Raw genomic sequence first — 56,525 nt, 5'->3', positions numbered from 1 at the left:
CGCCGTGGACGACGACGTGCCTCATGTGCTGGCCGGTGCGCGGTACGCGGTGGCCGGCGGGACGGTGGAACGCGTATGAGCACCGAGGAACCCGCCCCGAAGAAGGACGAGCCGTCCGGTGTCGACCTCGCGCGCGTGGCGTTGCGTGCGGCTAAGGAACAGGCACGCGCGCGCGGGGACGCGGCCCGGCAGAAGAAGCAGGCGCGGCGCGGCGGCGGACTGCGCTCGGGCGCGCGCGCGGACGGCCGTGACCCGATGGCGCTCGGGGCGGCGATCAACCGGCTGCTCACCGAGCGGGGCTGGGAGACGCCGGCCGCGGTGGGCGGGGTCATGGGCCGCTGGCCGCAGATCGTCGGCGAGGACCTGGCGAAGCACTGTGTGCCGCAGCGGTACGACGAGGACGAGCGGGTGCTGTCGGTGAGCTGCGACTCGACGGCCTGGGCGACCCAGTTGCGGCTGCTCGCGCCGACGCTGGTGGCCCGGCTCAACGAGGACCTCGGGCACGGCACGGTCCGGCTGATCAAGGTGAACGGCCCGGGCGGTCCGGCCCGCCGTTACGGGCCGCTGCGGGCCCCGGGGAGCACCGGTCCCGGCGACACCTACGGGTGACGTAACTCACGTCAAGGGGTTCTGCGCGGTGCCGTCGTGGGCCGTGCCGCGGCGCCGTGCACAGGTGTGGATCGCCTGCTGACCCGCCAGTAGCCAAGGGTTGTAGGCCCAAAGCGCTGAGTGCCGCTGTGAGCCGCTTTGAGACCCCTTCCGTATATCGGGACCCGGCCGAGACCGGTTCAGGGCGGCACATGGGGACTCAGGTACCGGCAAACCCCCATCACTGTCGGCGCTACCGGTAGACTGGGAGACAATCCCGCCCCAGTCGTGGGGACGTCCGGGAAACGCTGAGCAACGCTGATCAAGGCTTACCGACGCAACATGCCGCAGCCGCTCCGGTGCCCCTCCTCGGAGGGGCATTCCCAGGAGCCTGGCTCGTGCTGTGCCAGAAAGGGCGCTTCGTGGCCGATTCCGGCAACCCCAACGAGAACATCCCGTCCACCGACGCCGGCGTGACCGGCGGGGCCCCAGCATCCGGCACGGTCTCCGCCTCCTACGACGCCAGCGCCATCACCGTGCTCGAAGGGCTGGACGCGGTCCGCAAGCGACCCGGTATGTACATCGGCTCCACCGGTGAGCGCGGTCTGCACCACCTGGTGTACGAGGTCGTCGACAACTCGGTCGACGAGGCGCTCGCCGGCTACGCGGACACCATCGACGTGACGATCCTCGCCGACGGCGGCGTGCGCGTCGTCGACAACGGGCGTGGCATCCCGGTGGGCATCGTGCCCTCCGAGGGCAAGCCGGCCCTCGAGGTCGTGCTGACCGTGCTGCACGCGGGCGGCAAGTTCGGCGGCGGCGGTTACGCGGTCTCCGGCGGTCTGCACGGTGTCGGCGTCTCCGTCGTGAACGCCCTGTCGTCCAAGGTGGCGGTCGAGGTCAGGACCGACGGCCACCGCTGGACGCAGGACTACAAGATGGGCGTTCCGACCGCCCCGCTGGTCAAGCACGAGGCCATCGAGCAGACCGGCACGGCGGTCACGTTCTGGGCCGACCCGGAGATCTTCGAGACCACCGAGTACTCCTTCGAGACGCTGTCGCGGCGCTTCCAGGAGATGGCGTTCCTCAACAAGGGTTTGACGATCAAACTCACCGACGAGCGCGAGTCGGCGAAGGCCACCAGCGGCGCGGACGAGGCGGGCGCGGACGAGAAGGCCGAGGTCAAGTCGGTCACGTACCACTACGAGGGCGGCATCGTCGACTTCGTGAAGTACCTCAACTCCCGCAAGGGCGACGTGGTGCACCCCACCGTCATCGACCTGGAGGCGGAGGACAAGGACAAGAGCCTGTCCCTCGAGGTCGCGATGCAGTGGAACAGCGGCTACAGCGAGGGCGTGTACTCCTTCGCGAACATCATCCACACGCATGAGGGCGGTACGCACGAGGAGGGCTTCCGCGCGGCCCTCACGAGCCTGATCAACAAGTACGCGCGTGACAAGAAGCTGCTGCGCGAGAAGGACGACAACCTCACCGGCGACGACATCCGCGAGGGCCTGACCGCGATCATCTCGGTCAAGCTGAGCGAGCCGCAGTTCGAGGGCCAGACGAAGACCAAGCTGGGCAACACCGAGGCCAAGACCTTCGTGCAGCGGGCGGTCTACGAGCACCTCAACGACTGGCTGGACCGCAACCCGGTCGAGGCCGCGGACATCATCCGCAAGGGCATCCAGGCGGCCACCGCGCGCGTGGCGGCCCGCAAGGCCCGTGACCTGACCCGGCGCAAGGGCCTGCTGGAGTCGGCGTCGCTGCCGGGCAAGCTGTCCGACTGTCAGTCGAACGACCCCACCAAGTGCGAGATCTTCATCGTCGAGGGTGACTCCGCCGGCGGCTCGGCCAAGTCCGGCCGGAACCCGCAGTACCAGGCGATCCTCCCGATCCGCGGCAAGATCCTCAACGTGGAGAAGGCCAGGATCGACAAGATCCTGCAGAACCAGGAGATCCAGGCGCTGATCTCCGCCTTCGGCACGGGCGTGCACGAGGACTTCGACATCGAGAAGCTCCGCTATCACAAGATCATCCTGATGGCGGACGCCGACGTCGACGGCCAGCACATCAACACCCTGCTGCTGACCTTCCTGTTCCGCTTCATGCGGGACCTGGTCGAGCGCGGGCACGTGTACCTCTCCCGTCCTCCGCTGTACAAGATCAAGTGGGGCCGGGACGACACCGAGTACGCGTACTCGGACCGTGAGCGCGACGCGCTGCTGGAGCTGGGCCGTCAGCGCGGCAAGCGCATCCGTGAGGACTCCATCCAGCGCTTCAAGGGTCTCGGCGAGATGAACGCCGAGGAGCTGCGTGTGACCACGATGGACCAGGAGCACCGGGTCCTCGGCCAGGTCACCCTCGACGACGCCGCCCAGGCCGACGACCTGTTCTCGGTCCTGATGGGCGAGGACGTCGAAGCCCGCCGCGCGTTCATCCAGCGCAACGCCAAGGACGTCCGCTTCCTCGACATCTGAGTCGGTCTCAGCTGACCGCACCAGGAAGGATCTTCACCAGCAATGGCCGACGAGAACACCCCCGAGACGCCCGAGACCGAGGGCGGCGAGATCACCTTGCGCGTCGAGCCCGTCGGGCTCGAGACGGAGATGCAGCGTTCGTACCTCGACTACGCGATGTCCGTCATCGTGTCGCGTGCGCTGCCCGACGTACGCGACGGTCTCAAGCCGGTCCACCGTCGTGTGCTGTACGCGATGTACGACGGCGGATACCGCCCCGAACGCGGCTTCTACAAGTGCGCCCGTGTCGTCGGCGACGTCATGGGCAACTACCACCCGCACGGCGACTCCTCGATCTACGACGCCCTGGTACGCCTGGCCCAGCCGTGGTCGATGCGGATGCCGCTGGTGGACTCCAACGGCAACTTCGGTTCGCCGGGCAACGACCCGGCGGCGGCCATGCGCTACACCGAGTGCAAGATGGCGCCGCTGTCGATGGAGATGGTCCGGGACATCGACGAGGAGACCGTCGACTTCACGGACAACTACGACGGCCGTTCCCAGGAGCCGACCGTCCTGCCGGCCCGCTTCCCGAACCTGCTGATCAACGGCTCGGCCGGTATCGCGGTCGGCATGGCGACCAACATCCCGCCGCACAACCTGCGCGAGGTCGCGGCCGGCGCCCAGTGGTACCTGGAGAACCCGGAGGCCTCCCACGAGGAGCTGCTGGACGCGCTCGTCGAGCGGATCAAGGGCCCGGACTTCCCGACCGGCGCCCTGGTGGTGGGCCGCAAGGGCATCGAGGAGGCGTACCGCACGGGCCGCGGCTCCATCACGATGCGCGCGGTGGTCGAGGTCGAGGAGATCCAGAACCGCCAGTGCCTGGTGGTCACCGAGCTGCCCTACCAGGTCAACCCGGACAACCTGGCGCAGAAGATCGCCGACCTGGTGAAGGACGGGAAGATCGGCGGCATCGCCGACGTCCGCGACGAGACGTCCTCGCGCACGGGCCAGCGCCTGGTCATCGTGCTGAAGCGGGACGCGGTCGCCAAGGTCGTCCTGAACAACCTGTACAAGCACACCGACCTGCAGACCAACTTCGGCGCCAACATGCTGGCGCTGGTGGACGGCGTGCCGCGCACCCTGTCCCTGGACGCGTTCATCCGTCACTGGGTGACGCACCAGATCGAGGTCATCGTCCGCCGCACCCGTTTCCGGCTGCGCAAGGCCGAGGAGCGGGCGCACATCCTGCGCGGCCTGCTCAAGGCGCTGGACGCCATCGACGAGGTCATCGCGCTGATCCGGCGCAGTGAGACCGTCGAGGTCGCGCGCGGCGGCCTGATGGGGCTGCTGGAGATCGACGAGATCCAGGCCAACGCGATCCTCGAGATGCAGCTCCGGCGGCTGGCCGCCCTGGAGCGGCAGAAGATCGTCCAGGAGCACGACGAGCTCCAGGCGAAGATCAGCGAGTACAACGAGATCCTCGCCTCGCCGGTCCGCCAGCGCGGGATCGTCAGCGAGGAGCTGACCGCGATCGTCGAGAAGTACGGCGACGACCGGAAGACCAAGCTGATCCCGTACGAGGGCGACATGTCCATCGAGGACCTGATCGCCGAGGAGGACATCGTCGTCACCGTCACGCGCGGCGGCTACGTCAAGCGGACGAAGACGGACGACTACCGGGCGCAGAAGCGCGGCGGCAAGGGCGTGCGCGGCACGAAGCTGAAGGAAGACGACATCGTCGACCACTTCTTCGTCTCCACCACGCACCACTGGCTGCTGTTCTTCACGAACAAGGGCCGGGTGTACCGGGCGAAGGCGTACGAGCTGCCGGAGGCCGGCCGGGACGCGCGCGGGCAGCACGTGGCGAACCTGCTCGCCTTCCAGCCGGACGAGGCGATCGCCGAGATCCTCGCGATCCGCGACTACGAGGCGGCGCCCTACCTGGTGCTGGCCACGAAGTCCGGCTTGGTCAAGAAAACGCCTCTGAAGGATTACGATTCGCCCCGCGCCGGCGGCGTGATCGCGATCAATCTGCGCGAGCGGGAGGACGGAACCGACGACGAACTGATCGGTGCCGAACTCGTCTCGGCCGACGACGATCTCCTTCTGGTCAGCAAGAAGGCGCAGTCGATCAGGTTCACCGCCTCGGACGACACCTTGCGACCGATGGGCCGTGCCACCTCGGGTGTCAAGGGCATGAGTTTCCGTGAGGCGGACGAGCTCCTCTCGATGAATGTCGTTCGACCCGGTACGTTCGTGTTCACCGCTACGGACGGCGGGTACGCGAAGCGCACCGCCGTCGACGAGTACCGCGTCCAGGGCCGCGGTGGCCTCGGCATCAAGGCCGCCAAGATCGTGGAGGACCGCGGCTCGCTCGTCGGTGCGCTGATTGTCGAGGAGAGCGACGAGATCCTCGCCATCACCCTGTCCGGCGGTGTGATTCGTACGCGAGTCAGCGAGGTCAGGGAGACGGGCCGTGACACCATGGGCGTCCAACTGATCAACCTGGGCAAGCGCGATGCCGTGGTCGGCATCGCACGTAACGCCGAGGCGGGGCGCGAGGCGGAGGAGGTCGGCGGCGAGGACGCCGTCGACGAGGCCGCCGAGGCTGCCGCGGCCACCGGCACGGACGAGGGTGAGGCGCCCTCGGCCGAGTAGCACGAGGAGTGAGTCAAGGTGAGCGGAGCCACGGGCGCCGGATCGGCCGGTACCCCCACGGGTACGGAGACGGGCGGCGGTCGTGGCTCCGCCGCGCACGGGCCGGGTGCGGCCGACCCGCACACGACCCAGCTGAGGGCGGTCAAGCCCTCGGCCAAGGACTCGTCCTCCACCGACACGCCGGCATCCCAGGGGGGAACCGTGACGGACACCCGAGGCCCGCAGATCCAGCCCGGCGCGGGCCCGGCCGAGGGGCAGGCGGCCTCCCCGCTCCCCGGTGAGCGGCACTCCGAGCAGCAGTCCGGGCCCTACCACCCGCCGCAGGCCTACCCGGCGGCGCAGGCGCCCACCGGTGCCGTACGCCGGCCGCGCACCGGCGCGCGGACCGCGCCGCGCACCCGCAAGGCCCGGCTGCGCGTGGCCAAGGCCGACCCGTGGTCGGTGATGAAGGTCAGCTTCCTGCTCTCCATCGCGCTCGGCATCTGCACGGTCGTCGCCTCGGCGGTGCTGTGGATGGTCATGGACGCGATGGGCGTGTTCTCGACGGTCGGCGGCACGATCTCGGAGGCGACCGGCTCCAACGAGGCCAACGGTTTCGACCTGCAGGCCTTCCTGTCCCTGCCGCACGTCCTGACCTTCGCGGCGGTCATCGCGGTCATCGACGTCATCCTCGCCACCGCCCTCGCCACGCTGGGCGCGTTCATCTACAACCTGTCCGCCGGCTTCGTGGGCGGCGTCGAACTGACGCTGGCCGAGGACGAGTGACCCCACCTGCGGCGCTCGCCGGGCAGCCTGCGACAACCGATTTTGGGACTGCCGCCCTCGTGCGCTAATCTTCAGGAGTCAGCGCGCGGGACACACACCGCAGAGCGCGGCGGGGCTATAGCTCAGTTGGTTAGAGCGCATCCCTGATAAGGATGAGGCCACAGGTTCAAATCCTGTTAGCCCCACATGTGAGAAGACCCCCAGTCGGTACCGGCTGGGGGTCTTTGACGTTCATGGTCGCTCCAGCTCCTGGAGCTCCCGGCGCCGCCGTCCCGACCACCTTCGAGCCCGGCAAGAGCACGGCGTCATCCGCGAGCGCCCGGCCCGTGCCGCGCGCTCGCCGCCTGGGCTGTGAAAATCACTGTCCGATTGTCGGGACACGGTGATAGAGAGTCCGTGTGACAACGACACTCGCGTTCCCCGTCCTGTTGCGACTGATCGAAGAACGGTCGAGCGTCTTCCGCGCCGCGGTCGCCTCCGCGCCCGGCCTCGACGTGCAGGTGCCGACCTGCCCGGAGTGGACGCTGTTCGATCTGGCGGAGCACATCGGCGACGGGCGCCGCGCCTGGGCCGCCACCGTCGCCGCGGGGCCCGCTCCGGCCAAGTCCGCAGCGGGGGGCGCCCCGGCCGCGCCTCGGGAGCGCGAGGCCCTGCAGGCCTGGTTGGCGGAGTCCACGGAGCAACTGCTGGACGCACTGCGGGAGGCCGGCCCGGACCGCGGTTGCTGGACGTGGTGGGGTGCGTCCCAGTCGCCGCAGACCTGTGGCGCCGTCGCCCGGCACCAGCTCCAGCAGATCGCGGTGCACACCTACGACGCCCAGATCACCGTGGGCGCCCCGGAGCCGCTGCCGGTCGACGTGGCACTCGACGGTGTCGAGGAGTTCCTGTACACCTGCGTCGCGACGCCGAGTGCCTGGCCGCACAAGCCCGCCGCCTTCGACTTCCACGCCACCGAGGGCCACTCCTGGCGCCTCACGGTCGACGGCGACGGTGCGCGCTCCACTCGTATCCCCACGCCCGGCACGACGTCCGCCGCCGCTGCCGACGAGGGCCTGGACGCGGCTGGCGTCTCCGTTCGCGGCACGGCCGGTGAGCTGGTCCTCTTCGTGTACGACCGGATCCCGGCGGACTCCCTGCGGATCGAGGGAGACGCGGGTTTGTTCGACCTGCTCCGCGCGTGGGAGCCGGAGGAGTAGGACGGGTGCCGCAGAGCGGCGAAGCAGCCTTCGTCCGCGGCCGCGGATCTCGCGTTCATGTCGCTCTGGGGCGCGCGCCTACGAGAAGACCCGACCGCTGGCGACGGGGGATGCACCAGCGATCGGGCTATGGCCAAGGGTAACAAGGTTGGGGTGGTTGTGGGAGGCAACCGGCTTGTTGGGAAAGGGAGTTGGCCGATCTTGATCGGTCAACGGCAGGGTGGGTCGTAGGACAGCCGGGGCAGGTACTCGTGCCATCTCTGCGGGGTCAGCACCCCCCGGGTGACCGCGCAGATGTGGCGGATCGCCGCGTCGGCGTCCAGGCGCCACAGGCGGACCGTGTCCGCGCCGCTGGACACGCCGAGCAGTCGGCTGTTGGGGCTGAACGCCAGGAAGTTGCCGGTCTTGGCGTAGGGGCTCATCGACTGGCCGATGGGAGTGGCCGACGACGGCTCCGTGACGTCCCAGAGCCGTACGGTGTTGTCGTTGCCGCCGCTCGCCAGGATGTGACCGGACCCGCCGAACGTCAGCGACGTGACCGCCTCGGTGTGCCCGGTGAGCGGCCTGCCCGGCTCGGTCGCCGCGCGGGGGTCGGTGACGTCCCACAGCCGCACGGTGTCGTCGTCGCCGCCGCTGGCCAGGGTGTGCCCGTCGGGGCTGAAGGCGAGCGTGTTGACAGGACCCGAGTGCCTGGTGAGGGGCTTGCCGAGCGGCACGGTACGGGCGGGGTCGGTGACGTCCCACAGCCGGACGGTGCTGTCCGCGCTGCCGCTCGCGAGGGTGCGTCCGTCGGGGCTGAAGGCAAGGGTGTTGACGAAGCCCCGGTGACCGGTGAGCGGCATGCCGAGCGGGGCGGTGTGGGCGGGGTCGGCGACGTTCCACAGCCGGATGGTGCGGTCGTCGTAGGCGGTGGCCAGGGTGCGCCCGTCGGGGCTGTACGCCAGCGCGTCCGGGCCCATGAACCGGGTCCGCAGGACCAGCGGCGGTCCCGTCCGGGCCGGGCGGGCCGGGTCGGTGACGTTCCACAGGAGCACCGTCCGGTTCCCGGTCAGCACCGCGAGGGTGCGGCCGTCGGGCGAGAACACCAGGGCGCGCTGCCCGCCGTTCGTGCGCATGAAGGGCTTGCCCAGGGCCACGGGCCGGCCGGGAGCCGTCACGTCCCACATGCGGATCCCGCCGTCGCGCGCGGCCGTCGCGAGCACCTTGCCGTCCGGGCGGAACGCCCCGCCGCGCCCGGTCATGTCCGACGTCGGCAGCGACCACAGGCGCACCTTGCCGTCACCGTTGCCGGTGGCGAGGGTGCGGCCGTCCGGGCTGAAGCCGAGGGCGTACATCTCCCCGCTGCCGCCCGCCAGCGGCTCGCCGACCTGGGACGGTGAGACCGGGTCGCCGACGTTCCACAGGCTCGCGGTGCTGTCCGCGCTGGCAGCGGCGAGCCGGTTGCCGTCGGGACTGAAGGCCACGGACCAGATGGGGCCCGTGTGACCGGTGAGCGGAGAGCCGACCGGGGCCGGCCGCGCCGGGGCGGCGACGTTCCACAGCCGGATGGTGTCGTCCGCGCTGCCGCTGGCCAGGGTGCGTCCGTCCGGGCTGAACGCCACCGAGTGCACCAGGTCCGTGTGGCCGGTGAGCACCTTCGGCAGCGGTTCCGGGCGGCGCGGGTCGGCCGTGTTCCACAGCCTGACGGTGTCGTCGTCACCCCCGGCCGCGAGGGTGCGCCCGTCGGGGCTGAACGCCACGCAGCGCACCGCGGCCGTGTGGCCGCCCAGCGCGCCGAGCGGTTCGGGCCGGTCCGGCTCGGAGACGTTCCACAGGCGTACGGTGCGGTCCTCGCCCGCGGAGGCCAGGGTGCGCCCGTCGGGGCTGAAGGCGACCAGGTAGATGGTGCCCCTGTGGCCGGTGAGGGGCTTGCCGAGCGGCACCGGGCGGGCGGGGTCGGTGACGTCCCACAGCCGGATCGTGCCGTCGTCCCCGGCGCTGGCGAGGGTGCGGCCGTCGGGGCTGAAGACCGCGCTGCTCACCCAGCTGGTGTGGCCGGTGAGGGGCTTGCCCAGCGGTTCCGGTCGGCCGCGGTCGGCCACGTTCCACAGGCGTACCGTCCGGTCGTAGCCCGCCGTGGCGAGGAGCTTGCCGTCGGGGCTGAACGAGGTGAGGTACACGGCGCCGTGGTGGCCGAGCATCGGGGTGGCCAGCGGCGCGTTGACGATCGAGATCAGCCTGCTGTACGTCCCCTCGTCGTCCGGTCGCAGGTCGTGGGCGACCAGGGCGAGCTGGGCGGCCAGGGACGGATCGGTGTGCTGGACCCGGTCCGCCTCCGCGATCACCTGCTCGAACACGGCGTCGTCCCGCTGCTGCCAGGCCACCACCGCCGAGCCGGCCGCCAGCACGGCGAGCACGACCAGCGCCGCCACGGCGGCGCGGCTGATCAGGACGGTACGCCTGCGCAGCCGGACCGAAGCGGCCAGGAACTGCACCGCGCCGCGGGTCAGATAGGTGTCCCCGGCCGACCTGGCCCACTCCCGGGCCTGTTCCAGCCGGGACCCCCGGTAGAGCAGCGCGCTGTCCCGGTCCGAGGCCTCCCAGGCGCGGCCGTCCTCCTCCAGCCGCTGGCGCAGCAGGTGGTCGCCCCGGTCCTCGTCGATCCAGTGGCGCAGCCGCGGCCAGGCGTGCAGCAGCGCCTCGTGGGTGATCTCCACGGTCTCAGCGTCCAGCGTCACCAGCCGGGCGCGGACCAGCGCCTCGAGCGACTCCTCCGTCTTGCCGGGGTCCACCGACTCCTGCGCGAGCTGGCGCCGGGTGCCGCGCCTGCGGGTGGCCTGGGTGTCCTCGCCCAGCCGGACCAGGCGCAGCAGGAGCAGCCTGGCCGCGGTACGGGCGGCCGGGTCGAGGCCGCTCCAGGCGCGTTCGGCGGTCGCCGCCACCGCGCCCTGGATGCCGCCCGCCGCGCGGAACCCGGCCAGCGTCAGCCGGCCCGCCTTGCGGCGCTGCCAGGTGGCGAGCAGGGCGTGCGAGAGGAGCGGGAGCACTCCGGCGTCGTGCGCCCCGCGCGGGCCGTCCGCGCTCACCTCCCGCACGATCAGCTCCGCCAGGCCGGGCTCCAGTTCCAGGCCCACGGCCTTGGCGGGGCCGGTCACCGCCTCGCGCAGTTCCGCCGTGGTGAGCGGTCCGAGCACCATGTGCCGGTGCTGCAGCGCGTCGGCCAGCTCCGGGTGGGCGAGGCACTGCTCGTAGAAGTCGGCGCGGACGCCGAGGACCACCAGGACGGGGGCGGGGCCGGGCGCGTCGACGGGCGGGGCGCAGGCTGCGTGCAGCAGCTGGACGAAGGCGCGGCGGGCGGCCTCGTCGGGGCAGAGGGTGAAGGTCTCCTCGAACTGGTCGACGATGATCACCGCACGCGGCTGCGCGGCCGGTGCGGAGGATCCGGCCGGCGCGTCCTGTGCCTGTGTGGCCGGCCGGGTGTCGGGGGCGGGCGGCCGCGGGGACGGCAGCGGGGCGGTGGCGTCGTCCGGTGGCAGGAGCGGGGCGCCCGGCTGGTGCGGGATCGGGAGCGTGACCGAGGCGCGGGAGTCGGCCGGGCGTACGCCGGTCTCGTCCGGGAGCGCGACGCGCGACCCGGCGCCGCCCGCCCGCCCGTCCGCCGGGCCGGTCCCCGGGACGCTCGGGTCCGGCGAGTGGGTCCCGGAGGGCCGCGCTTCCTCCGGACCGGTCTCGTTCGCCCCGGTGTCGACTGGGCCGCTCTCGTTCGCCCGGGTGTCGGCTGGGCCGCTCTCGTTCGCCCGACTGTCGGCTGGACCGGTTTCGTTCGCCCGGGCGTCCGCCGGACCGGTTTCGTTCGCGCGAGTGACTGCCGGGCCCGCCTCGGCCGTCTGCGTGTCCGGGGAGCGGGTTCCGGAGGTCCGTGTGTCCGCCGCCCCGGATCGGGAGGCCCGGGGGTCGGCCTGCGCCCGGCCGTCCTCGGGCGTCCTCGTGTCCGCCGCGTCAGGGCCGGCGCCGTCTTCCCGCGAGCCCGGCGGTTCGGACGCGGAGGTGCCCTCGTCCGCAGGCCCGGGCCGGGCCGTACGAGTGTCCGGGGAGCCGGTCCCGGCCGGGCGTGGGACCGCGGGCGCGTCGCCGGATGGCTCCTCGTCCGGGGCGGACGTCTCCCGCAGCGCCCATGCCATGACCGCCTCGCGCACGGCGCGGGCGAAGCGCGGCGTGTCGGGGCCGGGAACGGCCGTCCGGCGGTCCGCCTCCGCCTCGGCCACGCGCGCGTCGGCGGCGAGTGCGGTGAGCTCCGGTACCAGGCGGGTCAGCTCGCCCAGCGGGTCGGTGCCCGGCACCAGCTGGAGCACGGCGGCCGGCCGGCCGGCGCCGTCGTCGAGCACGCCGTCCCGCACCGCGGGCACCAGACCGGCGTTCAGCAGGGAGGACTTCCCGGCGCCCGAGGCGCCGACCACCATGATCAGCCCGCCGGTCCGCTCGGCTGCGCGCAACTGGGCCACGAGGGATGCGGTGCTCCGCTCCCGCCCGAAGAACCAGCGGGCGTCCTCCTGGCGGTAGGAGGCCAGCCCGCGGTACGGGCACACACCGCCGGCGACCGGCGGCGCCTCGGCGGGCGGCCGCCGGTTCTCCTGCCTGGGCACCGCCGGGCGGTCCCCGGCCGGGTCGGCCAGGGCGCGCTCCCACAGGCGCTGCCACTGCGTCAGGTCGTACAGGCCGCTGGACACCGGGACCGGACGCGCGCGGCGCGCCTCGGGGATCAGGATCTGCAGGACGGCCGCGAGGGCGGCGAACTGGGCCGGTACGTTCCTGGCCCGTCGCCAGTCGCTGATCCGCTGGGCGGACACCCGCACCGGCCGCCCGCGCTCGTCCACCCGCTGCAGGCGTACGACCGCCTCGGACACGCTCTTCAAGGGTGGATTGCCCGCCTCCTTGTACAGCAGCGCGAGCCGCTCGGCGAAGGCCGTGCGTGTCCCCGAGTCGGAACTCAAGGTCCTCCCCCTTACTCCCCCCGCTTCAGGACGTCCGGACCGGAAAACTCACCCTATACGGCTGACCTGCGGCTAAGCCCTGGATCGGAGACCGGTGCCTCCTCGGACGGGGCCGGAAATGGCAGGATCACGACGCGGTAGCGGAATCGTCACACTCGGTCCGGACAGGCCACCGGCCCAGTACCCCGGCGGACGGCCCGAGGAGCCGAACGATCTCGGCCAAAGTGCCCGCTGGGCGCGGCAGGACCCGACGGCACGTCGGATCCGCCGGACCCCGACACTTCGTCCCGCGCCGATACGCCGACACGGTGCGGGCGACGCCGCCCGATCCGTTCGGTACCGGTCCCCACGAGGGGAGGGACCGGTGCCGGACGGGCCGGGTACGGGGCGGCGGTTCACCGGGCGGCCGGAGCGGGCAGTCACGTCCTGGCAGATCGGTCACCGACCGCCGGCCGGCCCGGGAGGGCGCCGGGGTCCCGTACGGCTGGAGGACGCATGAAGGTCTCCGTGGACCGCGCCGTGTGCTACGGCTCCGCAGAGTGCGCGCACCGCGCCCCGTCCGTGTTCGCGTTCGAGGACGGGTACGGCGTGGTCCGGCCCGGCCAGGAGGACGCCGGGGACGACCCGCGGGTGCGCGAAGCGGCCGAGAGGTGCCCGTCCCAGGCCGTCGTGCTCACGTGAACGGCACGGCCGGCCGGGGATCACCGGCCGGCCGGGAAGGCCCAGCCGAGGTCCGCCAGCGCCCGCGCCCGGGCCTCCGCCACCGCCACCGCCATGCGGGCGTTCCGCTCGGGCGGGTCGGTGTGCGCGGCCTGACCGGTCACCTGCCCCTCCCGCTTCCGGTACAGCAGCCCGGCCTCACCGGTGAACCAGCCGCGGCTGACCGCGTTCAGCGCCAGCAGCAGGCCGGTGTCCTCGGAAGCGGGCAGGGCCATCCGGCCGCCGAGGGCCGTCAGCAGGTCGCGGCGGACGCAGAGCGAGGCCGGATGGACCTGGGCCCGGAACCCGTGCTCCTTCCAGTGGCGCAGCACGGCGCCGCGCTCGACGGGGAACTCGTCCGGATCGCCGGGGAAGCCGGCCGTGGAGCCGTCGGGGAGCAGGTCGAGCGTCCGTGAGGTGGTCCAGCCGATCGTGCGGTCGGCCTCCAGGACGGCCGGGTCACGGGCGAGCGCGCCGGGCGTGAGCCGGTCGTCGGCGTCCAGGACCTTCACGTACGCGCCGTCCGCGCGCGCCAGCGCGATCGTGCGGGCCACACCCGGGCCGCCCGGCCGCCCCTGACGGAAGCTGACCCGCGCGTCGTCCGGCAGGTACGGGCGCACCCCGTCGCTCCGGCCGTCCTCCTGGACCAGCCACTGCCACTCCCAGCCGTCCGGCAGCCGCTGCTCGCGCAGGGAATCGTAGGCGTCCGGCAGGAAGCGGGCGGACGGGGCGTGGACAGCGGTGACGACGGTGACGCGCCGGGGCACGGCGGCATCCACCACCTTTCCGGGCGCGTGGGGCGTGTGGTGGGACGCGGTCTTCGAACCGTCGCCGGGCGGCGGGAGGCCCGCGACCCCGTGGATCGGCCCAGGCTACGGCGGGGAGTCGGCGGTGACGAGCCGGTCGCGGCGCGGTGCGGGCCTTTCCGGACAGCGCGAGACCCCCGGCCGAGCCCGGCCGGGGGTCTGTCCGTGTCGACTGATGCGTACGCAAGTCGCCCTGGTGTCGAAACGTCTGCGTTCTGCGTACTACGGAGGATTCAGCAGTTCAGTGGGACCGTGGACTGCAGTGCCGGGTCAGTCTCCGCTTCGGTCTCGGTGAGGGGGCTGTGCCGGCAGCTCGGGGACTTTCCGTGGGCCTCGGCCCTGATGCGCTGCTTCATCGTGGGGGGCAGGGCCCTGGCATGGGCCCGGAGCCAGTGGTGGTTCGCCGTTGGGCTCGTCGGGACGGTCCGTTCCGCGGTGCGGTCCTGCGGCGTCTCGGTCCGGGGTGCGGCCGCCGCGGGGGCGGTGGTCGCGGTGACGAGTCCGAGCGCCGTGCACAGCGCGAGGAAGGCGGTGACGATGGCGGTCCACAGCTGCACGACCTTGTTGTTCTTGGTCATGGCCCCTCACTTTCGGGTTGGGCGATTTGCGTACTTTCCTCATGATGTGTATCGGCGTCGCGAAGTGGTGGACCCACGGCCGTGGCGCGGCGATGTTCTGATCAACACCACTCGGATGGACGTAAGAGAGCCTGAAATCTCCCGAAACCGGGCGGGGTAGAGCGAAACGCGAGAAAAGTGACCGTCCGTGCGGGCGTGATCACCCTCCGGCGACGACGTCGCCGACCTGCCCTATCGCGTGGTCGGGGACGGGAGTTGGGGCCCGGCGCAGGTCACCGATCGATATCGGCCGGTGTGTATAGTCGGGCGCCAGAGGTCCCCTACCGTCAAGGAAAGACGAGGTCGCGCGGTGAAGAAGCTGCTCCTGGTCGCACTGGCCGCCATCGGCGGGCTCCTCGTGTACCGCCAGATCCAGGCGGATCGCGCCGAGCAGGACCTGTGGACGGAGGCGACTGACTCCGTGCCCACGGGTTCGTGAGTGCCGATTCAGAATCTGATCAGACCCCGGCCGCCCTCGCGGTCGGGGTTTTGTGTTGTCCGGGCGGGCACGGGCCGCCGCGGCCCAGGGATTCCCTCCTCCCTTCGGCCCGCCGTCCGCCGTTCCGGTCCTCCCGCTCCGGTTGCCGGTCCATGAGCGGTGGTGTAAGCGTTCCCGGGCGGGCCCTTGACCCCGGGTCCGGCGGTGAGGGCGTTTCGGACGGACGCCCCGATTCCCCGGATGGCGCAGGGGTGCTCGGGGCAGGATGAGCCCCGGCGGGTGCGCGGGTGCGGACGTGAGGGAGCGGCACGTGCGGGGGCGAGGGCGTACGACGTGGTGGCGGGTCGGTGACCGGCCGCCGGGTGCCGCGGCCAGGGCGGGCGTCGTGACGGCCGTGCTGTGCGCCGTGGCCGCGCTGCCGGGCGGGCCCGCGACGGCGGCCGGCGCCCGGGACTCCTACGCCTTCGACCCGGCCGGCCGGGCCGTGACGGGCGCGACGGGCACCGCGGGTGCACCACGGCTGGAGCCGGGCCGGGTCTACCGCGACTCCCTGCCGGGCAGCGGCACGCTCACCTACCGCCTCGACCTCACCGTCGCCGATTCGGCCTACGCCCCGGTCACCGCCGTACCCCCCGCCGGCACCACCGGCAACGCCACCGACGGCATCCGGGTGTCCCTGGAGGACGCGCGCGGCACCCGCTGCTCCACCGCGTCCGCGCTCTTCGGCGCGGGCCTCAGCGCCCGCCCGCTGACGGCCCTGGGACAACGGCAGACCGGACGCTCGCTGTGCCAGGGCGCCGGCGCCTACTACCTGCTCGTCGAGCGCCTCGGCGCCGGCGACTCGGCGAACGGCACGGCGCCCCCGGCCCCGGCCTGGGACCTGGAGATCGCGCCCGTCACCGAACCCGGCCTGGCCGCGGCCGGGCCCACCACCGCGCCGCCGAACCGGGACTCCGCCTCCCCCGAGCCGCTCACCGGCGACCCCCGGGACCGCACCGGGGGGGCCGGGTTCACCTCCGCCCGACCGCTGGGCCAAGGGGTCTGGCGGACCGGCATCGCACCAGGCGGGACCCTCTTCTACAAGGTCCCGGTCGACTGGGGCCGCCGGCTGCACGCCGTCGCCGAACTGGACGCCGCCGCGAACGGCCACGGCTATGTCGGCGGCGCCCTGAACCTGTCCCTCTACAGCCCCGTGCGCGGTTACGTCGACGGCGCCTCCCTCGGATACACCGGCAACCGCAGGTCAGCGGCGCTCGATCCGCTCCCGCCCGTGGAGTACGCCAACCGGTACGCCGTCCTCACCGGGGAGAGCGCGGTGCGCTTCGCCGGCGACTACTACCTCGTGCTGCACCTCAGCCAGAAGATGGCGGGCACCTTCGGAGCGGGCCCGTTCCACGTGACGCTGCGGGTACGGGTCGACGGCCCGGCGCACGACGGGCCCCGGTACGCCGGCCGGCCGGAGCCGCGGGACGTCTTCACCGTCACGGAACGGGACCGGGAGGCCGCGGTGACCGGGGACGCGGGTGGCGGCGGCGTCGGCATGAAGGTTCTCGCGGGCGGCGGCATCGGCGCCGGGACCGTGCTGCTGCTGGTGCTGGGCGGGTGGACGGTGGCGGCCCGGCGGGCTCAGACGCGGGCCAGCGCCCAGAAACCCACCGCGTAGCAGGCCAGCGCCAGCAGCAGGATCGGGATCGCCGCCTTCGCCGGGGGGCCGGGGCGCCGCACCGCACGCCGCGCCCGGCGCCCGCGCCCGGCCGTGCGCCCCGCCGTGGGCCCGTCGGCGTGTCCGGAGGCGTGTCCGGCTGGGGGGCCGGCGGCCGGTGCGGAGGCGGGTACGGCCCCGGGCATGCCCCCGGAGACCGCTGCGGGTCCAGGCGGCCGGTCGGGCTGCGGAACGCGCGGGTCCTGGGCGGTGTACGAGGCGGTGGAGGCGTCCGTGCGCGGCTGCGCCCACGGGACCGGCGGCGCGAAGACCCCCGGGGCCGCCTGGGGCGTCGGAGCCTGCTGAGCCGCCGGGGCCGCCGGGCCCTGCGGTGCGGGACGCCAGGTGGCGTGGGCGTGGGCGTGGGCGTCGGGGGAGTGCCGCGGCTGGGACGCTGGGGTGCGCGGGGCGCGGGCGGCGGGCTCGGTGACGGGAGTCGGGGTGTGCCCGGCCGGGTGGCCGCCCTCACGCTCACGCGGCGCCGGGGGAGCCGGCTGCCCCGCGAGCCCGGCGTACGGCTGTGGGCTGGGCGTCGGCTGCGGGGGCGGGAGGTGGAAGCTGCCGGTGTCCGACATCGAGCCGGTGACGGAGCGCTCCGCACCGGTGCTCCCCGTGCCGCCGGTACCTGCGCCCGTCCCGGTACCGGCACGGCTGTCCGTGGCCGCCGAAGCCCGGCGTACCCGTATCCCGGAGGCGGGTTCCAGCGGCCCGTCGGGTCCGAACCCGGGCGGCAGCGGGCCGAGTTGGTCGAAGATCTCGATCAGCTCGTCGTCCGGGCCGGGGTCGGGCAGCAGCTCGACGGCGGATGCGAGCGCCTTGCGCGCCCCCGTGGCGGTGCGGAAACGGGCCGCCGGATCGGGCTGGAGCAAAGTGGCGACGACCTGCCAGAGCGGCTCCGGAACTCCCCTGGGCGGGCCGGGCGTTCCGTGCTCCGCGAAGTACTGCACCAGCGCCTTGGCGTCCGGCTTGGCGCCCTCGAGCAGATACAGGGCGACCAGGCCCGCGGCGAACAGATCGGCGGGGAAGTCCGGTTCGGAACCGAGGAGTTGCTCGGGCGCCAGATATCCGGGCGTGCCCACCACGAGGTTGGTCTCCGTCAGGCGCGGCTCGCCGAACCGCATCGCGATGCCGAAGTCGGACAGCCTCAGCCGGGGCCGCCCCGTCCCGGTGGCCTCCAGCAGGACGTTCGCGGGCTTGATGTCACGGTGCACGACGCCTTCCGCGTGCACCGCGGCGAGGCCCGACAGGAGCTGGTCCAGCAGCGTGCACACGAAGCCCGGCGGCAGCGGACCGTAGTCACCGACGAGGTGGACCAGTGAGCCGCCCCCGACCAGGTCCATGGTGAACAGGACCTTGTCGTCGTCGGCGGCCCAGCTCGCCGGGGCGAGGACATGCGGATGATCGATACGGAGAGCCTGCTCGCGGACGAAGCGCAGCAGGGAATGGGCGTCACGCTGCTGGAGCACCTTGGCGGCCACATAACGCCGGCGCCGGTGGTCCCAGGCGCGCCAGACGGCGCCCACACCGCCACGCCCGATCGGGTCGGCCAGCTCGTACCGGCCGGCGAAGACCTCGCCCATGACAGTCCGCCGCTCCTCCCCCCAGTCCCCTGGATGAGTGATACGACCCCGGTCCCGCCGGGAAACGGTCGTCCCCCTGGACCACCCCGAGAGCCGTCCCGGCCCGGTCCCGGACCCCCTCCGGAGACCGGGCCGTGGGATCAGTTCTGGTGGGACTGGTAGTGCGCGACCGCGTCGGAGGTACGGCCGGCCCCGTAGACCCGGAGGAACTCTGCCAGCTCGGGGTGGGTCCGGGCGAGGCTGTCGGCGGCCTCGATTATGTCGCCGGCGGCGGCCACCGAACGCAGCAGCGACTGGATCTCGCGCACCACGCGCTTCACCGCCGGCGCACCCGAACTGTTCGTCGTCTGCGTGGTGTTGCTCAGCACCGAGCCCCCCTGGGACCTCTTGATCTCGTCCATCCGCTCGGTCGCCTCGGCCGCGCTGACGCTGCCGTCCGCGACCAGGGCCGCCAGCTCCTGCAGCAGCTGCACCCGCTGGACCACGGCGGGATTGCCGATCTTCGCGCGCTGGCCGCTCATCAGCTGCGACAGCATCGGCGCCGACAGGCCCAGCACCGCCGCGAGCCGGGCCTGGTTGAGCCCGAGATCGTCGATGAGCTTACGGAAGAGCGCCCCCAGCGGCTCCCCGTACCAGTTCCGCTGCAGCTCCCGCGCTCTCGCGGTGGCTTCCTGCTGTGCGGCGTCCATTGCGTCTCCCCATCGCTTCCCCTGAAACCGCGGTTCGCTGTAGCGAACCACGTCGAGCATCCTACGGAGAGTGGTCAGGCGCCGGGACCCCCAATCTTTTTGCGGGATACGGGGGGTGACCCGGTAGTCTGGTCCCCGACGCCCGCCCGGGACGAGTTCCTCCGGCCGGACGCTTCCTTTCGGGGCCTTAGCTCAGTTGGTAGAGCGCCGTCTTTGCATGGCGGATGTCAGGGGTTCGACTCCCCTAGGCTCCACCCCGACAAAGCCCCCCGAGCTGCGGAAACGCAGATCGGGGGGCTTTTCGTGCGCGGGGGGCGGCGCGCTCGGGCGCTCGGTTCCACGTGAAACACCAGTGTGGGGCGGGCGGCCTCAGGGCAGCCCGCCCCACACTGGTGTTTCCGGAAGGGTGAGGAAGCGCCGCCTCACTCCTTGTCGTCGGCGTCGGTGGCCTCGTCCTCCGCCTGCTTGGCCTGCACCTCGGGGTCCAGGACCGAGGAGCCGCTGCCGTCCACCGAGCTCAGGCCCGATTCCGGCACCTCGGTCGCGGCGGGCGGCTCCACCAGCCAGTCGGGGTTGGCCTGCTTGTCCCACCACTTCCAGGCCGCGAACGCACCCCCGGCCACGAGACCGAGCACCGCCAGCACCTTCGTGGCCCGGCCGGTCCGGCGGCGCCGCTCGTTCCTGCGCGCCAGCTTCCGGATCTCCTCGGCCGTGACCTGGCCGCGCAGCGCGGCCAGGGCCGCCGCGCCCCGCGTGGCGGCCTCGTCGGCCACCGGCGCGGCCGCGGCCACCGCCTGCTCGATCTTCGGACGTGAGTACACGGCCGCCTGGCGGGCGGCCTTTCGGGTGCGGACGGCGGCCTCATGCGCGGCGGCGTCCACCTTCGGCGGCACATGCGCACGGGCCTGCTCCAGACGCGGGGCGAGCCGGGCGTCGTACTGTTCGCGGGCCTGTTCGGCGGCCTGCGACACCACGGGCGCCAGCCGTACGCGTGCCTCCTGCGCGTAATACGCGGCACGCTCCTTGGCCGTATCGGCGTAGGGCGCCACCACTTCCGCGGCGTGCAGCACGCTGTCCTTCGCCGAGCCGGTCGCGGCGCGCACGCTGTCAATGCGGGTCACGGGTTCCTCCTCCTCGGTGGCGTACGGTAATTCGACTTTCCACCCTTTTACGGATCATGCCTGCCGGGAGCCAGTGCGGCACGCGCGGACGGGCATATGGGTGCAAGAGGGGCTTGTCGACGACACTGCCACGAATCGCCGCCGCGCGCTCCCTCTCCGCGGAACTCGACACGGCCGAGCGCCGCCGGTACCGGACCGTGCGAGGATCGGGGGGTTACACGAGGACAACGGAAGGCACACCGTGGCCGAGCAGCTCTACGCCACCCTGAAGACCAACCACGGCGACATCGAGGTACGGCTGTTCCCGAACCACGCGCCGAAGACCGTCAGGAACTTCGTCGAACTCGCACAGGGCGAGCGTGAGTGGACGCACCCGGGCACCGGCGCCGTGAGCACCGACCGGCTCTACGACGGCACGGTCTTCCACCGGGTGATCAGCGGTTTCATGATCCAGGGCGGCGACCCGCTGGGCAGCGGCATCGGCGGTCCCGGCTACGAGTTCGAGGACGAGTTCCACCCCGACCTGTCCTTCAACAAGCCCTACCTGCTCGCCATGGCCAACGCCGGCCCGGGCACCAACGGCTCGCAGTTCTTCATCACCGTCTCCCCGACGACCTGGCTGAACCGCAAGCACACCATCTTCGGCGAGGTCAGCGACCCGGCCGGCCAGAAGGTCGTGGACGCCATCGCGGCCGTGCCCACCACCAAGCCGAACGACCGGCCGGTCAACGACGTCGTCATCGAGTCCGTCGTCATCCACAAGCGCGCGAGCTGAGCGAGGACCCGCCCACACCGCCGACACCGCCCCGGGGAACCAAACGCCCCGCTCGTCCGTAAGGAAGGGCGGGGCGGGGTACTGCCGGGACAAGGCCCACGACCAGCAAGGGGTGCTCATGGACCACGCCGCAGACCGCAGCGCGCACGAGGCCCGGAGCGCGCCCGTGTGCTACCGGCACCCGGACCGCGAGACCGGCGTGCGCTGCACCCGCTGCGAGCGCCCCATCTGCCCCGAATGCATGGTCAGCGCCTCGGTCGGCTTCCAGTGCCCCGAATGCGTCCGCACGGGCTCGGGCACCGGGCAGGACCCGGCGGCCTCCCGCCCGCGCACCGTCGCGGGCGGCACGGTGACGGCGGACCCCCGGCTTGTCACCAAGATCCTCATCGCGATCAACGTCGCCGTGTTCCTCGCGGTCCAGGCCAAGAGTTCGCTGCTCAACGACCTGGTGCTCATCGGCGAGTGGCCCCCGAAGCCGTACCACGCGACGATGGGTGTCGCCGACGGCGAGTACTACCGCTTCGTGACCTCGATGTTCACGCACCAGGCGATCTGGCACATCGCCTTCAACATGCTCAGCCTGTGGTGGATCGGCGGCCCGCTCGAAGCGGCTCTCGGCCGCGCCCGCTATCTGGCGCTGTACTTCGTCTCCGGGCTGGCCGGAGGCGCCCTGACGTACCTGCTCGAAGGACCCTCCACCGCCTCGCTCGGCGCCTCGGGTGCGATCTTCGGGCTCTTCGGGGCCACGGCCGTGCTGATGCGCCGGCTCAACTACGACATGCGCCCGGTCATCGCCCTGCTGGTCATCAACCTGATCATCACCTTCGGCTGGGGCGGTATCGCCTGGCAGGCCCACATCGGCGGCCTGGTCGCAGGTGTCGTCACCGGGTACGCCATGGTGCACGCCCCGCGCGAACGGCGGTCGCTGATCCAGTACGGCACATGTGCGCTCGTACTGGTCGTGGTGGCGGTTCTGGTGCTGGTCAGAACCGCTCAGCTCACCTGACGTCGAACCGTTGTCCACAGTGTGTGGTGAATCTTGTGCATACTGTGCGGCCATGGCCGCACCCCCTGCCGCTCGGATGCGTTTCCGCAGGTCGGGCAGGGGGCGAACGATTGTCCAGGGGTCGGTAGGGCAGTCACACCGGCGTCAACGGCCGACGGGTTATCCACAGATCGTAGTCTTTTCCCCAGGAGGGTGTGGATGACTGCGCATTCTGTGGATAACTCAGCGGGAAGCCCTGGGCTGAGCCGTCCGGGGCCTGGCTACTTCCACTGGGTGGAGACGCCGAAGCCGGCGGCGATGAAGCCGAAACCGACCACGATGTTCCAGTTGTCCAGGCTGTCGATGGGCAGCGAGCCGTCCGTGACGTAGAAGACGACGATCCAGGCCAGGCCGATGAGGAACATGGCCAGCATGACCGGCGCGACCCAGGCGCGGTTGGTGAGCTTGATGGCCTGCCCCTGCTTCGCGGGCGGAGGCGTGTAGTCGGCCTTCTTGCGGATACGTGACTTCGGCACGAGGGTCTCTCCTGTCGATGCGCTGCGTGGCCGCGCAGGTAACTGGGTCGGTCCGGGGCAGCGTACAAGGGGACACTTAGGCTCCCCCGGGCGTCCGTTAGCGTAGTGCTTCCGCGGCGCCGAAGGAGATAAGGGTACGTTGAGCAATTCTGCCGACTCCCCCGGGACGGGATCAACGGGTTCCGGACCCGTTCGTACGCCGCGTCTGCGCCCGGCGCGGATCCTCACGGTCGCCGTGTTCGCGCTGGCGGGGCTGATCTTCTTCACCAGCTTCAACACGGCCAAGGGCACCGACATCCGGCAGGACGCCTCCCTGCTCAAGCTGTCCGACCTGATCCAGGAGCGCAGCCACAAGAACAAGCAGCTCGACGAGTCCAACGCCGCCCTGCGGGACAACGTGGAGTCGCTCGCCGAGGGCGACGACGGCAGCACCAGGGCGCAGGACGAGAAGCTGAGCGGCCTGGAGAGGAGCGCGGGCACCCAGGAGGTCAAGGGCAGGGCGGTCACCGTCACCCTGAACGACGCCCCGCCGAACGCCACCGCCAAGCTGCCCGGCTACCCCGAGCCGCAGCCCGACTACCTGGTCATCCACCAGCAGGACCTGCAGGCCGTGGTGAACGCGCTGTGGCAGGGCGGCGCCAAGGGGATCAAGGTCATGGACCAGCGGCTGATCTCCACCAGCGCCGTGCGCTGTGTCGGCAACACCCTGATCCTCCAGGGCCGCGTCTACTCGCCGCCGTACAAGATCACCGCGGTGGGTGACCCGCAGCGGCTGCAGCAGTCGCTCGCCGCCAGCAAGGCGATCCAGACGTACATGGTGTACGTCAACGTCTACGGCCTCGGGTGGAAGGTCACCGACGACGGGACGGTGACGCTGCCGGGCTACTCGGGCACCGTGGACCTGCACTACGCGCAGCCCGCGCCGTAGCCGCCCGCGCCCGCGGCAGGCGATGCCGGGGGTCCCGGAACGGTTCCGGCCGGCGTTGAGGTGATCGGCTGCCTTTCCCGTACGTCCGGGTACACGCCTCCGGGTGGTCCCCCGCACTGACCACGCAGCCCGCCGAGTCAGGCCAACCGGGGGCTGCACGCCGTTAGTCTGGTGGCGTACGGCGTGGGTTGGCGGTGCCGTGGTGAGACGGAAGGGACGGCATGTACGGCTGGATCTGGCGGCATCTGCCGGGGAACACGTGGATCAGGGCGCTGGTCTCGCTCGTCCTGGTCCTGGCCGTGGTCTACGTCCTCTTCCAGTACGTCTTCCCCTGGGCGGAACCGCTGCTGCCCTTCAACGATGTGACGGTGGACAAGCAGTGAGCACGCGGATTCTCGTCGTCGACAACTACGACAGCTTCGTCTTCAACCTGGTCCAGTACCTGTACCAGCTCGGCGCAGAGTGCGAGGTGCTGCGCAACGACGAGGTGTCGACCGCGCACGCCCAGGACGGCTTCGACGGCGTGCTGCTCTCGCCCGGACCCGGCACGCCGGAGCAGGCGGGCGTGTGCGTGGAGATGGTCCGGCACTGCGCGGCGACCGGTGTCCCCGTCTTCGGGGTGTGCCTGGGCATGCAGTCGATGCAGGTGGCGTACGGCGGCGTGGTGGACCGGGCGCCGGAGCTGCTGCACGGCAAGACCTCGCTGGTGGAGCACGGGGGCCGGGGCGTCTTCGCCGGACTGCCCTCGCCGTTCACGGCGACCCGCTACCACTCGCTGGCGGCGGAGCCCGCGACCGTGCCGGAGGAGCTCGAGGTCACGGCCCGCACTCACGACGGCGTCATCATGGGTCTGCGGCACCGCGAACTGCCGGTGGAGGGCGTGCAGTTCCATCCCGAGTCGGTGCTGACCGAGCACGGGCACCGGATGCTGGCCAACTGGCTGGCCGAGTGCGGCGACGAGGGCGCGGTGGCGAGGTCGGCGGGGCTCGCCCCGGTGGTGGGCAGGGCCACGGCGTGACCGCGCTGCGCCCGGAGCGCGAGACCGATGCCTCGTACGGGGATCAGTCGTACGGGGCTTCCGGTGCGCATGGGGACTGGCACGGCGCGGGACCGGCGCCCGCGGAGCCGTACCGGCCCGCCCTGGACGACGAGACGATGGCGCTTCGCATCCCCGATCCGCCGCAGGGCCCCGACAACGGGGCCTCACGTGCCTCTGGAGCCTCTTCCGGCTCCTCCGCCCCCGGAACCCCGCCGGGTGGCCGCGCGGCCCGCAGGAAGGCCGCCAAGCGGCGCGGCGGACGCCACGGCGGAACGGCCCGGGAGGCCGCGGCCCCGGCGGAGCCGGAGCGCGGCCGGCCGCTGTCCCGGGTCGAGGCCCGGCGGCAGGCACGGCTGCGCAAGGCGAGTCCGGGCGTCATCGCGAGCCGGGTGATCGGCGAGGTGTTCATCACCACCGGCGTGCTGATGCTGCTGTTCGTCACCTACCAGCTCTGGTGGACGAACGTCCGCGCGCACGCGCAGGCGGGCAGCGAGACGCACCAGTTGCAGGACGACTGGGCGAGCGGCAAGCGGGCCCCGGGGGTGTTCGCACCGGGGCAGGGTTTCGCGATACTCCACATTCCCAAGCTGGACGTGGTGGCGCCGATCGCCGAGGGCGTCAGCAACAAGAACGTCCTCGACAAGGGCATGGTCGGGCATTACGGCGAGGCCCCGCTGAAGACGGCGATGCCGGACGCGAAGACGGGCAACTTCGGCCTGGCGGCGCACCGCAACACGCACGGTGAGCCGTTCCGGTACATCAACCGGCTCGCCCCCGGTGATCCGGTCGTGGTCGAGACGCAGGACGAGTACTTCGTGTACAAGGTGACCTCGACCCTGCCGGTGACCCCGCCGTCCAACACCAGCGTGCTGAACCCGGTCCCGAAGGGCTCCGGTTTCACCGGGCCGGGCCGCTACATCACCCTGACCACCTGTACACCCGAGTTCACCAGCAAGTACCGGCTGATCGTCTGGGGCAAGATGATCGAGGAACGCCCGCGCAGCAAGGGCAAGCCGGACGCGCTCATCGAGTAGGGGCAACAAGACTGTGGCAGCCACCGCCGACGACACCGAAGACCACACGGACGCGTCCGGCGCGACGCCCGTCCGAAGCCGCCGCGGCCCCGGCCGGGCAGCGCTGGCGGTCAGCTTCTTCGGGGAACTGCTCATCACCGCGGGCGTGGTGATGGGGCTGTTCGTCGTCTACTCGCTGTGGTGGACCAACGTCATAGCGGACCGTAAGGCGGACCGGCAGGCCGACCGGGTCCGCGACCACTGGGCCCAGTCCACCGACACCGGTCCCGGCGCGCTGGACACCAAGGACGGCATCGGCTTCCTGCACGTCCCGGCGATGCGCAACGGCGCGGTCCTGGTGGAGAAGGGCACCGACGAGGACGTCCTCGACGACGGCGTGGCCGGCTACTACACGGACCCCGTCAAGGCCGTCCTGCCCACCACCGGGAAGAAGGGCAACTTCACCCTCGCCGCCCACCGGGACGGCCACGGCGCGAAGTTCCACAACATCGACAAGCTGAAGGACGGCGACCCGATCGTCTTCGAGACGAAGGACGACTGGTACGTCTACAAGGTCTACTCGATCCTCCCGGAGACCTCGAAGTACAACGTCCAGGTCCTCTCCCAGGTCCCCGAGGAGTCCGGTAAGAAGAAGCCGGGCCACTACATCACGCTGACCACCTGCACCCCCGTCTACACCTCCCGCTACCGGTACGTGGTGTGGGGCGAACTGGTCCGCGTGGACAAGGTGAACAGCGAGCGGACGCCGCCGGCGGAACTGCGCTGAGGCGACCGGCCTCCTTCGAGGGGACCGGTCGCCGTGAGGACCGGGAACGAGTGAGCCCCTGCCGGACTGTTCCGGCAGGGGCTCACTCGTCGTGTGGGGCCTCAGCCTCCGGCACCGCCGAAGAAGTTGGGGCCGCCGTTGTTTCCGCCGGCGTTGTTGCCGTTCTGGGCGCCGCCGACGGTGACCAGGTCGACGCTCGAACCGCGCTGGACCGTGGTGCCCTGGCCCGGGTTCACCGTGAAGACGATCGCGTTGTCGTCCTGCGAGGGGGTGACGTTGCCCACCTTCAGGCCCTTCTGCTCGATCAGATTCCTGGCGTCCTTGAGCTTCATGCCCTGCACGTTCGGGACCTGCACCTGCTGGTTCTGCACCTTGCCGACGTTGATCGCCACCGGGGTGTTCTTGGCGACCTCGCTGCCCGCCGCCGGGGTGGTCGAGAGGACCTTGCCGTCGTCGTCGGGGTTGTCGGTGGGGGTGTCGTTGCAGGTTCCGTTGGGGGCGAGGCCCTTGGACTGCAGTTCGGCCTTGGCCTCGTCACAGGTCTTGCCGGTGACGTCCGGGACCGCGATCTTCTCCTCTGGCTTGGCCACCGTGAGGGTGATCGTGGTGCCCTTCTGCCGGCTGGTGCCGCCCTGCGGGTCCTGGTCGGTGACCACGCCGGGCGTCCGGTCGGAGACCTCGGTCTTCTTCTCGACCTGGAATCCCTTCTTCTTCAGCTGGGACTCGGCCTCGTCGTACTGGATGCCGAGCACGTCCGGGACGGTGACCTTTGGGGCGCCCGTGGACACCACCAGCTTGATGGTGTCGCCCTTCTTGACGTCCGTGCCCGCCGTCGGGTACTGCGAGCAGACGTTGCCCTTCGGCTGGTTGTCGCAGGGCTTGCGCGTGGGCGCGGCCAGTTGCAGACCCCGGTTCTCGGCCATCTTCTGGGCGGTGCCGTAGCTGTTGCCGACGAAGGTCGGGGCGCCGAACGTGTCGCCCTCGCCGTCGTGGCCGCTGAAGATGTACTGCCCGATCAGGATCGCGCCCACCAGCACCAGAATGCCCGCGACGACCAGGAGGATCGTCGAGGAGTTGTTCTTCTTCTGCTGGCGGCGGCGGTCCGGGCGGTCGTCGTAGCCGTAGCCGCCGTCGTCGGGGTTCATCGGCGGGAGCATGGTGGTCGCACCCGCCCCCGCGTCCGAGCGCAGCGCGGTCGTCGGCTGTTCGTCGTGGTAGCCGCCGTAGCCCGCGGCGCCCACCGCGCCCATCGCGGCCGTCGCCGCGACCGGCTGGCCGTCGAGGCAGGCCTCGATGTCGGCGCGCATCTCGTCGGCCGACTGGTAGCGGTAGTTGGGGTCCTTGACCAGTGCCTTCAGGACGATGGCGTCCATCTCGGGCGTGATCTCGGGGTCGAAGACCGAGGGGGCCTGCGGCTCCTCGCGCACGTGCTGGTACGCCACGGCCACGGGGGAGTCGCCGACGAAGGGCGGCCGGACGGTCAGCAGCTCGTAGAGGAGGCAGCCCGTCGAATACAGGTCGGAGCGGGCGTCGACCTGCTCGCCCTTGGCCTGCTCCGGCGAGAGGTACTGGGCCGTGCCGATGACCGCCGCGGTCTGGGTCATGGTCATACCGGAGTCGCCCATGGCGCGGGCGATGCCGAAGTCCATCACCTTGACCTGGCCGTTGCGGGTCAGCATGACGTTGGCCGGCTTGATGTCGCGGTGGACGATGCCGCTGCGGTGGGCGTACTCCAGGCCCTGGAGGATGCCGATGGTCATCTCCATGGACCGCTCCGGCAGCAGCTTGCGGCCTGAGTGGAGGAGTTCACGGAGCGTGGAGCCGTCGACGTACTCCATGACGATGTACGGGATCGAGACCCCGTCGATGTAGTCCTCGCCCGTGTCGTAGACCGCGACGATCGCGGGATGGTTGAGCGAGGCGGCCGACTGGGCCTCCCGGCGGAACCGGGCCTGGAAGGACGGATCGCGCGCGAGGTCCGCGCGCAGCGTCTTCACCGCCACCGTGCGGCCGAGGCGGGTGTCATGCGCGAGGTAGACCTCCGCCATGCCACCACGGCCGAGCACCTGGCCCAGTTCGTACCGGCCGCCGAGGCGACGCGGCTCTTCCATAGCTACCTACCAGCCCTCTCCGTCGGTCCCGGCCACGCACATGTCGTGTGCGGCCGGAGGCTGCCGTCCGGGCCTACCGTACCCGGCTCGCTCCGTGTGCCCTGGCCAAGCCCGGAACCCGATACAGGACCGGTATCGCAACGTGCAACGATGTGGAGGGGACGTGAGCGAGTTCACTTCTTGGAGTTGATGACCGCCTCCATGACGCTCTTCGCGATCGGGGCGGCCAGGCCGCCACCGGAGATGTCGTCACGGTTGGCGTTCTCGTCCTCGACCACCACGGCGACGGCGACCGGGGAACTGTTGTCGCTGAGCTTGGCGTAGGAGATGAACCACGCGTAGGGGTTCGCGCTGTTCGCCACGCCGTGCTGGGCGGTACCGGTCTTGCCGCCGACGGTCACTCCGCCGCCGATCTGCGCCCGCTGACCCGTACCGCTCTTGACGACCGTCTCCATCATCGACTGCAGGATCTGGGCGTTCTGCGGGGACAGCGGCCGGCTCAGCTCCTCCGGGTCGGTCTTGGCGACCGGGTCGAGGTTGGAGGACTGCAGCTCGTCCACCATGTACGGCTTCATCAGCTTGCCGTCGTTGGCGACGGCCGAGGCGACCATGGCCATCTGCAGCGGGGTGGCCGCGGTGTTGAACTGGCCGATGGAGGACAGCGCCGTCTGCGAGGGGTTCATGTTGTCGGAGAACACCGAGGCGCTGGAGCGGACCGGGGTGAACTGCTCGGCGTCGAAGCCGAACTTCTTCGCCTCCTCCAGCATCTTGTCGTTGCCGAGGTCGGCGCCGATCTTGCCGAAGACGGTGTTGCAGGACACTCGCAGCGCTTCGCGCATGTTGGCGTCCTTGCAGGGGATGTTGCCCTCGTTCTTCAGCTCGGTGGTGGTGCCCTTCATGATGTAGGGCAGCGGGGAGTCGGTCTTCTCGTCGGCCGACTTGTACAGCCCGTTCTCCAGCGCGGCCGCCGCGGTGACCACCTTGAAGGTGGAGCCGGGCGGGTAGGTCTCGCGCAGCGCCCGGTTGAGCGCCGGGTCGGCCGGGTTGTTCTTCTTCAGGATCTTGTTCCAGGCCTTGGAGTCCTTGTCCGTGTTGCCCGCGAAGCTCGAGGGGTCGTACGACGGGTAGGAAGCCAGTGCGAGGATCTTGCCGGTGGAGGGCTCGAGGGCCACCACGGCGCCCTTGCCGCCCTGGGAGCTCAGACCGCTGTACGCGGCCTTCTGCGCGGCGGCGTTGAGCGTGGTGACGACGTTGCCGCCCTGCTGGTCCTTGCCGGTGATCATGTCGAGGGTCTTGCGGAAGAACAGCCGGTCGTCGTTGCCGGTGAGGATGCCGTCCTCGATGTTCTCCAGCTGGGTGGCGCCGAAGGCCTGCGAGGAGTACCCGGTGACGGGAGCCCACATGGCCCCGTTCTTGTAGGTGCGCTTGTACTTGAAGTCGCCGCTCTTGGCCTCGACCGAGCCCGTTATGGGGTCGCCGTCGACGATGATGTCGCCGCGCGGGTTGGCGTACCGCTCGATGGTGACGCGGCGGTTGGCCGTGTCGGTGCGCAGCTGGTCGGCCTTGACGTACTGGAGCCAGTTGTCTCGGATCAGCAGGGCCAGGACGAGCAGGCCGCAGAAGATCGCGATCCGGCGCAGGGGTTTGTTCATGACGGGCGGACCACCTGGGTCATCTCGGCGTCGGGGTTGGCGGCGGGGGCGGGCGCCGGGCGGCGGGCGGTGTCGCTGATGCGGATCAGGATGGCGATCAGCGCCCAGTTGGCCAGCACGGAGGAACCGCCGGAGGCCAGGAACGGCATGGTCATACCGGTCAGCGGGATGAGCCCCATGACACCGCCGGCCACGACGAACACCTGGAGCGCGAAGGCGCCGGACAGGCCGACGGCGAGCAGCTTGCCGAACGGGTCGCGGGCGGCGAGGGCGGTGCGGATGCCGCGCTCCACGATCAGGCCGTAGATCAGCAGGATCGCCATGACGCCCGCGAGGCCCAGTTCCTCGCCGAAGGTGGCGAGGACGAAGTCGGAGTTGGCGGCGAACTTGATCAGGTCGGAGTGGCCCTGACCCCAGCCGGTGCCGAGGGTGCCGCCGGAGCCGAACGCCCACAGGGACTGCTGGAGCTGGTCGGAGTGGAGGATGCCGTCATGGGTGATCTGGCGGCTGAGCCGGTACTCGCCCATCGGGTTGAGCCATGCCTGGACACGCGTCTGGATGTGCGGTTCGAAGCTCGCCACACCGACGGCGCCGGCCGCGGACATCAGCAGACCGAAGACGATCCAGCTCGTCCGCTCGGTGGCGACGTACAGCATGATCACGAACATGCCGAAGAACAGCAGCGAGGTGCCGAGGTCGGTCTCGAAGACGAGGATGAGGATCGAGATCGCCCAGACGACGAGGATCGGGCCGAGGTCGCGGCCGCGCGGCAGGTAGAGGCCCATGAAGCGGCGGCTGGCGAGGGCCAGGGCGTCGCGTTTGACCATCAGGTAGCCGGCGAAGAAGACGGCGAGGACGATCTTCGCGAACTCACCGGGCTGGAGCGAGCCCAGGCCGGGGATGCGGATCCAGATCTTCGCGCCGTAGATGTTGGCGCCGAGGCCCGGGATCAGCGGCAGGATCAGCAGGACCAGGGCGCAGAACATCGAGATGTAGGTGTAGCGCTGAAGGACGCGGTGGTCCTTCAGGAAGAACAGCACGGCGGCGAACAGGGCGATGCCCAACGCGGTGTAGAGCAGCTGGCGGGGTGCGGACGGCGAGAAGCCGCGCAGCGACTGCAGCAGCTTGGACTGGTCCAGCCGCCAGATGACCACCAGACCCAGCCCGTTCAGCAGGGTGGCGAGCGGCAGCAGCAGCGGGTCGGCGTAGGCGGCGAACTTCCGCACCACGACGTGGGCGATGCCGGCCAGCAGACCGAGGCCCAGGCCGTAGCCGAGCAGGCCGGCCGGGACCGAACCGTCGATGGCCAGGCCCACGTTGGCGTAGGCGAACACCGGGATGATCACGGCGAAGACCAGCAGGGCCAGCTCGGTGTTGCGACGGCTGGGTGCGCCGATGGCGCCGATCGTGGACGTGTGGTGCGTCGGCGTATTCGAAGTACTGCTCATCGTGTGACAGGGCCTCTCACGGCGTGCTTACTGCTTGCCGCACTGATCGACGACCTTCTGCTCATTCTCGGAGAGGCTCGGGCCGGGGCTGGGCGTGGCGGTCGGGGACTTCGAGGGGGACGTCGGGGACTTCGACGACGCCGAGGGGTTCGGCGTGGGTGACGCCTTGGACGTGAAGGAGGCCTGGTTGGTTCCCGTGGTGCCTCCCGCCTCGCCCGCGCCGGTCTTGGCGTTCTTCTCGGTCGCGGCGGCCGCGCGTTCGGCCTGCTTGCGGCAGGCGGAGGCCTGCACGGACAGGGAGTCGATCTTCGCCCGGGCCTGGTCGAGGCCGCCTGCCGTGATCGTGTTCTTGACCTGCTTCTGCTGGTAGGGCGGCAGGTACTTGAGTTCGATCTCGGGGTGGTCCTTCTCCACCTTGGACAGCGACACCCAGGCCAGGTCCTGGCTGATGCCGCGGTACAGGGCGACGTGCTCGCCGTTGGTGCCGACGTAGTACTGGGTCTGCGTCCAGCGGTAGCCGCCGTACAGGCCGCCGCCGACGACGGCGAGGGCGAGGACGCTGTACAGCGATCTCTTCAGCCACCTGCGGTTCTTGCGCGGCTTGGTGAAGTCGTCGTCCGTGTAGTCCCCGTAGCCGTCGGCGGGGGCGTAGCCGGTGGTGTCGCCGGAGCCGGGCGGGCCGAACTCGCCGCCGCCACCGGGGTGGCCCTGGCGGCCGAGGTGGGAGGCGCGGCCGGCGGGGGTCTGCATGATCCCGTTGTCGTGCAGGTGGTGCTGGTTCTCGGCGACGGCGCCGACCACGACCGGGGTGTCGGACAGCTGTCCGGCGAGGGTGTCGCCGGTGTCCAGGTCGAGGACGTCGGCGACGATGACGGTGATGTTGTCCGGGCCGCCGCCGCGCAGCGCGAGCTGGATCAGCTCCTGCACGGTCTCCTGCGGGCCCTGGTAGCTGGCGAGGGTCTCCTCCATCGTCTGGTGGGAGACGACGCCGGACAGGCCGTCGGAGCAGATCAGGTAGCGGTCGCCGGCCCGGACCTCGCGGATGGACAGGTCGGGCTCGACGTGGTCGCCGCTGCCGAGGGCGCGCATCAGCAGGGAGCGCTGCGGGTGGGTGGTGGCCTCTTCCTCGGTGATCCGGCCCTCGTCGACGAGCCGCTGCACCCAGGTGTGGTCCTGGGTGATCTGGGAGAGCACGCCGTCGCGCAGCAGGTACGCGCGCGAGTCGCCGACGTGTACGAGGCCGAGCCGCTGCCCGGTCCACAGCAGGGCGGTGAGCGTGGTGCCCATGCCCTCGAGCTGGGGGTCCTCCTCGACCATGCCGCGAAGCTGGTCGTTGGCGCGCTGCACGGCGTGGCTGAGGGAGGTGAGGATGTCGGAGCCGGGCACGTCGTCGTCGAGCGTGACCAGGGTGGAGATGACTTCGGAGGAGGCGACCTCGCCGGCCGCCTGGCCGCCCATGCCGTCGGCGATCGCGAGCAGGCGCGGGCCGGCGTAACCGGAGTCCTCGTTGCCCTCCCGGATCATGCCCTTGTGCGATCCGGCGGCGAAGCGCAGTGACAGACTCATGCGCACCTCGCCAGTCGGCTCCGGGTACAGCCGGTCGTGTCGAGCCACACTGCCCACCCTCCGGTCGGGAGCGCGCCGGGGACCGGGGTGCGGCCTGCCGCTGCGTGCTCGCTCCGCTCGCTCATTGTCGTACTACTTCCGCAGCTCGATGACGGTTTTGCCGATGCGGATCGGCGCGCCCAGCGGGATCGGCGTGGGAGTCGTCAGCCGGGACCGGTCCAGGTAGGTGCCGTTGGTGGAGCCGAGATCCTCGACGATCCACTGGCCGTCGCGGTCCGGGTAGATCCTGGCATGGCGGCTGGAGGCGTAGTCGTCGTCCAGCACGATCGTGGAGTCGTGCGCCCGGCCCAGGGTGATGGTCTGGCCCTGCAGCGCGACGGTGGTGCCGGTGAGGGTGCCCTCGGACACGACCAGCTTGGTGGGCGCGTTGCGGCCGCGCCGGCCGCCGCTCTGCTGGCCGCGCTGCTGCGGAGGCGCGGACTGCTGCCGGGCGGCCTGCTGCGGCCGTGCCGCCTCCCTGCGCGCTCCGCGCTGGGTGACGCGTGTACCGAACAGGTCACTCCGGATGACCTGCACGGCCACGATCACGAACAGCCACAGTACGGCCAGGAAACCCAGCCGCATGACCGTGAGGGTCAGCTCTGACATTGCCCCCGCTTCACCCTTCGGCTTGCCGGTAAATGATGGTGGTGCTGCCCACGACGATCCGCGAGCCGTCGCGGAGCGTAGCGCGGGTGGTGTGCTGCCCGTCCACCACGATGCCGTTGGTGGAGCCGAGATCCTGGATCGTCGAGGGCGTTCCGGTCCGGATCTCGCAGTGCCGGCGGGAGACGCCGGGGTCGTCGATCCGCACGTCGGCCTCGGTGCTGCGGCCCAGCACCAGGGTCGGGCGGGAGATCTGGTGGCGGCTGCCGTTGATCTCGATCCAGTAGCGGGTGCGCCCGCCGCTCATGGGTGCGGCCGCCGGCCGCTGGGTGGCGGGCTGGGGGTAACCGTAGCCGCCGGGGCGGGTGCCGGGCGGCGGCGCGGACGGCATGGGGGGCGCTCCGGCGGAAGCGGCGGGCGGGTAGCCGTAGCCGCTCTGGGCGGGGCCGGGGCGTCCGGCGGGCGGGGCGGAGGGCGCCTGCTGGCTGCTGGAGGAGGCCAGGGTGCGGCTGCGCACCCGGTACAGGCCGGTGTCCAGGTCGTCGGCCTTCTCCAGGTTGACCTTGATCGGGCCCATGAAGGTGTAGCGCTGCTGCTTGGCGTAGTCGCGCACCATGCCGGCCAGCTCGTCGCCGAGTTGCCCGGAGTAGGGGCTGAGGCGCTCGTGGTCCGGCGCGCTCAGTTCCACGATGAAGTCGTTGGGCACGACCGTGCGGTCGCGGTTCCAGATGGTGGCGTTGTTGTCGCACTCACGCTGGAGCGCGCCGGCGATCTCCACGGGCTGGACCTCGGACTTGAAGACCTTGGCGAAGGTGCCGTTGACCAGACCTTCGAGACGCTGCTCGAACTTCTTCAGGACTCCCATGGGGCACCTCCTCCGTCGCTGCCGATATGCCTTGCCCTGCTCTGTGCCTGTTGCGGGCCGCTGTTCCGCCCGTACTGCTCACTGATCGTATCTACGCGTCCGGCAATCAGCCGGTTCCCCCAGCGGCTCCTCTTCGAACTCCTACAGGCAAGGATCGTAGAGGCGGGCCAGGACCAGTGTCCCGCACCCGGCTGTGGACCCGGGCCGCCTCCTGGGGAGATGGCCGGGACCGGTACGAGGTTGATACGTGAACAGGTCTTCCCCGAGACGCGGTCGGCGCCTGCCTCCTCCCTACCCGGCCGGGCGGCAGGTAAGGGATGTGAACCCACCCCGTACGACGTGCTAATGTTCTGGATGTCGGAAGGGGCCAGCCCGAAAGGGCCGAAGCCGGAAGACACACCCAATGCGCGGGTGGCGGAATAGGCAGACGCGCTGGATTCAGGTTCCAGTGCCCGCAAGGGCGTGGGGGTTCAACTCCCCCCTCGCGCACACAGAGGCTACGGGCTCATCGTGAAAACGGTGGGCCCGTAGTCGTTTTGGCGTTCCCTCCGCTGTGAGGAAGCTCTCAGGGTGTGGCGGTCCTCCGGGGGAGGGGTTTTTCCACAGGCTTCCGGTTGTCCCCAGGGTCTGACGCGTCTCGGTCGACGGCTGTACGGTCTGCACGAGTTGATGTTCGAGGGTGCGGGCGGGGGAGGCGGTCCTGGTGACGGGAACCGGTGTGGAGACGGCGGAGCGGGCGGGGCCGGTGTCGCGGCTGCCGCGGGTGAGCGGGTTCGCCCAGTGGCCGGCGCACGGTTCGCCGAAGAAGCAGGGGAAGGCGCTGCGAGCCGCCGTCCCGCGTGACGCGCACCGCGTGCTCGACTCCGGCGCCGGCCGCCCGGACGCGGTCACCGCGGTGACGGAGTCCAACGCCGGCCGCCTCCCCGAACTGACCCCGATACGCGTGGGCAGGATGGCGGCCACCCCGTTCGCGTTCCTGCGCGGCTCCGCCGGGCTCATGGCGTACGACCTGGCGCGTACCCCGACGACCGGGATCGGCGCCCAGATATGCGGTGACGCGCACGCGGCCAACTTCGGCCTGTACGGCGACGCCCGCGGCCGCCTGGTCATCGACCTCAACGACTTCGACGAGACGGTGCACGGTCCCTGGGAGTGGGATCTGAAGCGGCTCGCCGCCTCGCTGGTGCTGGCCGGCCGTGAGGCGGGCGCCGACGAGGACACCTGCCGGGAGGCCGCCCGGGACGCGGTGGGCGCCTACCGGCGCACCATGCGGCTGCTGGCCCGGCTGCCCGTGCTGGACGCCTGGAACGCCATCGCGGACGAGGAACTGGTCTCCCACAGCGACGCCCACGACCTGCTCGGCACGCTGGAGCGGGTCTCGGAGAAGGCGCGCGCCAACACCAGCGGCAGGTTCGCGGCCAGGTCGACGGAGGAGACGGAGGACGGCGGACGGCGCTTCGTCGACGCGCCGCCGGTGCTGCGCCGGGTCCCGGACGCCGAGGCGGCCACGGTGGCCGCCGCGCTCGGGCCGTACGTGTCCACGCTCGCCGAGGACCGGCTGCCGCTGCTGGCCCGGCACGCGGTGCACGACGTGGCCTTCCGGGTGGTCGGCACCGGCAGTGTGGGCACCCGCTCGTACGTGGTCCTGCTGCTGGACCACCGCGGGGAGCCGCTGGTGCTCCAGGTGAAGGAGGCCCGTCCGTCGGCGCTCGTCCCGCATCTGGCCGCGGCCGGCTTCCGGGCGCCGGTGGTGGAGCACGAGGGACGCCGGGTGGTCCTGGGGCAGAAGCGTATGCAGGTGGTCAGCGACATCCTGCTCGGCTGGACGACGGTCGACGGGCGGCCGTTCCAGGTGCGCCAGTTCCGCAACCGCAAGGGCAGCGTCGACCCGGCCGCGCTCGCCGCCGACCAGATCGACGACTACGGCCGCATGACCGGCGCCCTGCTGGCCCGGGCGCACGCCCACAGCGCGGACCCGCGGCTGATCGCCGGCTACTGCGGCAAGAACGAGGAACTGGACGAGGCGATCGCCGCCTTCGCCGTCGCCTACGCCGACCGCACGGAGGCGGACCACGGGGAACTGGTGGCGGGGGTGCGCGCGGGGCGGATCGCGGCCGAGACCGGGGTGTGACGGGGGTGGCGCGGTGAGGTACGTCGAGCTGGGCGGCGGCGAGGGGCAGGAGGGGTTCGCCGATCCCCGGCCCTGCCTGGAGCGGTTGCCCGCGCTCGCGGCGGAACCCCCGCCGGGCGCCCGCGCGTTCGCCACCGGCCCCGGGCACTACGACTTCGGCGGCAGACGCTGTGTGAAGGACCTGCTGCCGTCCCGGGGGCGCCGCCACGGCGGCGGGGATGCCGAGGTCCGCTTCCGGCACGACTGCCTCGAGCACGACGAGGACCTCCTCGTGCGCCACACCGGGGTTTCCCGCTTCCAGTCCGAGGTCCTGGGCGGCTGCGACCCCGCCTCCCCCGCGAAGTGATCCTCGACGAGATACTTCCGGGCCCGTCCGGCCGCACCCACGAGCCTGCCTGCCGGCCGGGCACGCTGGTGGTCGCCTGCCGGGACCTGGTGGCCGAGTGGGTACCGGCCGACCGCCCCGACGCGGTGCCGCACGCGCGAACCGGGGCGCCGGATTCCGGCCGTGGCCTACGCTGGGCGTGTGACGACCCCGGAAGCTGAGCAGTCCCAGGCACCGCGGCCCGAGGAACGGCTGGAAAAGGCCGTGCGGGCAGCCGAGCAGGCGTTGATCGAGTACGAGATCGCCGTGGAGACCTTCCGCGTCGAGGTCGAGAACTTCTCCCGGCTGCACGACCAGAAGCTCGGCCCGCTCTATCTGCGCATCGAGCACCTGGACGCGGAGATCGCCGAGGCGAGGGCGGCCCGCACCGGGGACCCGGAGGACATCCGCCGGGCCGAGGAGGCCCGGGCGCATGTGCTGCCGATCCCCGGGGTCGAGGAGCTGATGCACGGCTGGATGGACGGCCACGGCCTGTTCCCCGAGGCCGCCGCCATGCTCACGGAGCAGGCGGTGCGTCCTCCCGCGCGGGTTCGGCCCAGCGAGGAGGCCCGCAAGCTCTACCGCGAGCTGGCCCGCAAGGCCCACCCCGACCTCGCCCAGGAGGAAGAGGAGCAGCAGCGGCGCGAGGAGTTCATCAGCCGCGTCAACGCCGCCTACGCCCGTGGCGACGAGGCGCTGCTCAGGGAGCTGGCCGAGGAGTGGGCGGCGGGCCCGGTGCCGCCCGAGCGCCGGCCGAGCCACGCCGACGAGCTGTACGCCCGGCTGGAATGGCTCTCCCAGCGCAAGGAGCTGCTCACGCTGGTCGCCCGCGAACTCGAGGACGGCGCCATCGCCGGCATGCTGCGGCTGGCCCCGGACGACCCCGACGGACTGCTCGACGAGATCGCCGGCCGGCTGCGCGCCGACATCGAGCAGCGGGAGACGGAGCTGGCCGCCCTGCTGGCCCAGGGCTGACACGGCCGCCCTTCCGGTAGCGTCGGGGGCATGAGTTTTGGAGCTGGGGTGCCCACCGTCGGGGTCACCGACCTCAAGGACGACGACTTCCTGCTGGACGTCCGCGAGGACGAGGAGTGGCAGGCCGGTCACGCCGAAGGCGCGCTGCACATCCCCATGAGCGAGTTCGTGGCCCGCTACGGCGAGCTGACCGAGGCCGCCCCGCAGGACGGCCGGGTGCATGTGATCTGCCGGTCCGGGGGGCGTTCGGCACAGGTCGCCATGTACCTGATCCAGCAGGGCGTCGACGCGGTGAACGTCGACGGCGGCATGCAGGTGTGGCAGGCCGCGGGCCGTCCGGTGGTCACCGACGCCGGGGCGCCGGGCGCCGTCGTCTGAGCCACGGCGGCCGGTCCCCGGCCGGTCGGCCGGATTCCCGTGGCCCGGCCCGGCCGGCCTGAGCGGGTCGGGCCGGGCGGTGGGGCTTCGGGCCGTTTTCGCGGGCTTTTCGCCGTCCCGGTCGGGAAGTCAGCGGTCGAAGTCCAGCTCCACCTTCTCCGTCAGCGGGTGCGACTGGCAGGCCAGCACATAACCGGCTTCGGTCTCCTCCGCCTCCAGGGCGAAGTTGCGGTCCATGCGGACCTCGCCCGTGACCAGGAAGGCCCGGCAGGTTCCGCACACCCCGCCCTTGCAGGCGTAGGGCGCGTCGGGGCGGTTGCGCAGCACGGTGTCCAGCAGGGACTCGCCGTCCTGCACCGGCCAGGTGCCGCCGCGCCCGTCGAGCCGGGCGGTGACGGTGCTGTGCGCGGGCGCCGGCGCGGCGGCCGACGGGGCCGACCCCCCGTCCACGTGGAAGATCTCCTGGTGGATCCGGGAGCGGTCCACGCCCAGCTCGCGCAGCGCGCGCTCCGCGCCGTCGACCAGCCCGTAGGGCCCGCACAGGAACCAGCCCGCCACGCGCTGAACGGGCAGCAGCGCGGGCAGCAGTCCCGTCAGCCGCTCCCGGTCGAGCCGGCCGGACGGCAGGCCCGCCTGCTGCTCCTCCCGGGAGAGGGCGGTGACCAGTTGCAGCCGCTGCGGGTAGCGGTCCTTCAGGTCGGCGACCTCCTCGAGGAACATCGTCGAGGCGGCCGTGCGGTCCCCGCGTATCAGACAGAACCGGGCCTCCGGCTCACGCGCCAGCAGCGTGGCGACGATCGACAGCACCGGGGTGATGCCGCTGCCGCCGACGACCGCCGCGTACAGGCCCGGCGCCGGTTCCAGGGTGAAGCGCCCGGCGGGGGTCATCACCTCCAGCTCGTCCCCGACGCCGATCTCCTTCAGCGCGTACGTGGAGAAGGCGCCGCCCTCGACGAGGCGCACCCCCACCCGCAGTGTGCTCGGACCCTCTCCGGCCGGGTCGGGGGCCGGGGAGCAGATCGAGTACGTCCGCCGGATCTCGGTGCCGTCCGTGCGCCGCCGCAGGGCGAGGTGCTGGCCGGGCGCGTGCCGGTACTCCTCGCGCAGCTCCGGCGGGACGGTGAGGGTGAGGGCGACGGAGTCGTCGGTGAGCCGGTCGACCGCGGCCACCGGGAGCGGGTGGAAGCGCGCCATCACAACTCCTTGAAGTGGTCGAACGGTTCGCGGCAGGACAGGCAGCGGCGCAGCGCCTTGCACGCGGTGGAGGAGAACCGGCTCAGCAGCTCGGTGTCGGCGCAGCCGCAGTGCGGGCAGCGGACGGGGTCGCCGTCCTCCGCGGTCCTCGTCGGGCCGAGGGCCAGCGCCACCGGGCCGGGTTCACGGGTCGTGCGTGGGGGAGCGATGCCGAACTCCCGCAGTTTGCGGCGGCCTTCGGCGGTGATGTCGTCGGTCGTCCAGGCGGGGCTGAGTACGGTGCGGACGGTGACGTCGCGTATGCCGTGGGCACGCAGTACCCGCTCGATGTCCAGGCCCATCGCCTCGATGGCGGGGCAGCCGGTGTAGGTCGGGGTGAGCTCGACCTCGGCCGTGTCGGCGCCGCGCAGGTGCACCGCGCGTACGACGCCCAGGTCCTGGAGGGTGAGCACGGGCAGTTCCGGGTCGGGCACCGATCCGGCCAGCTCCAGCAGTTCCGCCTCCAGCGCGGTGGCCGTCACCACGACGCCCCCGGGTGGCTGCGGTGCAGGTGCTGCATCTCGGCCAGCATCCGCCCGAACGGCTCGGTGTGCAGGCCCTGCCGGCCGGCGCCCGCCGACCAGGCGCCGGTGCGCGACCCCTCGGGCACGGTCAGGGTGGCCCGCTCCAGTACGTCCGTCACGGAGCGCAGCCAGACCTGCTCCAGGGCCGCCCAGTCGGCGTCCAGCCCTTCGACCGGCTGGAACATCTCGCCGGTGAACCGCCACAGCGCGTCGCACGCGTGCCGCATCCGCTCGTGGCTGTCGTCGGTGCCGTCGCCGAGCCGCAGGGTCCACTGCTCGGCGTGGTCGCGGTGGTAGGCGACCTCCTTGACCGCCTTCGCGGCCAGCGGCGCGAACGGGCCGGTGGAGGCGGCGAGTTCGCCGTAGAGCAGGTGCTGGTAGGTGGAGAAGTAGAGCTGGCGGGCGATGGTGTGGGCGAAGTCGCCGTTCGGCTGCTCGACGAGCTGGAGGTTGCGGAAGGCCCGCTCCTCGCGCAGGTAGGCGAGTTCGTCCTCGTCGCCTGCCATCGACAGCAGCACGCGGGCCTGGCCGAGCAGGTCGAGCGCGATGTTGGCGAGGGCGACCTCCTCCTCCAGGACGGGGGCGTGCCCGGCCCACTCCCCCAGGCGGTGGGAGAGCACCAGCGCGTCGTCGCCGAGGGCGAGCGCGGCGGTCACGGGGACGGTGGCGGTCACAGGTGCTTCACCCCTTCCGGGATCTCGTAGAAGGTCGGGTGCCGGTAGGGCTTGTCGGCGGCCGGCTCGAAGAACGGGTCCTTCTCGTCGGGGGAGGACGCGGTGACCGCGGCGGCCGGCACGACCCAGATCGAGACGCCCTCGCCGCGCCGGGTGTACAGGTCGCGCGCGTTGCGCAGGGCCAGTTCGGCGTCGGGCGCGTGCAGGCTGCCGGCGTGGGTGTGGGAGAGGCCGCGGCGGGAGCGCACGAAGACCTCCCACAGGGGCCAGTCGGTGTCGGTCATCCTCGTGTCTCTCCCGTCCCGCCGGTGCTGCCGGTGTGCTTGGCCGCGTACGCCGCGGCCGCCTCGCGCACCCATGCGCCCTCGTCGTGGGCGCGCCTGCGCTGGGTGATGCGCTGTTCGTTGCAGGGTCCGTCGCCCTTGAGGACCGCCCAGAACTCCGTCCAGTCGATGGCGCCGAAGTCGTGCTGACCCCGCTCCTCGTTCCAGCGCAGGTCCGGGTCCGGGAGGGTGAGGCCGAGGGATTCGGCCTGGGGCACGCAGATGTCGACGAAGCGCTGGCGCAGTTCGTCGTTGGAGTGGCGCTTGATCTTCCACTCCATGGACTGGGCCGAGTGCTGGGACGCGTCGTCGGGCGGGCCGAACATCATCAGCGAGGGCCACCACCAGCGGTCCACCGCGTCCTGCGCCATGGCGTGCTGTTCGGGGGTGCCGTTGCTGAGGGCCATCAGCAGTTCGTAGCCCTGCCGCTGGTGGAAGGACTCCTCCTTGCAGATGCGCACCATCGCGCGGGCGTAGGGCCCGTAGGAGCAGCGGCACAGCGGGACCTGGTTGGTGATGGCGGCGCCGTCCACCAGCCACCCGATGGCGCCGACGTCGGCCCAGGTCAGAGTGGGGTAGTTGAAGATCGAGGAGTACTTCTGGCGGCCGCTGTGCAGTTTGTCGAGGAGTTCGTCGCGGCTGGTGCCGAGGGTCTCGGCCGCGCTGTAGAGGTACAGCCCGTGCCCGGCCTCGTCCTGGACCTTGGCCATCAGGATCGCCTTGCGGCGCAGCGAGGGCGCCCGGGTGATCCAGTTGGCCTCCGGCTGCATGCCGATGATCTCGGAGTGCGCGTGCTGGGCGATCTGCCGGACGAGCGTCGCGCGGTACGCGTCGGGCATCCAGTCGCGGGGCTCGATGCGTTCGTCGGCGGCCACCGCCGCGTCGAAGGCGTGCTGGTACTCCGCCGGGTCTCCGGCGGTGTCCGGTGTGCCGTCGGCGTTCGTGCGTGCCGTGCGCTGCGCGGCTGCTGTGGCCATGCGGTCCCCCTGACCTCGGGCTCTGCTGCGGACACTGTCCCGACCGATCGTTCGGTCCGTGCGCATCAATGGTGTGCCGGGCCGCTGCCGCTGTCAACCGCTGTGGAGAACCCCGCGAGCGGCCCGCAGGCCGCCCGCCGGTCGGTGACGGCCGGCCCCTCCGGGCGAGGCCGGTCCGGCCGGGCAGGGGCCACCCGTCACGGCCCGTGCGGTGGCGGACGGCCGGTCGCGCCGCATGGGCGGAACAAGGACGGACGCCGTCCCGGGGGACGAGGTGGCGCCGGCCACGGCCGCCGGTGGTTCCCCGGGGCTGCGCCCGGTGGGCGCGGCTGAGTACCGTTCCGTGCGGGCGCCGAGCAGTGGCGCCCGTGAACCACGCGGCGCCTGTGACGGGCGGCCGTACGACGTCGGCGGAAATCGGGGATCGGGGCGGAATGGACGCGTACGACGAGGACTCGCACAACCGGCGGGGGCCGGACGGGTCGAAGGGGGCGCGTCTCCCGGAGAGCGGCACGGACGGGCAGGGGCCGCCCGACACCGGCGTGGTGGGGAGCAGCGGGCCGTCGGCCGGTGGGGCGGACGGCCAGGAACCGCCGACCAGCGGCACGGCGGGGACCGACTCCTCGGCCGCGGCCTCGGAGGGGAGCGAACCCTCGGCCGCGGTCGCGGACCAGGGCGGGGACGGGTCTTCGGCCGCGGGCGGGGACGCGGGTGACCAGCCGGCCGAGGGCACGAATGTGAACGAGCAGCCGGCCGCGGGCGCGGATGCGAACGAGCCGTCGGCCGCGGGTACAGATGCGAACGAATCGCAGGCAAGGGGAGCGGACGCCGAGGAGTCGACGGCCGAGGGTGCGGACGCGAACGTGTCGTCGGCCTCGGGCGCGGATGCGGGTGAGCCGGCGACCGCCGGCGCGGACCTGACCGAAGCGGGCGTCCCGGGGGCGGACCGCGCGGCCGGTGGCGCCGGGGCGGCGGTGGGCCCGCCCGCCCAGCCCCGTACAGGTGTCGCCGCCCTTTCCCCCCGCTACCAGGTCGGAGCGGCGGTGGCGCTCGCGGCCGTCGCCGTCGCCGCCTGTGTGCACCTGGGCATGGTGTTCCTGAGCCTCGCGCCCGCGAACACGGTGACCAAGCAGCACGGCAAGGCGATAGAGGACTGGGTCTACCCGGAGTTCGAACAGAACTGGAAGCTCTTCGCCCCCAATCCGCTGCAGCAGAACATAGCCGTGCAGGTCCGCGCCGAGGTGCGGACGAAGGACGGTGATCTGCGCACCACCGGCTGGCGGGACCTCTCGGCGCGCGACGGCGCCGCGATCGACGGGAACCTGGTGCCGAGCCACACCCAGCAGAACGAGCTGCGCCGCGCCTGGGACTTCCTCGCCGCCACGCACGGCACCGACAACCGGCCGGTGGGCCTGCGCGGCGCGCTGTCCGAGACCTACATGCGCCGGATCGTGGTGATGCGCCTGTACCGGGAGGACGCGATCGGCCTGCAGGGCGTCGTCCAGCGCGTACAGGTCCGCTCCCGGACCACGAATGTGCGGCCTCCCGTGTGGAGCCGTGAACAGTTCTCCGGCAAGCCCGTCTACCGGGTGCTGCCGTGGTGGACGGTGACCGCCGACGAGGCCTCCGGAGGTGTGGCGTGAACGCCCCGTCCCTGACGCTTTCGCGGGGCATCGCCCGCGTCACCGAGTCGGCGCTCGGCCCGTACCAGAGCGCCGTGATCCGTATCGGCTTCTCCGGCACCTGGCTGCTCTTCCTGCTGCGCGAGTTCCCGCACCGCCGGGAGATGTACGGCCCCGACGGCCCCTGGAGCTGGGACCTCGGCCGGCAGCTCACCGACGAGAACCACGCCTTCACCGCCCTGAGGTGGTCCGGCGCGGGAGCCTGGTTCGAGATCTTCTACCTGCTGGCGATCCTCGCCACCGTGGCGCTGCTGCTCGGCTGGCGCACCCGGACCGCCTCCGTGCTCTTCATGGTGGGAGTGCTGTCGCTGCAGAACCGCAGCGTCTTCATGGGCGACGGCGGCGACAACGTCCTGCACCTGATGGCCTTCTACCTGGTGTTCACCCGCTGCGCCCAGGTGTGGTCGCTGGACGCGCGGAGGGCGGCCCGCGAGGCGGCGGCACGCGCGCGCGGGGAGCGGGCGCGTCCCGACCGGCTGGGGCCCGTGCTGTGGACGGTGCTGGGCCTGGTGCTCGCCGGGGTGACGCTGGCGGGCCGGCTGTACGACAACGGCTGGCTGGTGCCCTCGCTGCTGTGGACGGTGTGGGCCGCGCTCGGCCTGTGGGCGCTGGTGCGGCGCAGGGCCCGGTCCGAGGAGCCCCGCATCCTGCTGGACGTGATCGCCAACGTCCTGCACAACGGCGCCCTGTTCGTGATCATGGCGGAGGCCTGTCTGATCTACGCGACGGCCGGCTGGTACAAGATCCAGGGCTCGCGCTGGCAGGACGGCACCGCCGTCTACTACCCGCTCCACCTGGACTACTTCTCGCCCTGGCCGGCCCTGGCCGACCTGATGTCCTCCAGCGGCACGATCATGATGGCCGTCACCTACGGCACCGTCATGGTGCAGGTCGCCTTCCCGTTCACCCTGTTCAACCGGCGGGTGAAGAACGTCCTGCTGGTGCTGATGATGCTCGAGCACGCGGTGATCGCGGTCGTCCTGGGGCTGCCGTTCTTCTCGCTGGCGATGATCACGGCGGACGCCGTCTTCCTGCCGACGTCCGTCCTGCTGCTGCTCGGCGGCTGGGCGGCACGCGCCCGTGGGCGGCTGGTACGGCGCGGCCGGGACGCGAACCCCGTGCTGCCGGCGCCGCGCGCCTCCGCGGAGGGCGAGCCGGGCTCGTCCGGGCAGAGCGCGCCGGGCCCGTCCGGGGAGCGTGCCCCGGGACGCGTAGGGTTCGGCGCATGACCGATCCCCTGGCCCGCTGGCGTGCGAGCGCCGGCACCGCCGTGCTGCTGGACGGCTTCCACGCCCTCAAGCACGCGCTGCGCTTCGGTGCCCCGGTCCCCGTGGCGGTCACCACCGACCGCGGGGCGGCGCTCGCGCTCGCCGAGGAGCTGGCCGGGGATGTCAGGGGCGCCCTGGACGAGCTGCTGACCGAGGTGCCAGAGGCGACGTACGCCTCGCTCGTGCCACGGCCCCACCCGACCGGGGTGGCGGCGCTGGCCGTGCGGCCGTCCCGTGAGGCGAACCTGCACGCACTCGCCCGCATGCCCCGCGAGGCGCCCGTCGTGGTCCTCGACAACCCGCGCAACCTGGGCAACGCCGGCGCCGTGATCCGGCTGGCCGCCGGTTTCGGGGCGACCGGGGTCGTCACCACGGGCACCCTCGACCCCTGGCACCCCACCGTGGTGCGCGGCGGTGCGGGGCTGCACTTCGCGACGGCCGTGGAGCGGCTCGGCGCCGGCGAGCTGCCCGCGGGACCGCTGTTCGCCCTCGACCCGGAGGGCGAGGACATCCGGGGCGTCTCGCTGCCCGACGACGCCGTGCTGGCCTTCGGCTCGGAGCGCAGCGGGCTGTCCGCCGAGGTGCGCGGGCGGGCCGACCACCTGCTGGCGCTGCCGATGCGCCCCCAGGTCTCCAGCTACAACCTGGCCACCAGCGTGGCCATGACGCTCTACCACTGGAGCGCCACCGGGGGCGCGGCCACGGCGCCCCCGGGCGGCCACTGACTCCTAGGCCTCCCGGCGCACCTCGACCACCCGGAAGCGGCTGGCCACGAACGCGCCGTCGGTGAGGGCCGCGTTCGCCGCCGGGTTGCCGCCCGAACCGTGGAAGTCGGAGAAGGCGGCCGTCTGGTTCACGTAGACCCCGCCGGTCAGGTTGAGCGAGAGCTGGGCGGCCTCCTCCAGGCAGACCTCCTCGATGGCCCGCTCGGCCTCCGGGTCGGTGGTGTACGCGCCGACCGTCATGGCGCCCTTCTCGCGGACCGTGCGGCGCAGCAGCTCCACCGCGTCGGCCACCGAGTCGACCGCGACGGCGAAGGAGACGGGGCCGAAGCACTCGCTCATGTAGGGGGCCTCGTCATTCGTCCTCTCCCAGTACTTGCGGGCGCCGTCCAGCTTGACGATCACCGGCGTGCGGACCACCGCGCCCGGGAAGTCCGGGTTGGTGACCTCCCGGGAGGCCAGGGCGACCTCGCCCAGGCCGGCGGCCGCCTCCAGACGGGCCTTGACGTCCGGGTTGACGATCGCGCCCAGCAGGGCGTTCGCGCGCCCGTCGTCGCCGAGCAGGCCGTCGACGGCGCGGGCGAGGTCGGCGGTCACCTCGTCGAAGGTCCGGTGGCCCTCGTCGGTGCGGATGCCCTCGCGCGGGATCAGCAGGTTCTGCGGTGTCGTGCACATCTGGCCGCTGTACAGGGACAGCGAGAAGGCCAGGTTGGACAGCATCCCCTTGTAGTCGTCGGTGGACTCCACGACGACCGTGTTGACGCCGGCCTTCTCCGTGTAGACCTGCGCCTGGCGGGCGTTGGCCTCCAGCCAGTCGCCGAACGACGTGGACCCGGTGTAGTCGATGATGCGGATCTCCGGGCGGGTGGCGAGGGTCTTGGCGATGCCCTCGCCGGGGCGCTCGGCGGCCAGTGCCACGAGGTTCGGGTCGAAGCCGGCCTGCGTGAGCACCTCCCGCGCGATGCGCACGGTCAGCGCGAGCGGCAGCACCGCGCGCGGGTGGGGCTTGACCAGGACCGCGTTGCCGGTCGCCAGCGAGGCGAACAGGCCCGGGAAGCCGTTCCAGGTCGGGAAGGTGTTGCAGCCGATGACCAGGCCGATGCCGCGCGGGACCGGCGTGAACCGCTTGGTCAGCGCCAGCGGGTCGCGCTTGCCCTGCGGCTTCGTCCACTCGGCGGTGTCGGGCGTGCGGACCTGCTCCACGTACGCGTACGCCACTGCTTCCAGAGCGCGGTCCTGGGCGTGCGGGCCGCCCGCCTGGAACGCCATCAGGAAGGCCTGCCCGCTGGTGTGCATGACCGCGTGCGCGAACTCGTGCGTCCGGTCGCTGATCCGCTTGAGGATCTCCAGGCAGACGACCGCCCGCGTCTCGGCGCCCGCGTCCCGCCAGGCGCGTTGTCCGGCCCTCATCGCCGGCAGCAGCACGTCGAGGTCCACGTGCGGGTAGGTCACGCCGAGCTCGATGCCGTACGGGGAGACCTCGCCGCCCACCCAGTCGTCCGTGCCGGGCTGGCCGAGGTCGAGACGGGTGCCGAGGACGGCGTCGAAGGCGGCCTTGCCCGCCGCCGCGTCCAGGCTGCCCAGCTCGCCGTAGGCCTTGGGGTGCTCGGGGTGCGGGGACCAGTACGCGCGCGTGCGGATCGCTTCCAGGGCCTGGTCGAGAGTGGGCCGGTGCCTGGCGATCAGGTCGTGCGCGGTCAGTTCGGCGGCCATGCGGGACCAACTCCTCGTCTCAGGAACTCTTCGTCGAGTTCATGACCTGGGCGGAAACAGAGGCAGGAACGGGCGGACAGGGCTAGAGTAACCGAACGATCGGTCGGGACAAGGGGGCCTGCCGCATCTGTGGACAACCCCGTGCGGGAGGATCGCGCACATGACAGCACTCGACCTCAACAGCCCCGTGGCCGTCGTCGGCACCGGCACCATGGGCCAGGGCATCGCCCAGGTCGCGCTGGTGGCCGGCCACCCCGTGCGGCTCTACGACACCCTGCCCGGGCGGGCCCGGGAGGCGGCCGACGCGATCGGCGCCCGCCTCGACCGGCTCGTGGAGAAGGACCGGCTCAGCGCCGCCGAGCGGGACGCGGCCCGCGCCCGGCTCACCCCCGCGGCGAGCCTGGCCGAACTGGCCGACTGCGCGCTGGTCGTGGAGGCCGTCCTGGAACGGCTGGAGGTCAAGCAGCAGCTCTTCGGCGAGCTGGAGGACGTCGTCTCCGAGGACTGCCTGCTCGCCACCAACACCTCCTCCCTGTCGGTCACGGCGATCGGCGGCGCCCTGCGCAGCCCCGGCCGCTTCCTGGGCCTGCACTTCTTCAACCCGGCCCCGCTGCTGCCGCTGGTCGAGGTCGTCTCCGGGTTCGCCACCGACGTCACGTCGGCCACGCGCGCGTACGAGACCGCGCGTGCCTGGGGGAAGACCCCGGTGGCCTGCGCGGACACCCCCGGCTTCATCGTCAACCGCATCGCCCGGCCGTTCTACGCCGAGGCGTTCGCGGTGTACGAGGCCCAGGCCGCCGACCCCGCCACCATCGACGCGGTCCTGCGCGAGTGCGGCGGCTTCCGGATGGGCGCGTTCGAGCTGACCGACCTGATCGGGCAGGACGTCAACGAGTCCGTCACCCACTCCGTGTGGCGGTCCTTCTTCCAGGACGTCCGCTTCACGCCCTCCCTCGCCCAGCGCCGCCTCGTGGAGTCCGGCCGCCTCGGCCGCAAGGCGGGGCACGGCTGGTACGACTACGCCGAGGGCGCCGAGCGCCCCGAGCCGCACACCGCCGAGAAGCAGCAGCCGCCCGCCCACGTCACCGCCGAGGGCGGACTGGGCCCCGCCGCCGAACTGCTCGCCATGATCCGCGAGGCGGGCATCCAGGTGCGCGAGGAGGACGAGGACCACGGCACCCGCCTGGTGCTGCCGAGCGGCGGCCAGCTGGTGCTCGCCGACGGCCAGACCTCCGTGGAGTTCCGCGACGTCGTCTACTTCGACCTCGCCCTCGACTACCGCCGGGCCACCCGCGTCGCCCTGTCCGCCTCCCAGGACACCTCGCCGGCCACCCTCGCCGAGGCGACCGGCCTCTTCCAGGCGCTCGGCAAGGACGTCAGCGTCATCGGCGACGTCCCCGGCATGATCGTCGCCCGTACGGTCGCCCGGATCGTGGACCTCGCCCACGACGCCGTCGCCAAGGGCGTGGCCACCGAGGAGGACATCGACACCGCGATGCGGCTGGGCGTCAACTACCCGCTCGGCCCCTTCGAGTGGAGCCGCGGGCTGGGCCACGGCTGGGCCTACGACCTCCTGGACGACCTGCACCTGCGCGACCCCTCCGGCCGGTACGCGCCGTCCCTCGCGCTCTACCGTCACGCGTACGCCACCGACAAGCGGGAGGGCACCCCATGACCACCGCCAAGCGCGACACGTACACCCCCGAGACGCTGCTCTCGGTCGCCGTGCAGGTCTTCAACGAGCGCGGTTACGACGGCACCTCCATGGAGCACCTGTCCCGCGCCGCCGGCATCTCCAAGTCCTCGATCTACCACCACGTCAGCGGCAAGGAGGAACTGCTGCGGCGGGCCGTCAGCCGGGCGCTGGAAGGGCTGTTCGCGATCCTGGAGGAGGAGCCCGCGCGCGCGGGGCGGTCAGTCGACCGGCTGGAGCACGTCGTGCGGCGCATGGTCGAGGTGCTCATATCCGAGCTGCCGTACGTGACGCTGCTGCTGCGGGTGCGCGGCAACACCGAGACCGAGCGCTGGGCGCTGGAGCGGCGCCGCGACTTCGACCACCGGGTCGCCGGACTGCTGAAGGCGGCGGCCGCCGACGGGGACGTACGCGGCGACGTGGAGGTGCGCCTGGCCACCCGCCTGGTCTTCGGGATGATCAACTCCATCGTGGAGTGGTACCGGCCGGACGGCCGGGGCATCAGCGGCCGCGAGGTGGCCGACGCGGTGGTCCGGGTCGCCTTCTCGGGCCTGCGGCAGGTCTGAGGCCCCGTCCACCGCGGCTGCGACCGCACCCGGAATCAGGTCTCCGGCTCCAGGTCCTCCTCTTCGAACACCAGCAGCGTGCGGGTGCTGAGCACCTCGGGGATCGCCTGGAGCCGGGTGAGCACCAGTTCGCGCAGCGCCCTGTTGTCGGGCGTGTGCACCAGCAGCAGGACGTCGAAGTCGCCGCCCACCAGGGCGATGTGCGAGGCGCCGGGCAACTGCCTGAGCTGCTCGCGGACCGTGCGCCAGGTGTTCTGGACGATCTTCAGCGTGATGTAGGCCGAGGTGCCGTGCCCGGCCCGCTCGTGGTCCACCCGTGCGCTGAACCCCCTGATCACCCCGTCGTCGATCAGCCGGTTGATGCGCGCGTAGGCGTTGGCGCGGGAGACGTGGACGCGCTCGGCGACGGTCCGTATGGAGGCACGGCCGTCCGCCTGCAGGATTTTCAGGATGTCCTGGTCGATCGCGTCCAGCGGGCGCGGGGGCGGGGTTGTGCCGTCCTGGGCCCCGTCGGCCATTTGTTCAGCTGCCATGTCCCCCCGCTTCGCCGTCGTGGACGTCCTGCGTTCATTGCAGGATGTGGAGAACCGTTTGTCCACAGCCTGCCCGGGCCTGTAGCCAAAATGTGCCGACGACCGAACAATCGGTAGGTGAGGCGGGTCACAGCCGACACGCCTCCCGTAGCCACTCCCACGAGGAGGTGCCGTCATGACGGTCATGGAGCAGCGGGGCGCGTACCGGCCATCGCCGCCGCCCGCCTGGCAGCCCCGGATGGACCCCGCGCCGCTGCTGCCCGACGCCGAGCCCTATCGCGTCCTCGGCACCGAGGCCGCCGCGAAGGCCGATCCGGAACTGCTGCGCCGGCTGTACGCACAGCTCGTGCGCGGCCGCCGCTACAACACCCAGGCCACCGCGCTGACCAAGCAGGGCCGTCTCGCCGTCTACCCCTCCAGCACCGGCCAGGAGGCCTGCGAGGTCGCCGCCGCCCTGGCCCTCGAGGAGCGCGACTGGCTGTTCCCCAGCTACCGCGACACCCTCGCCGTCGTCGCCCGGGGCGTGGACCCGGTCGAGGTGCTCACGCTGCTGCGCGGCGACTGGCACAACGGCTACGACCCCCAGGCCCATCGGGTGGCCCCGCTCAGCACCCCGCTGGCCACCCAGCTCCCGCACGCCGTCGGCCTCGCGCACGCCGCCCGCCTCAAGGGCGACGACGTGGTCGCGCTGGCCATGATCGGAGACGGCGGCACCAGCGAGGGCGACTTCCACGAGGCCCTGAACTTCGCCGCCGTCTGGCAGGCGCCGGTGGTCTTCCTGGTGCAGAACAACGGCTTCGCCATCTCCGTCCCGCTCGCCAAGCAGACGGCGGCGCCCTCGCTGGCCCACAAGGCCGTCGGCTACGGCATGCCGGGCCGGCTGGTCGACGGCAACGACGCGGCCGCCGTGCACGAGGTCCTCAGCGACGCCGTGCGGCACGCGCGCGCGGGCGGCGGACCGACGCTGGTCGAGGCGGTGACCTACCGCATCGACGCCCACACCAACGCCGACGACGCCACCCGTTACCGCGGCGACGCCGAGGTCGAGGCCTGGCGGGCACACGACCCGGTCGAGCTGCTGGAGCGGGAGCTCACCACGCGCGGCCTGCTCGACGACGCCGGCCGCGAGGCCGCCCGGCAGGACGCCGAGGCGATGGCCGCCGACCTGCGGGAACGCATGAACCAGGACCCCGAGCTCAACCCCATGGACCTCTTCGACCACGTCTACGCCGAGACCACCACGCAACTGCGTGAACAGCGCGCCCAGCTGCGCGCCGAACTCGAGGCCGAGCAGGACGGCCAGGAAGGCGACCTTCGATGACCACCGTCGCCGTCAAGCCCGCCACCATGGCGCAGGCCCTCACGCGCGCGATGCGCGACGCGATGGCGGCCGACCCCGGCGTGCACGTCCTGGGCGAGGACGTCGGCACCCTCGGCGGGGTCTTCAGGGTCACCGACGGACTCGCCAAGGAGTTCGGCGAGGACCGCTGCACCGACACCCCGCTCGCCGAGGCGGGCATCCTCGGCACCGCCGTCGGCATGGCCATGTACGGCCTGCGTCCGGTGGTGGAGATGCAGTTCGACGCCTTCGCCTACCCGGCGTTCGAGCAGCTCGTCAGCCACGTCTCGCGGATGCGCAACCGCACGCGCGGCCGGATGCCGCTGCCGATCACCGTCCGGGTGCCCTACGGCGGCGGCATCGGCGGCGTCGAGCACCACAGCGACTCCTCCGAGGCCTACTACATGGCCACCCCGGGCCTGCACGTCGTCACCCCGGCGACGGTCGCCGACGCCTACGGGCTGCTGCGCCAGGCCATCGCCTCCGACGACCCGGTCGTGTTCCTGGAGCCCAAGCGGCTGTACTGGTCCAAGGACTCCTGGAACCCCGAGCAGCCCACCGACGTCGAGCCCATCGGGCGCGCGGTCGTACGGCGGCCCGGCACCAGCGCGACGCTGATCACCTACGGCCCGTCCGTGCCGGTCTGCCTGGAGGCCGCCGAGGCCGCCCGGGCGGAGGGCTGGGACCTCGAGGTCCTCGACCTGCGCTCCCTGGTGCCGTTCGACGAGGAGACCGTCTGCGCGGCCGTGCGGCGCACCGGGCGCGCCGTCGTGGTGCACGAGTCGACCGGGTTCGGCGGTCCGGGCGGCGAGATCGCGGCCCGTGTCACCGAGCGCTGCTTCCACCACCTGGAGGCACCGGTGCTGCGGGTGGCCGGCTTCGACATCCCGTACCCGCCGCCCATGCTGGAGCGGCACCACCTGCCCGGCGTCGACCGCATCCTGGACGCCGTGGCCCGCCTGCAGTGGGAGGCCGAGGGCTGATGGCACAGGTGCTGGAGTTCAAGCTGCCCGACCTCGGCGAGGGCCTGACCGAGGCGGAGATCGTCCGCTGGCTGGTGCAAGTCGGCGACGTCGTCGCCGTCGACCAGCCGGTCGTGGAGGTCGAGACCGCCAAGGCGATGGTCGAGGTCCCCTGTCCCTACGGCGGCGTGGTCACCGCCCGCTACGGCGAGGAGGGCACCGAACTGCCCGTCGGCGCCCCGCTGCTGACGGTGGCGGTGGGTCCGGCGGCGGCCGGTGAGGACGCCGGCTCGGGCAACGTCCTCGTCGGCTACGGGACCTCCGAGGCCCCGGCCCGCCGGCGCCGGGTGCGCGCGGCCGGCGCCAACGGGAAGGTGAAGCAGGCCGCCGGTACACGGCCCGCGCAACCGCCCGCGCCGGCCTCCGGCCCCGCGCCCACCCCTTCGCCCGCGTCCGCGCCGACCCCAGCGTCCGCGCCCGCCGGGGGCCCGGTGCCCGTGATCTCCCCGCTGGTGCGCCGGCTCGCCCGGGAGGGCGGCCTCGACCTGCGGCAGCTCGCCGGTTCGGGGCCCGAGGGGCTGATCCTGCGCGCCGACGTCGAGAACGCCCTGCGCGCCGGGACGGCTCCCGCCCCCGGCACTGCGGAACCCGCCACCGGGGTCTCCCCGGCCGCGCCGGCCCGCGACGGCCTCCGCACCCCGCTCAAGGGCGTCCGCGGCGCCGTCGCCGACAAGCTCTCCCGCAGCCGCCGGGAGATCCCCGACGCCACCTGCTGGGTCGACGCCGACGCCACGGAACTGATGCGCGCGCGGGCCGCGATGAACGCCGCCGGGGGACCGAAGATCTCCCTCCTCGCACTCCTCGCCCGCATCTGCACCGCCGCCCTCGCCCGCTACCCCGAGCTGAACTCCTACGTCGACACCGATGCCCGGGAGATCGTCCGACTCCCGCAGGTGCACGTGGGGTTCGCCGCACAGACCGAACGCGGACTGGTCGTCCCGGTCGTGCGCGACGCCCACGCGCGCGACGCCGAGTCGCTCACCGCGGAGTTCGCCCGGCTCACCGAGGCCGCCCGGACCGGCACGCTGACACCCGGCGAACTCACCGGCGGCACGTTCACGTTGAACAACTACGGCGTCTTCGGCGTCGACGGCTCCACCCCGATCATCAACCACCCCGAGGCGGCCATGCTCGGCGTGGGGCGGATCGTCCCCAAGCCGTGGGTGCACGACGGTGAACTGGCCGTACGGCAGGTCGTGCAGCTCTCCCTCACCTTCGACCACCGGGTGTGCGACGGCGGCACGGCGGGCGGATTCCTGCGTTACGTGGCGGACTGCGTGGAACAGCCGGCGGTGCTGCTGCGCACCCTGTGACCCACACCCGGCCATGACGAGGACCTGAGAGGACATACTCGGGGGGTGACCGAGAACGCCCCCGCCGCGCCCGGGACCGCCGCGCCGTACGACGCCGTCGTGCTGGCCGGCGGTGCCGCCCGGCGGCTCGGCGGCGCCGACAAGCCCGCGGTACGGGTCGGCGGCCGGTCCCTGCTCGACCGGGTGCTCACGGCCTGCTCCGGAGCGGCCACGACCGTCGTCGTCGCCGATGCCCGCCCCACCGCGCGCCCGGTGCGCTGGGCCCGCGAGGAACCGTCCGGCGGCGGGCCCGTCGCCGCCCTGGAGGCCGGGCTGCGGCTGACCACCGCCGAGTACACCGCCGTCCTCTCCGCTGACCTGCCGTTCCTCGAATCGGCCACGGTGCGGCGGCTGCTGACGGCCCTGCGGGACACCGGTGCCGACGGCGCGCTGCTCACCGACGCCGAGGGCCGGGACCAGCCGCTCGTGGCCGCCTACCGCACCGCCGCGCTGCGCCGTGAACTGGCCGCTCTGGCCGCCGGGCACGGCGGTCTCACCGGGCTGCCCCTGCGGAGGCTGACCGGCGCCCTCCAGCTCACCCGCGTCCCGGACCCGCTCGCCTCCTTCGACTGCGACACCTGGGACGACATCGCCGACGCCAGGGCACGCATCAGGGAGCATGGGCACGTGTTGGATGAATGGATCTCCGCAGTCAAGGACGAGCTGGGCATCGACCTGGACGTCGACACCGGGCTTCTGCTCGACCTGGCCCGCGACGCCGCGCACGGCGTCGCCCGGCCGGCCGCGCCGCTGACCACCTTCCTCGTCGGCTACGCCGCCGCCCGGGCCGGAGGCGGCCCCGAAGCCGTCGCCGAGGCCGCCCGCAAGGCCGCCGCGCTGGCGCTGCGCTGGGAGGAAGAGAGCGGCGGCGACAAGGACAGCGCCGGGGGCGCGCCCGCTCCGGAACCGCGATGAGTCCCGGCACCCGGGCCGGAGCGCCCGCCGAGGACAGCGACGACCTCGACGTCGAGGAGGCCCTGGCCCTCGTGAGGGAACCCAAGGACGACGGTGGCGCGGCCGTGCCCGCCGCCACCGGTGAGGACCGGCGGCACGAGCGGCACCGCGCCACCGCCTGGCCCCGGGCCCGCGAGATCGCCGCCCGCGCGGCCCGCTCGGGCAGCCGGCGGACCCCTGTCTCCGTCCCTCTCGCCGACGCCCTCGGCCTGGTCCTCGCCACCCCGCTCGACGCCCTCACCGACCTGCCCTCCTTCGACACCTCCGCGATGGACGGCTGGGCGGTCGCCGGACCCGGCCCCTGGGCGGTGCGGGAGCAGGGCGCGCTCGCCGGGCACGCGCAGCCCGAGCCGCTCACCGACGGCGAGGCGGTACGCATCGCCACCGGCGCACGCGTGCCGGCCGACACCACCGCCGTGCTGCGCAGCGAACACGGCCGCACGGATCCCCAGGGCAGGCTGCACGCCACCCGCGACATGAACCACGGCCAGGACATCCGCCCCCGCGGCCAGGAATGCCGCAGCGGCGATCAGCTCCTCCCGGTCGGCACCCTCGTCACCCCCGCCGTCCTGGGGCTGGCCGCGGCCGCCGGGTACGACACCGTCACCGCCGTCCCCCGGCCCCGCGTGGAAGTCCTGGTCCTGGGTGACGAGTTGCTCAGCAAGGGACGTCCGCACGACGGATTGATCCGGGACGCGCTCGGCCCCATGCTGCCGCCCTGGCTGCGGGCGATGGGCGCCGATGTCGTCGGCGTACGACGGCTGGGGGACGACGCCGGGGCCCTGCGCAAGGCGCTCACCGGTTCCCGGGCCGATCTCGTGGTGACCACCGGCGGAACCGCCGCCGGACCGGTCGACCACGTCCACCCCACGTTGGAGCGCATCGGCGCCGAACTCCTCGTCGACGGGGTCAAGGTGCGCCCGGGACACCCCATGCTGCTGGCCCGCACCAAGGAGAACCAGCACCTCGTCGGCCTGCCCGGCAACCCCCTCGCGGCCGTCTCCGGCCTGCTCACGCTCGCCGAGCCGCTGCTGCGCACCCTCGCCGCACGCCCGGCCCCGGAGCCGTACACGCTGGCAGTGGACGAGGCGGTGCACGGGCATCCCTACGACACCAGGCTCGTGCCCGTGGTGCTGCGCGGTGACCGTGCCGTGCCGCTGCACTACAACGGTCCGGCCATGCTGCGCGGGATCGCCGTCGCCGACGCGATGGCTGTCGTGCCGCCGGGCGGGGCACAGCAGGGGGAGGAGACGGAGCTGCTGGACCTGCCGTGGGCCGCAGCGGGAATCGGGGTGTGTTTCACGTGAAACTTCCGGGTCATGACGCCATCGCCCGCCGAGCGGACGAGCATCTGGTGGCCCAGCGGGTGCAGCTCCCCAGGAAGGTGGTGGAGCGCCCGATCCGCCAGGTCGGCAAACGGCTGCTCATGGCCCTGCTGGTGCTGGTCGTCACCGCGTTGG

51 protein-coding genes and 3 tRNA genes (2 of these 54 only partly in view) are annotated in these 56,525 nt (G+C 72.2%); 34 read left to right on the top strand and 20 right to left on the bottom strand.

Annotation, left to right across the window (positions count from 1 at the left end; translation table 11 throughout):
- The 7 genes from recF to ACFQ9Z_RS13145 form a co-directional block, all read left to right on the top strand.
- On the top strand, positions 1-79 hold the 3' end of the coding sequence (gene recF, locus ACFQ9Z_RS13175) for a DNA replication/repair protein RecF (RefSeq protein ID WP_383015472.1). 1,043 nt of this gene lie to the left of the window's left edge; only the last 79 of its 1,122 coding nucleotides appear in the window; the start codon falls outside the window, past its left edge; it ends in the stop codon at positions 77-79.
- The gene (locus ACFQ9Z_RS13170) at positions 76-609 is read left to right on the top strand and encodes a DUF721 domain-containing protein (RefSeq protein ID WP_383015468.1); all 534 of its coding nucleotides are present in this window, start codon (positions 76-78) and stop codon (positions 607-609) included. Before recF ends, ACFQ9Z_RS13170 begins: the two co-directional genes overlap by 4 nt.
- 377 nt (positions 610-986) lie before the next feature.
- Positions 987-3,068, top strand: coding sequence for a DNA topoisomerase (ATP-hydrolyzing) subunit B (gyrB, locus tag ACFQ9Z_RS13165; RefSeq protein WP_383015465.1), 2,082 nt, complete (start codon positions 987-989; stop codon positions 3,066-3,068).
- 42 nt (positions 3,069-3,110) lie between these two features.
- A complete protein-coding gene (gyrA, locus tag ACFQ9Z_RS13160; protein ID WP_383015462.1) occupies positions 3,111-5,708 on the top strand; it encodes a DNA gyrase subunit A in 2,598 nt (865 codons plus the stop codon).
- An 18-nt stretch (positions 5,709-5,726) separates the two neighbouring features.
- Positions 5,727-6,473, top strand: coding sequence for a DUF3566 domain-containing protein (locus ACFQ9Z_RS13155; protein ID WP_383015459.1), 747 nt, complete (start codon positions 5,727-5,729; stop codon positions 6,471-6,473).
- Positions 6,474-6,584: 111 nt separating this feature from the next.
- Positions 6,585-6,658 (top strand) — tRNA-Ile (locus ACFQ9Z_RS13150).
- Positions 6,659-6,871: 213 nt separating this feature from the next.
- Positions 6,872-7,669 (top strand): maleylpyruvate isomerase family mycothiol-dependent enzyme, encoded by a 798-nt coding sequence (locus tag ACFQ9Z_RS13145; RefSeq protein ID WP_383015456.1) that lies wholly within the window; start codon positions 6,872-6,874, stop codon positions 7,667-7,669.
- Positions 7,670-7,878: 209 nt separating this feature from the next.
- Here the strand turns inward: ACFQ9Z_RS13145 and ACFQ9Z_RS13140 are convergent, their stop codons facing one another.
- Positions 7,879-12,639 (bottom strand): hypothetical protein, encoded by a 4,761-nt coding sequence (locus ACFQ9Z_RS13140; protein WP_383015453.1) that lies wholly within the window; start codon positions 12,637-12,639, stop codon positions 7,879-7,881.
- 495 nt (positions 12,640-13,134) lie between these two features.
- On the opposite strand from ACFQ9Z_RS13140, the gene ACFQ9Z_RS13135 reads away from it, so the two are divergent.
- A complete protein-coding gene (locus tag ACFQ9Z_RS13135) occupies positions 13,135-13,320 on the top strand; it encodes a ferredoxin (protein WP_143630184.1) in 186 nt (61 codons plus the stop codon).
- Between the two features lie 20 nt (positions 13,321-13,340).
- Here ACFQ9Z_RS13135 and ACFQ9Z_RS13130 read toward each other — a convergent pair whose 3' ends face one another.
- The gene (locus ACFQ9Z_RS13130; protein WP_383015449.1) at positions 13,341-14,105 is read right to left on the bottom strand and encodes a glycosyltransferase family 2 protein; all 765 of its coding nucleotides are present in this window, start codon (positions 14,103-14,105) and stop codon (positions 13,341-13,343) included.
- Between the two features lie 272 nt (positions 14,106-14,377).
- Positions 14,378-14,722, bottom strand: a complete 345-nt coding sequence (locus ACFQ9Z_RS13125) for a DUF6344 domain-containing protein (protein ID WP_383015446.1) — start codon at positions 14,720-14,722, stop codon at positions 14,378-14,380.
- Positions 14,723-15,071: 349 nt separating this feature from the next.
- Between ACFQ9Z_RS13125 and ACFQ9Z_RS13120 the strand changes: the two genes are divergently transcribed.
- Positions 15,072-15,200, top strand: coding sequence for a DLW-39 family protein (locus ACFQ9Z_RS13120; protein WP_003999697.1), 129 nt, complete (start codon positions 15,072-15,074; stop codon positions 15,198-15,200).
- Between the two features lie 310 nt (positions 15,201-15,510).
- Entirely contained in the window at positions 15,511-16,863 is a 1,353-nt protein-coding gene (locus ACFQ9Z_RS13115) for a hypothetical protein (protein ID WP_383015443.1), read from the top strand.
- Here the strand turns inward: ACFQ9Z_RS13115 and ACFQ9Z_RS13110 are convergent.
- On the bottom strand, positions 16,827-18,482 hold the full coding sequence (locus ACFQ9Z_RS13110) for a protein kinase (protein WP_383015440.1): 1,656 nt from the start codon (positions 18,480-18,482) through the stop codon (positions 16,827-16,829). The two genes, ACFQ9Z_RS13115 and ACFQ9Z_RS13110, sit on opposite strands and share 37 nt — an antisense overlap.
- Before the next feature lie 140 nt (positions 18,483-18,622).
- Positions 18,623-19,171, bottom strand: a complete 549-nt coding sequence (locus tag ACFQ9Z_RS13105) for a helix-turn-helix domain-containing protein (RefSeq protein WP_383015437.1) — start codon at positions 19,169-19,171, stop codon at positions 18,623-18,625.
- 181 nt (positions 19,172-19,352) lie between these two features.
- On the opposite strand from ACFQ9Z_RS13105, the gene ACFQ9Z_RS13100 reads away from it, so the two are divergent.
- Positions 19,353-19,425, top strand: a tRNA-Ala gene (locus ACFQ9Z_RS13100).
- Positions 19,426-19,593: 168 nt separating this feature from the next.
- Here ACFQ9Z_RS13100 and ACFQ9Z_RS13095 read toward each other — a convergent pair.
- On the bottom strand, positions 19,594-20,292 hold the full coding sequence (locus tag ACFQ9Z_RS13095; protein ID WP_383015434.1) for a DUF5324 family protein: 699 nt from the start codon (positions 20,290-20,292) through the stop codon (positions 19,594-19,596).
- Positions 20,293-20,533: 241 nt separating this feature from the next.
- Here ACFQ9Z_RS13095 and ACFQ9Z_RS13090 point away from each other — a divergent pair, with 241 nt between their 5' ends.
- Together ACFQ9Z_RS13090 and ACFQ9Z_RS13085 are read left to right on the top strand one after the other, a co-directional pair.
- On the top strand, positions 20,534-21,067 hold the full coding sequence (locus tag ACFQ9Z_RS13090) for a peptidylprolyl isomerase (RefSeq protein WP_143630175.1): 534 nt from the start codon (positions 20,534-20,536) through the stop codon (positions 21,065-21,067).
- 118 nt (positions 21,068-21,185) lie between these two features.
- Positions 21,186-22,073 carry a rhomboid family intramembrane serine protease gene (locus ACFQ9Z_RS13085; RefSeq protein WP_383015430.1) on the top strand — a complete coding sequence of 296 codons (888 nt, stop codon included), beginning with the start codon at positions 21,186-21,188 and terminating at the stop codon, positions 22,071-22,073.
- A gap of 260 nt (positions 22,074-22,333) precedes the next feature.
- Here ACFQ9Z_RS13085 and crgA read toward each other — a convergent pair whose 3' ends face one another.
- Positions 22,334-22,588 (bottom strand): cell division protein CrgA, encoded by a 255-nt coding sequence (gene crgA / locus ACFQ9Z_RS13080; RefSeq protein WP_143630171.1) that lies wholly within the window; start codon positions 22,586-22,588, stop codon positions 22,334-22,336.
- A gap of 139 nt (positions 22,589-22,727) precedes the next feature.
- On the opposite strand from crgA, the gene ACFQ9Z_RS13075 reads away from it, so the two are divergent.
- From ACFQ9Z_RS13075 to ACFQ9Z_RS13055, 5 genes are all read left to right on the top strand, one after another.
- A complete protein-coding gene (locus tag ACFQ9Z_RS13075; protein WP_383015426.1) occupies positions 22,728-23,516 on the top strand; it encodes a DUF881 domain-containing protein in 789 nt (262 codons plus the stop codon).
- Between the two features lie 221 nt (positions 23,517-23,737).
- Positions 23,738-23,899 carry a hypothetical protein gene (locus ACFQ9Z_RS13070; RefSeq protein ID WP_383015423.1) on the top strand — a complete coding sequence of 54 codons (162 nt, stop codon included), beginning with the start codon at positions 23,738-23,740 and terminating at the stop codon, positions 23,897-23,899.
- Positions 23,896-24,534, top strand: coding sequence for an aminodeoxychorismate/anthranilate synthase component II (locus ACFQ9Z_RS13065; RefSeq protein ID WP_383015419.1), 639 nt, complete (start codon positions 23,896-23,898; stop codon positions 24,532-24,534). Before ACFQ9Z_RS13070 ends, ACFQ9Z_RS13065 begins: the two co-directional genes overlap by 4 nt.
- Entirely contained in the window at positions 24,531-25,589 is a 1,059-nt protein-coding gene (locus tag ACFQ9Z_RS13060; protein ID WP_383015416.1) for a class E sortase, read from the top strand. The genes ACFQ9Z_RS13065 and ACFQ9Z_RS13060 overlap by 4 nt, the downstream gene beginning before the upstream one ends.
- A 13-nt stretch (positions 25,590-25,602) precedes the next feature.
- Positions 25,603-26,355, top strand: coding sequence for a class E sortase (locus tag ACFQ9Z_RS13055; RefSeq protein WP_383015413.1), 753 nt, complete (start codon positions 25,603-25,605; stop codon positions 26,353-26,355).
- Positions 26,356-26,456: 101 nt separating this feature from the next.
- On the opposite strand, the gene pknB is transcribed toward ACFQ9Z_RS13055, so the two are convergent.
- The 6 genes from pknB to ACFQ9Z_RS13025 form a co-directional block, all read right to left on the bottom strand.
- Positions 26,457-28,466: a Stk1 family PASTA domain-containing Ser/Thr kinase gene (gene pknB / locus ACFQ9Z_RS13050; RefSeq protein WP_383015410.1), complete on the bottom strand. Its 2,010-nt coding sequence runs from the start codon at positions 28,464-28,466 to the stop codon at positions 26,457-26,459.
- A gap of 173 nt (positions 28,467-28,639) precedes the next feature.
- Positions 28,640-30,118, bottom strand: coding sequence for a penicillin-binding transpeptidase domain-containing protein (locus ACFQ9Z_RS13045; RefSeq protein WP_383015407.1), 1,479 nt, complete (start codon positions 30,116-30,118; stop codon positions 28,640-28,642).
- Entirely contained in the window at positions 30,115-31,566 is a 1,452-nt protein-coding gene (locus tag ACFQ9Z_RS13040; protein WP_383015404.1) for an FtsW/RodA/SpoVE family cell cycle protein, read from the bottom strand. Before ACFQ9Z_RS13040 ends, ACFQ9Z_RS13045 begins: the two co-directional genes overlap by 4 nt.
- Before the next feature lie 27 nt (positions 31,567-31,593).
- Positions 31,594-33,132: a Stp1/IreP family PP2C-type Ser/Thr phosphatase gene (locus ACFQ9Z_RS13035; RefSeq protein WP_383015401.1), complete on the bottom strand. Its 1,539-nt coding sequence runs from the start codon at positions 33,130-33,132 to the stop codon at positions 31,594-31,596.
- 132 nt (positions 33,133-33,264) lie between these two features.
- Positions 33,265-33,780 (bottom strand): FHA domain-containing protein, encoded by a 516-nt coding sequence (locus tag ACFQ9Z_RS13030; RefSeq protein ID WP_143630155.1) that lies wholly within the window; start codon positions 33,778-33,780, stop codon positions 33,265-33,267.
- A gap of 10 nt (positions 33,781-33,790) precedes the next feature.
- Positions 33,791-34,642: an FhaA domain-containing protein gene (locus ACFQ9Z_RS13025; RefSeq protein ID WP_383015397.1), complete on the bottom strand. Its 852-nt coding sequence runs from the start codon at positions 34,640-34,642 to the stop codon at positions 33,791-33,793.
- A gap of 405 nt (positions 34,643-35,047) precedes the next feature.
- Here ACFQ9Z_RS13025 and ACFQ9Z_RS13020 point away from each other — a divergent pair.
- The 5 genes from ACFQ9Z_RS13020 (at position 35,048) to ACFQ9Z_RS13000 (ending at position 38,490) form a co-directional block, all read left to right on the top strand.
- Positions 35,048-35,131, top strand: a tRNA-Leu gene (locus tag ACFQ9Z_RS13020).
- A gap of 214 nt (positions 35,132-35,345) precedes the next feature.
- Positions 35,346-36,773, top strand: coding sequence for a DUF2252 domain-containing protein (locus ACFQ9Z_RS13015; protein WP_383015394.1), 1,428 nt, complete (start codon positions 35,346-35,348; stop codon positions 36,771-36,773).
- A gap of 13 nt (positions 36,774-36,786) precedes the next feature.
- Positions 36,787-37,119, top strand: a complete 333-nt coding sequence (locus ACFQ9Z_RS13010) for a hypothetical protein (protein ID WP_383015390.1) — start codon at positions 36,787-36,789, stop codon at positions 37,117-37,119.
- A 180-nt stretch (positions 37,120-37,299) separates the two neighbouring features.
- Positions 37,300-38,112 carry a hypothetical protein gene (locus ACFQ9Z_RS13005; RefSeq protein WP_383015387.1) on the top strand — a complete coding sequence of 271 codons (813 nt, stop codon included), beginning with the start codon at positions 37,300-37,302 and terminating at the stop codon, positions 38,110-38,112.
- Between the two features lie 30 nt (positions 38,113-38,142).
- The gene (locus ACFQ9Z_RS13000; RefSeq protein ID WP_383015384.1) at positions 38,143-38,490 is read left to right on the top strand and encodes a rhodanese-like domain-containing protein; all 348 of its coding nucleotides are present in this window, start codon (positions 38,143-38,145) and stop codon (positions 38,488-38,490) included.
- Positions 38,491-38,619: 129 nt separating this feature from the next.
- On the opposite strand, the gene ACFQ9Z_RS12995 is transcribed toward ACFQ9Z_RS13000, so the two are convergent.
- From ACFQ9Z_RS12995 to paaA, 5 genes are read right to left on the bottom strand one after another with little or no spacing between them, the layout of a single operon-like run.
- Positions 38,620-39,684 carry a 2Fe-2S iron-sulfur cluster-binding protein gene (locus tag ACFQ9Z_RS12995; RefSeq protein WP_383015381.1) on the bottom strand — a complete coding sequence of 355 codons (1,065 nt, stop codon included), beginning with the start codon at positions 39,682-39,684 and terminating at the stop codon, positions 38,620-38,622.
- Positions 39,684-40,208 carry a 1,2-phenylacetyl-CoA epoxidase subunit PaaD gene (paaD, locus tag ACFQ9Z_RS12990; protein ID WP_383015378.1) on the bottom strand — a complete coding sequence of 175 codons (525 nt, stop codon included), beginning with the start codon at positions 40,206-40,208 and terminating at the stop codon, positions 39,684-39,686. Before paaD ends, ACFQ9Z_RS12995 begins: the two co-directional genes overlap by 1 nt.
- Positions 40,202-40,921, bottom strand: coding sequence for a 1,2-phenylacetyl-CoA epoxidase subunit PaaC (gene paaC, locus ACFQ9Z_RS12985; protein ID WP_383015375.1), 720 nt, complete (start codon positions 40,919-40,921; stop codon positions 40,202-40,204). Before paaC ends, paaD begins: the two co-directional genes overlap by 7 nt.
- Positions 40,918-41,205, bottom strand: a complete 288-nt coding sequence (gene paaB, locus ACFQ9Z_RS12980; protein WP_143630135.1) for a 1,2-phenylacetyl-CoA epoxidase subunit PaaB — start codon at positions 41,203-41,205, stop codon at positions 40,918-40,920. The genes paaC and paaB overlap by 4 nt, the downstream gene beginning before the upstream one ends.
- A complete protein-coding gene (gene paaA / locus ACFQ9Z_RS12975) occupies positions 41,202-42,221 on the bottom strand; it encodes a 1,2-phenylacetyl-CoA epoxidase subunit PaaA (protein WP_383015370.1) in 1,020 nt (339 codons plus the stop codon). Before paaA ends, paaB begins: the two co-directional genes overlap by 4 nt.
- 974 nt (positions 42,222-43,195) lie before the next feature.
- On the opposite strand from paaA, the gene ACFQ9Z_RS12970 reads away from it, so the two are divergent.
- From ACFQ9Z_RS12970 to ACFQ9Z_RS12960, 3 genes are read left to right on the top strand one after another with little or no spacing between them, the layout of a single operon-like run.
- Complete coding sequence (locus ACFQ9Z_RS12970; RefSeq protein WP_383015829.1) at positions 43,196-43,864, top strand: DUF5819 family protein; 669 nt, start codon at positions 43,196-43,198, stop codon at positions 43,862-43,864.
- On the top strand, positions 43,861-45,132 hold the full coding sequence (locus ACFQ9Z_RS12965; RefSeq protein ID WP_383015367.1) for an HTTM domain-containing protein: 1,272 nt from the start codon (positions 43,861-43,863) through the stop codon (positions 45,130-45,132). The genes ACFQ9Z_RS12970 and ACFQ9Z_RS12965 overlap by 4 nt, the downstream gene beginning before the upstream one ends.
- Positions 45,129-45,896, top strand: coding sequence for a TrmH family RNA methyltransferase (locus tag ACFQ9Z_RS12960; protein ID WP_383015364.1), 768 nt, complete (start codon positions 45,129-45,131; stop codon positions 45,894-45,896). The genes ACFQ9Z_RS12965 and ACFQ9Z_RS12960 overlap by 4 nt, the downstream gene beginning before the upstream one ends.
- A 3-nt stretch (positions 45,897-45,899) precedes the next feature.
- Here the strand turns inward: ACFQ9Z_RS12960 and paaN are convergent, their stop codons facing one another.
- Entirely contained in the window at positions 45,900-47,606 is a 1,707-nt protein-coding gene (gene paaN, locus ACFQ9Z_RS12955; RefSeq protein ID WP_383015361.1) for a phenylacetic acid degradation protein PaaN, read from the bottom strand.
- Positions 47,607-47,766: 160 nt separating this feature from the next.
- Here paaN and ACFQ9Z_RS12950 point away from each other — a divergent pair, with 160 nt between their 5' ends.
- Together ACFQ9Z_RS12950 and ACFQ9Z_RS12945 are read left to right on the top strand one after the other, a co-directional pair.
- A complete protein-coding gene (locus ACFQ9Z_RS12950) occupies positions 47,767-49,281 on the top strand; it encodes a 3-hydroxyacyl-CoA dehydrogenase (protein ID WP_383015358.1) in 1,515 nt (504 codons plus the stop codon).
- Positions 49,278-49,865, top strand: a complete 588-nt coding sequence (locus ACFQ9Z_RS12945) for a TetR/AcrR family transcriptional regulator (protein ID WP_383015355.1) — start codon at positions 49,278-49,280, stop codon at positions 49,863-49,865. Before ACFQ9Z_RS12950 ends, ACFQ9Z_RS12945 begins: the two co-directional genes overlap by 4 nt.
- Before the next feature lie 35 nt (positions 49,866-49,900).
- Here ACFQ9Z_RS12945 and ACFQ9Z_RS12940 read toward each other — a convergent pair whose 3' ends face one another.
- Entirely contained in the window at positions 49,901-50,398 is a 498-nt protein-coding gene (locus ACFQ9Z_RS12940; RefSeq protein WP_383015352.1) for an Lrp/AsnC family transcriptional regulator, read from the bottom strand.
- 175 nt (positions 50,399-50,573) lie between these two features.
- On the opposite strand from ACFQ9Z_RS12940, the gene pdhA reads away from it, so the two are divergent.
- The 6 genes in view from pdhA to ACFQ9Z_RS12910 are tightly spaced (at most 45 nt apart) and all read left to right on the top strand, a layout consistent with a single transcriptional unit that may run on beyond the window.
- Positions 50,574-51,719, top strand: coding sequence for a pyruvate dehydrogenase (acetyl-transferring) E1 component subunit alpha (gene pdhA / locus ACFQ9Z_RS12935; protein ID WP_383015349.1), 1,146 nt, complete (start codon positions 50,574-50,576; stop codon positions 51,717-51,719).
- Positions 51,716-52,720, top strand: a complete 1,005-nt coding sequence (locus ACFQ9Z_RS12930; RefSeq protein WP_143630117.1) for an alpha-ketoacid dehydrogenase subunit beta — start codon at positions 51,716-51,718, stop codon at positions 52,718-52,720. The genes pdhA and ACFQ9Z_RS12930 overlap by 4 nt, the downstream gene beginning before the upstream one ends.
- Positions 52,720-54,072 (top strand): dihydrolipoamide acetyltransferase family protein, encoded by a 1,353-nt coding sequence (locus ACFQ9Z_RS12925; protein ID WP_383015344.1) that lies wholly within the window; start codon positions 52,720-52,722, stop codon positions 54,070-54,072. Before ACFQ9Z_RS12930 ends, ACFQ9Z_RS12925 begins: the two co-directional genes overlap by 1 nt.
- 45 nt (positions 54,073-54,117) lie before the next feature.
- A complete protein-coding gene (locus ACFQ9Z_RS12920) occupies positions 54,118-55,026 on the top strand; it encodes an NTP transferase domain-containing protein (protein ID WP_383015341.1) in 909 nt (302 codons plus the stop codon).
- Positions 55,023-56,372, top strand: coding sequence for a molybdopterin molybdotransferase MoeA (locus ACFQ9Z_RS12915; RefSeq protein ID WP_383015338.1), 1,350 nt, complete (start codon positions 55,023-55,025; stop codon positions 56,370-56,372). Before ACFQ9Z_RS12920 ends, ACFQ9Z_RS12915 begins: the two co-directional genes overlap by 4 nt.
- Positions 56,369-56,525, top strand: the start of a protein-coding gene (locus ACFQ9Z_RS12910; protein WP_383015335.1) for a potassium channel family protein. It continues 941 nt past the right edge of the window; only the first 157 of its 1,098 coding nucleotides appear in the window; the start codon lies at positions 56,369-56,371; its stop codon lies beyond the right edge, outside the window. Before ACFQ9Z_RS12915 ends, ACFQ9Z_RS12910 begins: the two co-directional genes overlap by 4 nt.

It is taken from the genome of Streptomyces sp. NPDC056580 (assembly GCF_042793175.1).
Taxonomy (GTDB): Bacteria; Actinomycetota; Actinomycetes; order Streptomycetales; family Streptomycetaceae; genus Streptomyces.
Note: the sequence above shows the minus strand (reverse complement) of the source record. Positions and strands in the feature narration are given on the sequence as shown.

Bases quoted from the DNA above. Each gene is read 5' to 3' on its own strand.
- ACFQ9Z_RS13170 (WP_383015468.1), top strand. From the start codon at position 76: ATGAGCACCGAGGAACCCGCCCCGAAGAAGGACGAGCCGTCCGGTGTC.
- gyrA (WP_383015462.1), top strand. From the start codon at position 3,111: ATGGCCGACGAGAACACCCCCGAGACGCCCGAGACCGAGGGCGGCGAG.
- ACFQ9Z_RS13135 (WP_143630184.1), top strand. From the start codon at position 13,135: ATGAAGGTCTCCGTGGACCGCGCCGTGTGCTACGGCTCCGCAGAGTGC.
- ACFQ9Z_RS13125 (WP_383015446.1), bottom strand. From the start codon at position 14,722: ATGACCAAGAACAACAAGGTCGTGCAGCTGTGGACCGCCATCGTCACC.
- ACFQ9Z_RS13110 (WP_383015440.1), bottom strand. From the start codon at position 18,482: ATGGGCGAGGTCTTCGCCGGCCGGTACGAGCTGGCCGACCCGATCGGG.
- ACFQ9Z_RS13105 (WP_383015437.1), bottom strand. From the start codon at position 19,171: ATGGACGCCGCACAGCAGGAAGCCACCGCGAGAGCGCGGGAGCTGCAG.
- ACFQ9Z_RS13085 (WP_383015430.1), top strand. From the start codon at position 21,186: ATGGACCACGCCGCAGACCGCAGCGCGCACGAGGCCCGGAGCGCGCCC.
- ACFQ9Z_RS13070 (WP_383015423.1), top strand. From the start codon at position 23,738: ATGTACGGCTGGATCTGGCGGCATCTGCCGGGGAACACGTGGATCAGG.
- pknB (WP_383015410.1), bottom strand. From the start codon at position 28,466: ATGGAAGAGCCGCGTCGCCTCGGCGGCCGGTACGAACTGGGCCAGGTG.
- ACFQ9Z_RS13045 (WP_383015407.1), bottom strand. From the start codon at position 30,118: ATGAACAAACCCCTGCGCCGGATCGCGATCTTCTGCGGCCTGCTCGTC.
- ACFQ9Z_RS13040 (WP_383015404.1), bottom strand. From the start codon at position 31,566: ATGAGCAGTACTTCGAATACGCCGACGCACCACACGTCCACGATCGGC.
- ACFQ9Z_RS13035 (WP_383015401.1), bottom strand. From the start codon at position 33,132: ATGAGTCTGTCACTGCGCTTCGCCGCCGGATCGCACAAGGGCATGATC.
- ACFQ9Z_RS13030 (WP_143630155.1), bottom strand. From the start codon at position 33,780: ATGTCAGAGCTGACCCTCACGGTCATGCGGCTGGGTTTCCTGGCCGTA.
- ACFQ9Z_RS13025 (WP_383015397.1), bottom strand. From the start codon at position 34,642: ATGGGAGTCCTGAAGAAGTTCGAGCAGCGTCTCGAAGGTCTGGTCAAC.
- ACFQ9Z_RS13000 (WP_383015384.1), top strand. From the start codon at position 38,143: ATGAGTTTTGGAGCTGGGGTGCCCACCGTCGGGGTCACCGACCTCAAG.
- ACFQ9Z_RS12995 (WP_383015381.1), bottom strand. From the start codon at position 39,684: ATGGCGCGCTTCCACCCGCTCCCGGTGGCCGCGGTCGACCGGCTCACC.
- paaB (WP_143630135.1), bottom strand. From the start codon at position 41,205: ATGACCGACACCGACTGGCCCCTGTGGGAGGTCTTCGTGCGCTCCCGC.
- paaA (WP_383015370.1), bottom strand. From the start codon at position 42,221: ATGGCCACAGCAGCCGCGCAGCGCACGGCACGCACGAACGCCGACGGC.
- ACFQ9Z_RS12960 (WP_383015364.1), top strand. From the start codon at position 45,129: ATGACCGATCCCCTGGCCCGCTGGCGTGCGAGCGCCGGCACCGCCGTG.
- paaN (WP_383015361.1), bottom strand. From the start codon at position 47,606: ATGGCCGCCGAACTGACCGCGCACGACCTGATCGCCAGGCACCGGCCC.
- ACFQ9Z_RS12950 (WP_383015358.1), top strand. From the start codon at position 47,767: ATGACAGCACTCGACCTCAACAGCCCCGTGGCCGTCGTCGGCACCGGC.
- ACFQ9Z_RS12945 (WP_383015355.1), top strand. From the start codon at position 49,278: ATGACCACCGCCAAGCGCGACACGTACACCCCCGAGACGCTGCTCTCG.
- ACFQ9Z_RS12940 (WP_383015352.1), bottom strand. From the start codon at position 50,398: ATGGCAGCTGAACAAATGGCCGACGGGGCCCAGGACGGCACAACCCCG.
- pdhA (WP_383015349.1), top strand. From the start codon at position 50,574: ATGACGGTCATGGAGCAGCGGGGCGCGTACCGGCCATCGCCGCCGCCC.
- ACFQ9Z_RS12930 (WP_143630117.1), top strand. From the start codon at position 51,716: ATGACCACCGTCGCCGTCAAGCCCGCCACCATGGCGCAGGCCCTCACG.
- ACFQ9Z_RS12925 (WP_383015344.1), top strand. From the start codon at position 52,720: ATGGCACAGGTGCTGGAGTTCAAGCTGCCCGACCTCGGCGAGGGCCTG.
- ACFQ9Z_RS12915 (WP_383015338.1), top strand. From the start codon at position 55,023: ATGAGTCCCGGCACCCGGGCCGGAGCGCCCGCCGAGGACAGCGACGAC.